At 68.9% G+C, this 56,648-nt stretch carries 52 protein-coding genes, 1 tRNA gene, 1 pseudogene and 1 riboswitch (1 of these 55 running past the window's edge); of the genes and pseudogenes, 16 read left to right on the top strand and 38 right to left on the bottom strand.

Features of this window, described 5'->3' with window-relative positions:
- The 3 genes in view from ACFXKA_RS00270 to ACFXKA_RS00260 are tightly spaced (at most 20 nt apart) and all read left to right on the top strand, a layout consistent with a single transcriptional unit that may run on beyond the window.
- Positions 1-453, top strand: partial view of an aldehyde dehydrogenase family protein gene (locus ACFXKA_RS00270; RefSeq protein WP_379425116.1) — the final stretch only. 1,203 nt of this gene lie to the left of the window's left edge; only the last 453 of its 1,656 coding nucleotides appear in the window; the start codon falls outside the window, past its left edge; its stop codon occupies positions 451-453.
- Positions 453-1,283, top strand: a complete 831-nt coding sequence (locus tag ACFXKA_RS00265) for an SDR family oxidoreductase (protein ID WP_379393528.1) — start codon at positions 453-455, stop codon at positions 1,281-1,283. The genes ACFXKA_RS00270 and ACFXKA_RS00265 overlap by 1 nt, the downstream gene beginning before the upstream one ends.
- 20 nt (positions 1,284-1,303) lie before the next feature.
- Positions 1,304-2,197, top strand: a complete 894-nt coding sequence (locus ACFXKA_RS00260) for a PfkB family carbohydrate kinase (protein ID WP_379425114.1) — start codon at positions 1,304-1,306, stop codon at positions 2,195-2,197.
- Between the two features lie 5 nt (positions 2,198-2,202).
- Here the strand turns inward: ACFXKA_RS00260 and ACFXKA_RS00255 are convergent, their stop codons facing one another.
- Genes ACFXKA_RS00255 through ACFXKA_RS00245 form a run of 3 tightly spaced genes read right to left on the bottom strand, consistent with a single transcriptional unit; the run spans position 2,203 to position 7,636 of the window.
- The gene (locus ACFXKA_RS00255; RefSeq protein WP_379425113.1) at positions 2,203-2,889 is read right to left on the bottom strand and encodes a nucleoside/nucleotide kinase family protein; all 687 of its coding nucleotides are present in this window, start codon (positions 2,887-2,889) and stop codon (positions 2,203-2,205) included.
- A 20-nt stretch (positions 2,890-2,909) separates the two neighbouring features.
- The gene (locus tag ACFXKA_RS00250; protein ID WP_379425112.1) at positions 2,910-5,111 is read right to left on the bottom strand and encodes a protein kinase; all 2,202 of its coding nucleotides are present in this window, start codon (positions 5,109-5,111) and stop codon (positions 2,910-2,912) included.
- Positions 5,108-7,636 carry a serine/threonine-protein kinase gene (locus ACFXKA_RS00245; protein WP_379425110.1) on the bottom strand — a complete coding sequence of 843 codons (2,529 nt, stop codon included), beginning with the start codon at positions 7,634-7,636 and terminating at the stop codon, positions 5,108-5,110. The genes ACFXKA_RS00250 and ACFXKA_RS00245 overlap by 4 nt, the downstream gene beginning before the upstream one ends.
- 258 nt (positions 7,637-7,894) lie before the next feature.
- On the opposite strand from ACFXKA_RS00245, the gene ACFXKA_RS00240 reads away from it, so the two are divergent.
- Positions 7,895-9,280 carry an amidase gene (locus ACFXKA_RS00240; protein ID WP_379425109.1) on the top strand — a complete coding sequence of 462 codons (1,386 nt, stop codon included), beginning with the start codon at positions 7,895-7,897 and terminating at the stop codon, positions 9,278-9,280.
- Between the two features lie 153 nt (positions 9,281-9,433).
- Here the strand turns inward: ACFXKA_RS00240 and ACFXKA_RS00235 are convergent, their stop codons facing one another.
- The 5 genes from ACFXKA_RS00235 to dacB form a co-directional block, all read right to left on the bottom strand.
- Positions 9,434-10,321 (bottom strand): LysR family transcriptional regulator, encoded by an 888-nt coding sequence (locus ACFXKA_RS00235; protein WP_354831474.1) that lies wholly within the window; start codon positions 10,319-10,321, stop codon positions 9,434-9,436.
- A 377-nt stretch (positions 10,322-10,698) separates the two neighbouring features.
- Positions 10,699-11,256, bottom strand: a complete 558-nt coding sequence (gene hpt, locus ACFXKA_RS00230) for a hypoxanthine phosphoribosyltransferase (protein WP_354831477.1) — start codon at positions 11,254-11,256, stop codon at positions 10,699-10,701.
- A 42-nt stretch (positions 11,257-11,298) separates the two neighbouring features.
- Complete coding sequence (locus ACFXKA_RS00225) at positions 11,299-12,315, bottom strand: ATP-binding protein (RefSeq protein ID WP_379425852.1); 1,017 nt, start codon at positions 12,313-12,315, stop codon at positions 11,299-11,301.
- A 94-nt stretch (positions 12,316-12,409) separates the two neighbouring features.
- Positions 12,410-13,483, bottom strand: a complete 1,074-nt coding sequence (locus ACFXKA_RS00220; RefSeq protein WP_379425108.1) for a zinc-dependent metalloprotease — start codon at positions 13,481-13,483, stop codon at positions 12,410-12,412.
- 13 nt (positions 13,484-13,496) lie between these two features.
- Positions 13,497-14,957 (bottom strand): D-alanyl-D-alanine carboxypeptidase/D-alanyl-D-alanine-endopeptidase, encoded by a 1,461-nt coding sequence (gene dacB / locus ACFXKA_RS00215; RefSeq protein WP_379425106.1) that lies wholly within the window; start codon positions 14,955-14,957, stop codon positions 13,497-13,499.
- A gap of 251 nt (positions 14,958-15,208) precedes the next feature.
- On the opposite strand from dacB, the gene ppa reads away from it, so the two are divergent.
- A complete protein-coding gene (ppa, locus tag ACFXKA_RS00210) occupies positions 15,209-15,700 on the top strand; it encodes an inorganic diphosphatase (RefSeq protein WP_354831485.1) in 492 nt (163 codons plus the stop codon).
- A gap of 63 nt (positions 15,701-15,763) precedes the next feature.
- Here ppa and ACFXKA_RS00205 read toward each other — a convergent pair whose 3' ends face one another.
- Together ACFXKA_RS00205 and ACFXKA_RS00200 are read right to left on the bottom strand one after the other, a co-directional pair.
- Positions 15,764-17,425 (bottom strand): MDR family MFS transporter, encoded by a 1,662-nt coding sequence (locus ACFXKA_RS00205; protein ID WP_379425104.1) that lies wholly within the window; start codon positions 17,423-17,425, stop codon positions 15,764-15,766.
- A gap of 72 nt (positions 17,426-17,497) precedes the next feature.
- Positions 17,498-18,319, bottom strand: coding sequence for a crotonase/enoyl-CoA hydratase family protein (locus tag ACFXKA_RS00200; RefSeq protein WP_379425102.1), 822 nt, complete (start codon positions 18,317-18,319; stop codon positions 17,498-17,500).
- 146 nt (positions 18,320-18,465) lie between these two features.
- Between ACFXKA_RS00200 and ACFXKA_RS00195 the strand changes: the two genes are divergently transcribed.
- The 3 genes from ACFXKA_RS00195 (at position 18,466) to ACFXKA_RS00185 (ending at position 19,926) form a co-directional block, all read left to right on the top strand.
- Positions 18,466-18,786 (top strand): 2-oxo-4-hydroxy-4-carboxy-5-ureidoimidazoline decarboxylase, encoded by a 321-nt coding sequence (locus ACFXKA_RS00195; protein ID WP_379425101.1) that lies wholly within the window; start codon positions 18,466-18,468, stop codon positions 18,784-18,786.
- Positions 18,787-18,826: 40 nt separating this feature from the next.
- Positions 18,827-19,300, top strand: coding sequence for a YbaK/EbsC family protein (locus ACFXKA_RS00190; protein ID WP_354831494.1), 474 nt, complete (start codon positions 18,827-18,829; stop codon positions 19,298-19,300).
- 77 nt (positions 19,301-19,377) lie between these two features.
- Positions 19,378-19,926 (top strand): flavin reductase family protein, encoded by a 549-nt coding sequence (locus tag ACFXKA_RS00185; protein ID WP_379425099.1) that lies wholly within the window; start codon positions 19,378-19,380, stop codon positions 19,924-19,926.
- A 13-nt stretch (positions 19,927-19,939) separates the two neighbouring features.
- On the opposite strand, the gene ACFXKA_RS00180 is transcribed toward ACFXKA_RS00185, so the two are convergent.
- The 3 genes from ACFXKA_RS00180 to ACFXKA_RS00170 all read right to left on the bottom strand — a co-directional run bounded on the left by ACFXKA_RS00180 (position 19,940) and on the right by ACFXKA_RS00170 (position 21,767).
- Entirely contained in the window at positions 19,940-20,578 is a 639-nt protein-coding gene (locus tag ACFXKA_RS00180; RefSeq protein WP_379425097.1) for a LysE family translocator, read from the bottom strand.
- A 153-nt stretch (positions 20,579-20,731) separates the two neighbouring features.
- Entirely contained in the window at positions 20,732-21,391 is a 660-nt protein-coding gene (locus ACFXKA_RS00175) for a heme oxygenase (biliverdin-producing) (RefSeq protein ID WP_379425096.1), read from the bottom strand.
- Positions 21,392-21,545: 154 nt separating this feature from the next.
- Complete coding sequence (locus ACFXKA_RS00170; protein WP_379425094.1) at positions 21,546-21,767, bottom strand: hypothetical protein; 222 nt, start codon at positions 21,765-21,767, stop codon at positions 21,546-21,548.
- On the opposite strand from ACFXKA_RS00170, the pseudogene ACFXKA_RS00165 reads away from it, so the two are divergent.
- The 3 genes and pseudogenes from ACFXKA_RS00165 to ACFXKA_RS00155 form a co-directional block, all read left to right on the top strand.
- Positions 21,724-21,828 (top strand): annotated as a pseudogene (locus ACFXKA_RS00165) (hypothetical protein); the annotation flags it as partial. The gene ACFXKA_RS00170 and the pseudogene ACFXKA_RS00165 sit on opposite strands and share 44 nt — an antisense overlap.
- Positions 21,829-21,861: 33 nt before the next feature.
- The gene (locus tag ACFXKA_RS00160) at positions 21,862-22,176 is read left to right on the top strand and encodes a hypothetical protein (RefSeq protein ID WP_379425092.1); all 315 of its coding nucleotides are present in this window, start codon (positions 21,862-21,864) and stop codon (positions 22,174-22,176) included.
- Positions 22,177-22,239: 63 nt separating this feature from the next.
- Positions 22,240-22,353: riboswitch (SAM riboswitch) on the top strand.
- A 56-nt stretch (positions 22,354-22,409) separates the two neighbouring features.
- A complete protein-coding gene (locus ACFXKA_RS00155) occupies positions 22,410-23,723 on the top strand; it encodes an aminotransferase class V-fold PLP-dependent enzyme (protein ID WP_379425091.1) in 1,314 nt (437 codons plus the stop codon).
- Positions 23,724-23,739: 16 nt separating this feature from the next.
- Here the strand turns inward: ACFXKA_RS00155 and ACFXKA_RS00150 are convergent, their stop codons facing one another.
- From ACFXKA_RS00150 to ACFXKA_RS00140, 3 genes are all read right to left on the bottom strand, one after another.
- The gene (locus tag ACFXKA_RS00150; protein ID WP_379425089.1) at positions 23,740-23,928 is read right to left on the bottom strand and encodes a hypothetical protein; all 189 of its coding nucleotides are present in this window, start codon (positions 23,926-23,928) and stop codon (positions 23,740-23,742) included.
- Between the two features lie 18 nt (positions 23,929-23,946).
- Positions 23,947-24,405: a DUF2752 domain-containing protein gene (locus tag ACFXKA_RS00145; protein ID WP_379425850.1), complete on the bottom strand. Its 459-nt coding sequence runs from the start codon at positions 24,403-24,405 to the stop codon at positions 23,947-23,949.
- A 223-nt stretch (positions 24,406-24,628) separates the two neighbouring features.
- Entirely contained in the window at positions 24,629-25,258 is a 630-nt protein-coding gene (locus tag ACFXKA_RS00140) for a TetR family transcriptional regulator (protein ID WP_379425088.1), read from the bottom strand.
- A 148-nt stretch (positions 25,259-25,406) separates the two neighbouring features.
- Here ACFXKA_RS00140 and ACFXKA_RS00135 point away from each other — a divergent pair, with 148 nt between their 5' ends.
- Both ACFXKA_RS00135 and ACFXKA_RS00130 read left to right on the top strand, forming a co-directional pair.
- Positions 25,407-26,195: an SDR family oxidoreductase gene (locus ACFXKA_RS00135; RefSeq protein ID WP_379425086.1), complete on the top strand. Its 789-nt coding sequence runs from the start codon at positions 25,407-25,409 to the stop codon at positions 26,193-26,195.
- Between the two features lie 25 nt (positions 26,196-26,220).
- Positions 26,221-27,285: a diacylglycerol kinase gene (locus ACFXKA_RS00130; RefSeq protein WP_354831520.1), complete on the top strand. Its 1,065-nt coding sequence runs from the start codon at positions 26,221-26,223 to the stop codon at positions 27,283-27,285.
- Positions 27,286-27,321: 36 nt separating this feature from the next.
- Here the strand turns inward: ACFXKA_RS00130 and ACFXKA_RS00125 are convergent, their stop codons facing one another.
- The 10 genes from ACFXKA_RS00125 to ACFXKA_RS00080 all read right to left on the bottom strand — a co-directional run bounded on the left by ACFXKA_RS00125 (position 27,322) and on the right by ACFXKA_RS00080 (position 39,367).
- Positions 27,322-27,804, bottom strand: a complete 483-nt coding sequence (locus ACFXKA_RS00125) for a nucleoside deaminase (protein WP_379425084.1) — start codon at positions 27,802-27,804, stop codon at positions 27,322-27,324.
- Positions 27,804-28,889, bottom strand: coding sequence for a hypothetical protein (locus ACFXKA_RS00120; protein WP_379425082.1), 1,086 nt, complete (start codon positions 28,887-28,889; stop codon positions 27,804-27,806). The genes ACFXKA_RS00125 and ACFXKA_RS00120 overlap by 1 nt, the downstream gene beginning before the upstream one ends.
- 18 nt (positions 28,890-28,907) lie before the next feature.
- Positions 28,908-29,879 carry an antibiotic biosynthesis monooxygenase gene (locus tag ACFXKA_RS00115; RefSeq protein WP_379425081.1) on the bottom strand — a complete coding sequence of 324 codons (972 nt, stop codon included), beginning with the start codon at positions 29,877-29,879 and terminating at the stop codon, positions 28,908-28,910.
- 15 nt (positions 29,880-29,894) lie between these two features.
- Entirely contained in the window at positions 29,895-32,612 is a 2,718-nt protein-coding gene (locus ACFXKA_RS00110; RefSeq protein ID WP_379425079.1) for a molybdopterin-dependent oxidoreductase, read from the bottom strand.
- 16 nt (positions 32,613-32,628) lie between these two features.
- Complete coding sequence (locus ACFXKA_RS00105; protein WP_379425077.1) at positions 32,629-33,450, bottom strand: FAD binding domain-containing protein; 822 nt, start codon at positions 33,448-33,450, stop codon at positions 32,629-32,631.
- A gap of 479 nt (positions 33,451-33,929) precedes the next feature.
- Positions 33,930-34,005 (bottom strand) — tRNA-Thr (locus ACFXKA_RS00100).
- Positions 34,006-34,086: 81 nt separating this feature from the next.
- Positions 34,087-35,322: a DNA polymerase III subunit delta' gene (locus ACFXKA_RS00095; protein WP_379425075.1), complete on the bottom strand. Its 1,236-nt coding sequence runs from the start codon at positions 35,320-35,322 to the stop codon at positions 34,087-34,089.
- Between the two features lie 21 nt (positions 35,323-35,343).
- Positions 35,344-35,850 (bottom strand): DinB family protein, encoded by a 507-nt coding sequence (locus ACFXKA_RS00090; RefSeq protein WP_379425073.1) that lies wholly within the window; start codon positions 35,848-35,850, stop codon positions 35,344-35,346.
- 113 nt (positions 35,851-35,963) lie between these two features.
- Complete coding sequence (topA, locus tag ACFXKA_RS00085; protein ID WP_379425848.1) at positions 35,964-38,846, bottom strand: type I DNA topoisomerase; 2,883 nt, start codon at positions 38,844-38,846, stop codon at positions 35,964-35,966.
- A 314-nt stretch (positions 38,847-39,160) separates the two neighbouring features.
- Positions 39,161-39,367, bottom strand: a complete 207-nt coding sequence (locus ACFXKA_RS00080; protein ID WP_011206895.1) for a cold-shock protein — start codon at positions 39,365-39,367, stop codon at positions 39,161-39,163.
- A gap of 435 nt (positions 39,368-39,802) precedes the next feature.
- Here ACFXKA_RS00080 and ACFXKA_RS00075 point away from each other — a divergent pair, with 435 nt between their 5' ends.
- Complete coding sequence (locus ACFXKA_RS00075) at positions 39,803-42,199, top strand: DEAD/DEAH box helicase (RefSeq protein WP_379425071.1); 2,397 nt, start codon at positions 39,803-39,805, stop codon at positions 42,197-42,199.
- Positions 42,200-42,552: 353 nt separating this feature from the next.
- Here ACFXKA_RS00075 and ACFXKA_RS00070 read toward each other — a convergent pair whose 3' ends face one another.
- The 7 genes from ACFXKA_RS00070 to ssd form a co-directional block, all read right to left on the bottom strand.
- Entirely contained in the window at positions 42,553-42,930 is a 378-nt protein-coding gene (locus ACFXKA_RS00070) for an Rv3654c family TadE-like protein (protein ID WP_379425069.1), read from the bottom strand.
- On the bottom strand, positions 42,927-43,241 hold the full coding sequence (locus ACFXKA_RS00065) for a TadE family type IV pilus minor pilin (protein ID WP_379425846.1): 315 nt from the start codon (positions 43,239-43,241) through the stop codon (positions 42,927-42,929). Before ACFXKA_RS00065 ends, ACFXKA_RS00070 begins: the two co-directional genes overlap by 4 nt.
- Before the next feature lie 35 nt (positions 43,242-43,276).
- Positions 43,277-43,471: a DUF4244 domain-containing protein gene (locus ACFXKA_RS00060; RefSeq protein ID WP_354831689.1), complete on the bottom strand. Its 195-nt coding sequence runs from the start codon at positions 43,469-43,471 to the stop codon at positions 43,277-43,279.
- Positions 43,472-43,564: 93 nt separating this feature from the next.
- Positions 43,565-44,164: a type II secretion system F family protein gene (locus tag ACFXKA_RS00055; protein ID WP_379425068.1), complete on the bottom strand. Its 600-nt coding sequence runs from the start codon at positions 44,162-44,164 to the stop codon at positions 43,565-43,567.
- Complete coding sequence (locus tag ACFXKA_RS00050) at positions 44,161-44,973, bottom strand: type II secretion system F family protein (protein ID WP_379425067.1); 813 nt, start codon at positions 44,971-44,973, stop codon at positions 44,161-44,163. The genes ACFXKA_RS00055 and ACFXKA_RS00050 overlap by 4 nt, the downstream gene beginning before the upstream one ends.
- Before the next feature lie 234 nt (positions 44,974-45,207).
- Positions 45,208-46,404 (bottom strand): TadA family conjugal transfer-associated ATPase, encoded by a 1,197-nt coding sequence (locus ACFXKA_RS00045; RefSeq protein WP_379425065.1) that lies wholly within the window; start codon positions 46,402-46,404, stop codon positions 45,208-45,210.
- Positions 46,401-47,849, bottom strand: a complete 1,449-nt coding sequence (gene ssd, locus ACFXKA_RS00040) for a septum site-determining protein Ssd (protein WP_379425063.1) — start codon at positions 47,847-47,849, stop codon at positions 46,401-46,403. Before ssd ends, ACFXKA_RS00045 begins: the two co-directional genes overlap by 4 nt.
- Before the next feature lie 391 nt (positions 47,850-48,240).
- Between ssd and ACFXKA_RS00035 the strand changes: the two genes are divergently transcribed.
- Complete coding sequence (locus tag ACFXKA_RS00035; RefSeq protein WP_379391106.1) at positions 48,241-49,041, top strand: HAD family hydrolase; 801 nt, start codon at positions 48,241-48,243, stop codon at positions 49,039-49,041.
- A gap of 465 nt (positions 49,042-49,506) precedes the next feature.
- Here ACFXKA_RS00035 and ACFXKA_RS00030 read toward each other — a convergent pair whose 3' ends face one another.
- The 5 genes from ACFXKA_RS00030 to ACFXKA_RS00010 are packed head-to-tail and all read right to left on the bottom strand — an operon-like array spanning position 49,507 to position 55,506.
- Complete coding sequence (locus ACFXKA_RS00030; RefSeq protein WP_354831556.1) at positions 49,507-50,253, bottom strand: oxidoreductase; 747 nt, start codon at positions 50,251-50,253, stop codon at positions 49,507-49,509.
- A 51-nt stretch (positions 50,254-50,304) separates the two neighbouring features.
- Positions 50,305-51,993, bottom strand: coding sequence for an ABC transporter ATP-binding protein (locus ACFXKA_RS00025; protein WP_354831559.1), 1,689 nt, complete (start codon positions 51,991-51,993; stop codon positions 50,305-50,307).
- Positions 51,994-51,998: 5 nt separating this feature from the next.
- Positions 51,999-52,976, bottom strand: coding sequence for an ABC transporter permease (locus ACFXKA_RS00020; protein WP_379425061.1), 978 nt, complete (start codon positions 52,974-52,976; stop codon positions 51,999-52,001).
- Entirely contained in the window at positions 52,969-53,895 is a 927-nt protein-coding gene (locus ACFXKA_RS00015; protein ID WP_379425059.1) for an ABC transporter permease, read from the bottom strand. The genes ACFXKA_RS00020 and ACFXKA_RS00015 overlap by 8 nt, the downstream gene beginning before the upstream one ends.
- 6 nt (positions 53,896-53,901) lie before the next feature.
- Positions 53,902-55,506, bottom strand: coding sequence for an ABC transporter substrate-binding protein (locus tag ACFXKA_RS00010; protein WP_379425057.1), 1,605 nt, complete (start codon positions 55,504-55,506; stop codon positions 53,902-53,904).
- A gap of 325 nt (positions 55,507-55,831) precedes the next feature.
- On the opposite strand from ACFXKA_RS00010, the gene ACFXKA_RS00005 reads away from it, so the two are divergent.
- The coding region (locus ACFXKA_RS00005; RefSeq protein ID WP_379425056.1) for an AMP-binding protein at positions 55,832-56,648 on the top strand (817 nt) is incomplete at its 3' end.

Below are 56,648 nucleotides of genomic sequence, written 5' to 3'. Positions count from 1 at the left end.
ACCGAGGAGACCTTCGGGCCTACGCTGCCGGTCATGAAGGTGGCCGACGAGGCGGAAGCCATTCGCCTGGCCAATGATTCGATCTACGGCCTGTCCGCCTCGGTCTGGTCCGGCGACAAGGATCGCGCCGAACGCGTTGCGCGCCAACTGAACGCGGGCGCGGTGAACATCAACGACGTGTTCGCCAATATGTTCAGCTTCGCGCTGCCCATGGGCGGCTGGGGCCTGTCCGGCGCCGGCGCGCGCTGGGGCGGTGCCAACGGCGTGCGTAAGTACTGCCGTCAGCAGGCCATCACCAAGCCGATCCTGCCGACGCAAACCAAAGAGCCGCTGTGGTTCCCGTATTCGCCGGCCAAGCTGACCATCGCCATGGGCGCCATGCGGGCCGCGGGCACCCGCGGACTGCGGCGGATCAACCTGCCCGCCATCATCAAGACCGTGCGGGGGATGTGATGACCGACTTCGGAACGATCGCCGGCAAGGTCGTGGTGATCACCGGCGGTGCGCGCGGCATCGGCCTGGCCACCGCGACCGCCCTGCAGGCCCTCGGCGCCAGGATCGCCATCGGCGATATCGACGAGACCACCGTCAAAGAGTCCGGCGCCGCACGGGGTTTCGACGTCTACGACCGGCTGGACGTCACCGACCACCAGTCCTTCGACGCCTTCCTCGACGAGGTGGAGCGCCGCCTCGGCCCGATCGACGTGCTCATCAACAATGCCGGGATCATGCCCACCGGCCGCGTGGTGGACGAACCGGATCAGATCACCCGCCGCATCCTCGATATCAATGTGTACGGCGTGATCCTCGGTTCCAAGCTGGCCATCGGGCGCATGCTGCCGCGCGGGCGCGGGCACGTCATCAATATCGCCTCGCTCGCCGGCGAGACCCACATTCCAGGCCTGGCCACCTACAACGCCAGCAAGCACGCGGTGCTGGGCTTCACCGACACCCTGCGCGAGGAGTACCGGGGCACCGGGCTGCGCTTCTCCTCGGTGCTGCCGACGCTCACCAGAACCGAACTGGGATCCGGGGTTACGGGGCCCAAGCTGCTGCGCCCGGCCGAGCCGGAGGAGATCGCCGACGCCATCACCAAGCTGATCGTGGAGCCGCGCTCCAAGGTTCGCGTCACGGCGGTGGCGGGCATCATCTCGCAGGTGGTGGGTCTGCTGCCGCAGTCGGTGGGCGATGCCATCGGGCGCGCGCTGGGTGCGCAGAGCGCGTTCCTGGACGATGTGGACTCCGACGCGCGCAAGGCCTATGAGAACCGGGTGCGCGAGTAGCTCACCGTAGGGTCGGCGGCATGGGTAGCAGGAGTGCGGTTTTCGCCGGATTGTCGACACTGGATCTCGCCTATGCCGTCGACCGGTATCCCGCCGAGGACTCCAAGACCCAGGCCGCCGACCTGTTCCTCGGCGCGGGCGGACCGGCCGCCAATGCGGCGGTGACCTACGCCTTCCTGTCCGGCGCGACCCCGGCCCTGGTGACCGCGCTGGGCAAACATCCACTGGCGGAACTGATTCGCGGTGATCTGCAGCGGCACGGGGTCACCGCCGTGGACCTCACGCCCGGCGGCGCTCAGCAGCCGCCGGTGTCCTCGATCATCGTCGCCACCGCGACGGCCACCCGGACCATCGTGTCGCTGGACGGATCCCGGGTCGACCCGGCCCTCGACGAGACCGCGGCCGAGGTGCTCGACAGCGCCACGGTGCTGCTGGTGGACGGCCACTATCCCGAACCCGCGCTACGGCTGGCGACGGCGGCGCGGGCGGCGGGCGTGCCCGTGGTGCTGGATGCCGGCCGCTGGCGTCCGGTGCACGGCGCACTGCTGCCGGTCGTCGATATCGCCATCTGCTCGAGTGCCTTCACTCCGCCTGGGGTACAGGGTGATTCGGCCGGTGAGGTGTTCGACCACCTGCACGCGGCAGGACCGCGGCTGGTCGCGATCACCGGTGGTGGCGGCCCGATCCGATACTCGCTGCCCGGCGAACGCGGCGAGATCCCCGTCCCCGCGGCGCCGGCGGTGGACACCCTCGGGGCGGGCGACATTCTGCACGGCGCGTTCTGCCATTTTCACGAGCGTGGCGCGGATTTCCCGGTCGCACTGCGGCGCGCGGCCGCAGTGGCGACGGCCTCCTGCGGCTTCCTTGGCACCCGAGAATGGATGCGGCACTTCGATATTCGGTCGATTGGATAACGCGTTCAGTCGATGCGGTAGCGGCGTCCGGCCTTGCGCAGCACCAGATCGGCTCGGGTGCGGGTGGATTCGACGAGGGCGGCATTGCGGAGGTCGCTGTGCGCCACCTTGGTCCGCGCGGCCTCGAGGGTGCGGCCGCCGCGAATGTGACGGCGCAACAGGCGTTGTTCGATGATCGGCCGCGGCACGTCCAGGTACCAGGTCTCGTCGAGCAGCGGGCGCACGGCGGCCCAAGCCGGGTGGGCACGATCATCGAGCAGCAGGTAGTTGCCCTCGGTCACCACGATGGATTGGCGATCGAACACGATGCCGCCGGGGACCGGTTCGTGGATCTCGCGATCGTAGGTGGGCCAGGACACCGGCGTGCCCGGCTCGGTCTCGCGAACGGTGCGCAGCCGGGCCACATAGCCGTCGATGTCGAAGGTGTCGGGTTCGCCCTTGCGATCGAGGAATCCGGCGGCGCGCAGCTGGGCGTTGGTGAGGTGGAATCCGTCCATGGGCGCGACTTCGGCGATCGAAGCGCCGGCGGCCAGATTCAGTTCGTCGCGAATGCCGCGGGCGAGAGTGGATTTGCCGGCACCGGGCGGGCCCGCGATACCGAGCAGAAACCGACCGGAATGCCCGTCGGCGCGGCGGCGAACGCGAGCCGCCAACTCCGCCAACGAGGTTTCGACACTGCCACGTATCGCCACCCCTCCGAGCCTACGGGGAATCAATGCCCGCCTTCGGGAATGGCACGCGCCAGCGCGTGCAGGTCCTCCTCCAGCAGCCGCGAGAGCCGGTAGGTGATCACGAACGCCAGCACGCCGCCGACACTGATCAGCCGCAGCGGCACGATCACCAGCGACAGATCGGCGGTCGACACGAAGGTCACGGTGGCCACCGCCAGCAGCGGCACCGACGCGGCCGCGGCGAGATAGAAATTGCTGCGCCGCGCCAGCGCCGACAGCTGCCGCCGATCGGCGGGCCCCACCGAACCGCGCGCCAGCAGCTGCGGATACAGCGACCGCACCGCGTACACCATGATCAGGAAGAACGGATAGGCCAGCGCGATGGTCGCGCACACCACCTGCGCGGTGAAGAAGTGCGCGAAGGCATTGTGCGGCAACCGCGCTCCCGTATCGGACAGGGCCAGCGGCCACGCCACCCCGGCGATCAGCCACATGGCGAACGGCACCCACACCGCCCGCTCCCCCATCAGCAGCGTGTCGGCGCGGGCGTGGGCCAGCTGGGCCGGGGTGTACCGGTGCCCGCGGGCCAAGCGGTAGGAGACGGTCAGCGGCCGCCGCGCCAGCCACAACAGCAGCAGCGCCGCCAGCGGGAAGGCGACCAGATTGTTCACCAGCGCCACCTGCTCGAAGCGCTGCTGATCCACCAGCGGCAGCTCATTCACGACGAGACTCTGGTTGATCCGGACGTTGTACCAGCTGGCCACGGCATTCGGCAGGCCCACGCACAGCATCGCGATCGGCACCGGCCAGCCGCGCAATCGGGCCCAGAGCGTGTGCGGCGGCGGATCCACCAGATCCCGGGCCCGCGGATCGAGGCACAGGTTGAGCTGCCCGGCCAGCTGGCCGCCGGTCTGCCAGCGCCGCGCGGGATCGGGTTGCAGGCATTCCAGCAGCACCCGCCGCAGCGCGGCCGGGGTGTCGGCGGGCAGCGTGTCCAGGGCCGCCGCGGGCACGCCCGCCATCCGCCGGGCCAGCATGGCCCGCACCGCCCCGGTATCGGTCCCGGCGCCCGCATCGTCGAATGGCAGTGCGCCCGTGAGCATTTCCCACAGCACGAGTCCGAGCGAGTAGATGTCGCCGCGGGTGTCCGGCAGCGGCGCGGCCGGATCCAGCTGCGCGGCCAGCGCCTCGGGCGACCGATACCGCAGCGCCCCGGCATCATTCGCGCCCGCCCCGAGGAACGCCCCACTCCAGTACACCGGCCCCAGCGCGAAATCCGCGAGCTTGGGCACCCCTTCCGCCGTGAAGAGCACATTGCCGGGCCGGATGTCGCGATGCAGCACCCCCTGCCGCAACCCGTAGTCGAGCGCCTCCGCCAGCCGCCGCCCCACCCACGCCACGGTTTCCGGCCAGCTCAGCCCGGCGATCTCGGCCCGCACCCGGGACCCGGCCGGCCGGATCTCACCCTTGGCCTCCATGGCCGCGTCGATGGCCCGCAGCAGCAGTCCGCCATCGGCGCTGTCGCGCCCGGCCGTCGTGGATTCCTGCCGCAGCCGGGCCAGCACGCCGTCGACGGTGCCGCCGGGCAGATACTGCATGTACAACAGCCGCAACGGTTTTCCGGTGCTGCCGTCGGCAATCAGGCGCTGGTCGAAGACCCGCACGATGTGCTGGTGGTCGAGCTGCGCGACGGTGTCGGTGTCGCTGTCCACGCCCGCCTCCACCCGCACCGCGACCAGCCGCTGCATGGACCGCTGCCGGGCCAGGAACATGCGGCTGTGTTCACGGCCGCCGAGATCGGTGAGCAGGTCGAAATCGTCGAGGCGGCGGCCGGTTCCGATGCCCTCGGGCAGCGCGGGCGGCGGGGGCGGCGGGGTGTCGCCGGTGAAGCGGCGGCGGATCTCGGTGGCCGCCTCCGGGTACTCGGCGGTGAAGCTGTCCACGTCCACCGGCCGGAAGCGGCTGCGGGCCACGTACTCCTCGCAGACCAGGTCGGCGAAGTCCGGGCTGGTCCCCACCTCCGGGAATTCCCGGCGGTACTCCGCGAGCCGCTTCTCCATTCCGGCGCGCCGCCGGCGCTGCCGCATGTCCACCCGCACCAGATCGGTGAGGACCGCGAGCCTCACCTCATCCCCGTCGGGCAGATAACCGGCCAGGGGCGGCGGTTCGCCGCGGTCGCCGCGCAAGGTGGATTCCCAGTCGGCAGCGAAGCGGGCGAGGGCTTGCGCTGCGAGTTCACTCACGATTCGGTACCCGCCCCGTTTCCGCGCGCCCGCGACGAGGGGGTCGACGACACCACCCGCTCCAGCGCCGCCAGGTCGGCCTCCAGCGCCCGGAACATGGCATAGATCAGGACGAAGGCCGCGATCCCGCCGACGCTGAGCACCCGCACCGCGACGATCACCTGCGGAATGTCGTCCGGCGGGAGGAACGTCACGCCCGCCACCGCCAGCAGCGGGACCGACGCCGCGACCGCCAGATAGGTGGTGCAGCGGTGGCCCAGCCGGTGCAGCCACACCGCGTCCTCGGCGCTGATGTCCCCTTGCCGCAGGAACATCGGATAGATGCACCGCACCAGATAGAAGGCCACGAGGAAGAACGGATACGCCACGGCGATGGCCCCGCACACCACCAGCGACACCAGGAAGTGCACCATGCCACGGGCCGGTAGGTCGGGAGCCGTCATGCGCAGCACCGTCGGGAAGGTGATGCCCGCGAGCACCCACAGCGAGAACACCACCAGGGAGATGCGCTCCCCGGCCAGCAGCACGTCCCCGCGGGCTCTGCGCAGCGTCTCCGGGTCGTATTCGCGGCCCAGCCGCACCCCGCGCGGCACAAAGATCAGGGACCGGCACAAATAGGCGATGACGGCCGTCCCGAGCGGGAAGAACACCAGGTTCACCGTGGTCGTGGTGACCATGAAGGTGTGCATGGCCGACTCGGACAGGTGGTTGATGATGAAGGCCCGGTTGTGCGCGATGTTGTACAGCGACGCCAGCAGGTTCGGCACCACGATGGCCAGCGTGACCAGCGGAATCATCCACGGCCGCAACCGCATCCGCCAGCTGTGCGGCGGCGGGTCGACCAGGTCGCGGGCGCGTTCGTCCAGGCACATGTCGAGCTGTTTGGCCAGGATCCCGCCGCTGCTCCAGCGCTGTTCGCGGGTGGGCTCCAGGCAGGTGAGCAGGACCCGGCGCAGCGCGGCGGGGCAGTCGGGCGGCACCCGGCCGAGGGCGGCGGTGTCGACGCCACCGCGCCGCCGCGCGAGCATGGCCTCGAGGGTGGTGCGGTCGCCGTGATCGCCGGGCCCGGCGGTGGTGTCGTCGAAGGGTTTCGCCCCCGTGAGCAGCTCCCACAACACCACGCCGAGGGAGAAGATATCGGCGCGGGTGTCCAGGTCGCCGGCGCTGGTGGCGGTGCCGGGGTGGCACGCGTCCAGCTGTTCCGGGGACATGTAGGACAGCGAACCGCCGAAGTACGCGACCGGGCCGGCGACGTCGATATTCCGGCTGAAGCTGATGTTGAAGTCGGCCAGTTTCGGTACCGCCTCGGCGGTGAGCAGCACATTCGCGGGTTTCACGTCCCGGTGCAGGACCCCGTGCCCGTCCGCGTAATCCAGTGCCTCGGCCAGCCGGCGGCCCAGCCACGCCACGGTTTCCGGCCAGGACAACCCGGCCAGCTCGGCGCGCACGCTGGAGTCGGTGGGCCGGATCTCGCCCTTCTCCTCCATGGCCGCGTCGACCGCGTCCAGCAGTAGCCGTCCGCTGCGTTGCCCGGGCGGGGTGGCCCGCACCCAGCGCAGCACGCCGAGCAGGGTGCCGCCGGGCAGGAACTGCATGTACAGCAGTCGCAGTCGCCGGCCGGAGTCGGTGCGCAGATCCGACATCAGCCGCTGGTCGAAGACCCGCACGATGTAGTCGTGGTCGAGCTGGGCCAGGGTCTGCGGCTCGGTGCCGTGGTCGGCGGAGATCTTCACCGCCACCAGCCGCTGCAGGGAGCGCTGCCGGGCCAGGAAGACCCGGGCGAACGCCCCGGAACCAAGATTTGTCAGCAGGTCGAAATCATCGATGCGCTGCCCGATTTCGATGCGATCGAGCAGTTCCCCGGTCTCGGGCGTGGTGATCCCGCCGGTGGCCGGGGTGGGCTCGGCCGGCGCGCCGACCAGCTGCGAGGGTTCCTCGTACAGCGTCACCTCACCCGGTTCGGGTACCCGGGTGGTGTCGCCGTCCACGGCCGGCCCGGGCCGGGCGGTGGGCTCGAGCTGCGTCCGCTCGAGCTGCGTCCGCTCGGAGCGTTCGAGCCCGAAGTCACCGCGCGTGGATTCGTCCAGCCCGGCCCGCCGCGTGCTCTGATCGTCGTCGTCGGCATTCAGCAGTTCCCGCAGCTCGGTCGCCTGATGCGGATATTCGCGCAGGCAGTCGCGCGGATCCACGCGCTCGCCGCTGTGCCGGCGGATGACGAACTCCTCGTACACCAGCCCGGCGGGCAGATCCCGATCCGCGAGTTCGGGGAATTCGACGCAGTAGTCGCGCAGCCGTTTGGGCGGGGAGACCTCGGTTCCGGCGGGTCGGTGCAGCCAGCGGTGGCGCATGTCCACCCGGATGAGCTCGATCAGCGCACCCCGTCGCAGCGTGGTGGCGTCGGGCAGATAGTCGGCGATCCGGGGCGGAGCCGCAGTGGAGTCCCACGCCGCCGTGAAGGCGGCGATCGCACTCGATTCCGTTTTCGCCGAGTAACCGCCGGAACGGTGGTCGGAACCAGAAGCCATGTCCGCACCCCTCTGGCTCGGCACGGATGTCGTGATCCGCACTGTCGATCCGAGGATGTCGTGGATTCTGAGATTGGGACAAAGAACCCGCCACACCCCACACCATCATCCCCGACTGCTAGCCGGAATGATAACTTGCGGCTCACGAGCGGATCACCCGATTTCGACACGAGGCGACGGGGGAACATCAGCATGCACGACGAGGGCACGGCGCTAGCGGCTGAAATCGCCACAGCCGGCACCGCCGAGGAGGTAGCGGTGGCACGCACCACGGCCGATTCCGACACCCCATCCGACCGTCCCCCCGTGGACCTGACCACGGCCACCGGCATCGCCGCGGCCGTCCAGAACGGCTCGATCTCCCCCGAGGACGCGGTCGGCGCGGCGCTGGACCGGATTCGCGCCCGCGATCGGAAATTGAACGCTTTCAGTCTCGTTCGCGAGGAAGCGGCCCGCGCCGAGGCCCGCACGGTGGCCGAACGACCGGATCTGGACATGCTGCCGCTGGCCGGCGTGCCGATCGCGGTCAAGAACAATATCGACGTCGCCGGCGAGATCACCCGGGGCGGCTCGCTGGCCGGTCCCGATACCCCAGCCACCGGCGATCACCCGGTGGTGCGGCGGCTGCGCGCCGCGGGCGCGGTCGTCGTGGGCCTGACCACGGTGCCCGAATTCGGGCTCTGGGGTGTCACCGACAGCCCGGGCAGCATCACCCGCAGCCCGTGGAACACCCGCTACTCCGCGGGCGGCTCGTCGGGTGGTTCCGGCGCGGCGGTCGGCTCCGGCATGGTCCCGATCGCGCACGGCAATGACGGGCTCGGCTCGGTCCGCATTCCGGCCGCCTGCTGCGGCGTGGTCGGCCTCAAGCCCGGCCGCGGTCTGGTGCCCGCAGAGGTGGGGCTGGACTCGTGGGGCGGGATGACCGAGAACGGGGTCCTCGCAACGACGGTCGCGGATACCGCGCTCATGCTCTCGGTGCTCGCGGACCGCCCCGACCTGGCCGATCTGGAGACGCCCTCGACGCTGCGCATCGGCCTGGCCACCGGGGCTCCGACACCACTGGGCCATATCGACCTGGCCTGGACCGCCGCCGCCGACAAGGCCGCCGCGGCCGCCTCCCGGGCGGGCCACATCATCGGCGTCGCCGAACTCCCGTATCAGGGCTCGACTTTCGCACTGCTGCTGCGCTGGCTGGGCAATGCCGCCCGCGAGGCCGCGACCGTCCAGCACCCGGATCGCCTGCAGCGCCGCACCCGGGTGCACGTCGCCCTCGGCAGGGCGGTGCTGAAGTCCGGACTGCTGCGCCCGTCGCAGGTCGATCGTGTGGAGGCCCGGCTGCTCGACTACTTCGAGCGCTACGACGTGGTCATCACGCCCACCCTGGCGACCCCTGCCCCGCGTGCCCGCCGCTGGCATTCCCGCCCCTGGCTGGCGAATGTCCTTGCGAACACCAAGTTCTCGCCGTTCACGCCGCTGTGGAACCTGGTCGGCTGGCCCGCGCTGTCACTACCCATGGGCCTGCACCCGCGCACCGGCACCCCGGTCGCGGCGCAGATCGCGGGTCCGCCCGGCAGCGAGTCGACCATCCTCCGGCTGGCCGCGCAGATCGAGGCCGCCCACCCCTGGCAGCGCGTCGCTCCCTGAGCACACCCGGCACAGCACGCCCGGATACAGCACAGCGCCGCGTCACTAGGTGACGCGGCGCTGTGCTTCTGTCCCGATCCCGTACTCCCGGACGGACCGCGGCAACCTCCGACCCTCTGCCGCCGCCCGTTTCGACCGGTCCGGGCCGGGGGCCTACTGGGCCGCGACGGGTTCCTTCTCGGCGAAGCCGCCGTCGAGGACGCGGACGGCGAACTCGAGGATGGTGGGGCGGTCGTCGTCGGCGCGCCAGGCCACCGCCAGTTCGCAGGGGGCCAGGCCGGTGACCGGGCGGGCGGTGAGGCCGGGCCAGCGGTACATGGGGACGTTGTTCTCGGCCAGCAGGCACACGCCCAGGCCGAGGCTGACCGCTTCGAGGCGCTCCTCGGCGGTGGCCGCTTCCGCGCCGATCTTGGCCTGACGGCCGCCGCGGGCGTCCGCACCGAGCCAGAAGTCCCGTGCCGCACCGGCTTCGGCGGGCATGGCGATGAAGGGCTCGTCGATCAGGTCGGCGAAGTCGATCTGCTCCTGGCCGGCCAGGGCGTGGTTCTCGGGCAGCAGCACCCAGCGCGGTTCGGTGCGCAGCACCTGCCAGCGGTAGCGGCTGGTGTCGGGCACCGGCAGCCACATGAGCGCGAGGTCGGCCTGACGACCGGCCAGCCCGCTGGACGGGTCGGTCCAGGACGCGGAGTGCAGGGCGAGCCGGTGGCCGCTGGCGCTCTCCAGGTCGGTGATCAGGCCGCGGCCGATGGAGGACTGGATGCCGACGCGCAGCACCTCACCGGCCTCCTGCAGGGCGACATTGGTGACTTCCCACAGTTCCAGAATCTTCCGCGCGCCTTCGAGGAGTTCCTTGCCGGCGACGGTCAGGGCCACGCTGCGCTGGTTGCGGTCGAACAGCACGACGTCGAGCTGGCGCTCCAGCTGACGGATCTGTCGTGACAGGGTGGGTTGTGCGATGTGCAGCCGTTGAGCGGCGTTGGTGAAATGCAGTTCCTCAGCGACGGCGACGAAATACCGCAGGTCGCGCAAATGCGGGTCCATAGCCCCTTGCTATCAGAATCGGTCTTGATTTTCCAGCCGTATCTGACCCAAAAGTTTGCAACTGGATCAGAAAACAGCCGTCAGGTTTGTTACAGACAGCATAGGACTCCCCCGAAACATTCTGTTAACCGGACCCGCGAATTCCTGGCCATTCACCGACGCCCACCCGCCGACGCCCTAGCGGACACTTGACCAGCAGTTACACATAAATCCGCCCCCACGCCCGATTCCCACCCGGCCCGAGCGCTGACATCCAGCAACGACCACTCCCCCCGGCCCACGCCCCAAACCAGCCCATCGAGTGAGTTTCGTCACATCAACGCCGAAGGCCGCCCCCGGTAACCGGCAGCGGCCTTCGTTCAGATCCTCGAGAGTTGTTACTCCCCGCCGTAGACCTTCGGGTCCAGGGTGCCGATGTACGGCAGATCACGGTAGCGCTCGGCGTAGTCGAGGCCGTAGCCCACCACGAACTCGTTCGGGATGTCGAAGCCCACGGCCATCACATCCACCTGGGTGCGCAGCGCGTCGGGCTTGCGCAGCAGCGTCACCACCTCGAGCGAGGCCGGGTTGCGGCTGGACAGGTTGCGCAGCAGCCACGACAGCGTCAGGCCGGAGTCGATGATGTCCTCGACGATCAGCACATTGCGCCCGGCGATGTCCTTGTCCAGGTCCTTCATGATGCGCACCACGCCCGAGGACGAGGTGGAGGACCCGTAGGACGAGACGGCCATGAACTCCATCTGCGTCGGCACGGTGAGCTTCTTGGCCAGGTCGGTCATGAAGAAGATGGCGCCCTTGAGCACGCCCACCAGCAGCAGATCGCCCTCGGGGGCATCGGCGGGATAGCGCTTGGCGACCAGTTCGGCCAGTTCCTCGACCTTGTCGGCGATCTGTTCCTCGCTGATCAGCACCGACGCGATGTCGTCCCCGTACACGTCCGCTGGTTTCCCTTCAGTGATGTCGACCCGAATCCGGGTTCACTCCGAACCGAGTATGAGCCTGCCATGTTCACGCGCGGCAACCAACCTCGTCCCACTGGCCGAACCGCCGACCGCGACCCCGCCCTGCCCCCGCCACCGCGTGACCAGCGCCTCGACCGCTCGTAAATTGCTGTCCGTCAAGGATTTTGCGCCACGCTCGAGCAACCATTCGCGAATGACGCGGCGGCGGACCGCGGGCGCGGCAGTGGCGAGCATCTCGATTCGCAGCCCGTCACCGTCCCGGGCAGCTGCCAGCAACTCTCCGGCGAGCGCGTCCAGCACCTCCCCGTCCTCCCGCAGGTGCGCTGCCGTGCGCGCGAGCGCGGCGGCCACGCCGCCGCCGAGCACGTCCTCGAGCAGCGGCAGCACCTCGTGCCGCAGGCGAACCCGGGTGAATTCCGGCGCGCTGTTGTGCGGGTCCTGCCAGGGCGTGATCCCCAGATCCGCGCACAGTTCGCGGGCCACGCTCCGCCGCACCCCGAGCAGCGGCCGCCCCCACGGCGCATCGAATTCCGGCATCCCCCGGATGGACCGCGCCCCCGACCCACGCCCCAGCCCGAGCAGTACCGTCTCGGCCTGATCGTCCAGCGTGTGCCCGAGCAACACCGGCAATCCCTGCCGCGCCTGGTCCAGCGCCGCGTACCGGGCGCGCCGGGCCGCCGCTTCCGGACCACCCGGGTACCGGGCCTTGCCCGCACGGTCGCCGAGGCCCGCGGGGCGGCCGATGTCCGGGTCGCGATCGGCGATGTCGGGGCCCGTCCCGGCACGCTCGACCGTCACCGTCAATACCCGCGCCGACCGGCAGCCCAGCTGCGACGCCAGCGCGGCCGCCGCCGCGGCCACCTCCGCCGACCCCGCCTGCAAACCGTGATCCACCGTCAGCGCGTCCACCACATCCGCCTCCGCACAGGCGGCGGCTGTCAGCGCGACCGAATCCGCCCCACCCGAGAGGGCCACGGCGACCACTCCGTCGGGCGCGTACCGTCCCAGCCATTCCCGCACGGCGCGCCGCATCTCCAGTGCGGCAGGCGTCTCGGGCAGCCGGGGCCGATCGTTCACGCCCTGATCGTCGCACGCGGGCCCCGGGGCACGGCGCGGCGGCAACGGCTCAGCCGAGGACGCGGGCGACCCAGCGCTGCGGTTCGCCGATTTCGTCTGTGCGGGGCAGGGTTTCGGGGTCGGTCCAGATGGTGTTGAACCGCGCCATGCCGACGGTGTCGACGACCTCGTCGACGAAGGCCTTGCCGCGCACATACTGGGCGACCTTGGCGTCCATGCCGAGCAGTGCCCGCAGCAGCCGCTGGATGGGGTTGGCGGGGCGCTTGCGGCGCTGATCGAAGGCGGCGCGGATGCGGGCGACCGAGGGCACCACGGCGGGTCCGACGGCGTCCATGACGTGGTCCGCGTGGCCCTCCAGCAGCGTGCCGAGCATGAGCAGGCGGTCGAGGGCTTCGCGCTGCGGTGCGGCCTGGGTGGCGCGCAGCAGCCCGATGACACCGCCGGCCGGGTCGTCGCCGCCGCGGCGGCGCTCCTTCACGGCGTCGACGAGCCGGGCCAGCATGTCGGCGAGGGGTTCGTCACCCGCCTCACCGAGCACCTCGACATTGCGGCGCATGTAGCCGGCGATCCAAGGGGCGGACGAGAATTGGACCCGATGGGTGACCTCGTGCAGGCACACCCAGAGCCGGAAGTCGCTGGGTGGCACGCCGAGTGCGCGTTCCACCGCCATGATGTTGGGCGCGACCAGTAGCAGCGTGCCGTCGGGCCCGGTGAACGGGTCGTACTGGCCGAGGATGGCCGTCGACAGAAACGCCAGCATGGCCCCGGCCTGCACTCCGGCCGGTTTGCCAACGAGTTTGCCCTTCTCCCCGGGTTCCAGGCCGCTGCCGGTGAGCTGGGCCATGGATTCGGCGGCGGCGTGGATCCAGCCGGGCCGGTCCACGATCAGCGCGTCCGGTACCACCGACCCGTCGTCGAGACCGCTGACCTCACGGACCGGCCCCTCGGCGCGCACCGAGGCGGCGGCGAGTTCGGCGACCGCGTGTTCGGCCGAGTACCGGGATGTCCGCGGCCCGGCGGGGACCAGCGCGGCGCCGGTGCGGGCGGCCACGTTCCAGTCCACGACACCGGTCAGGTTGGTCCGGGTGCGAGCGGGGGCCACAGGGTTTTCGGATCCGGTCATGTTCATCCACCCGTCAGGAGCAGCCACAGTTGCGCAGTGCGTTGGCGACGGCATCCAGCGCGGGTCGGCTCACCTCCGGCGGCCGATCGTTCGACATCAAGGCGAACGTCAGGACCCGTCCGTCGCGGTCCAGCACATAACCCACCAACGCACTCGAGACGGACAGAGTTCCGGTTTTGGCCCGGATCCACCCCGCCCCGTCGCGATCCCGGTCGACATAGCGGCTCGCCAGCGAGCCGGTGCCGCCCGCCACCGGCAGGAAGTCGAGCAGCGGCGCGAGCGGGGAGCCGTCGGTGCTGGTCGCGGCCGGGTCGGCGGTCGAATTGTCTTGCGGTACAGCACCATTGGGCAGCGCGGCCACGGTCAGCACCCGGTTGAGCAGGCGCGGGGGAATGTGGTCGTCGGTCGAAAGCCCGCTGTTGTCGGCCATTTTCAGGCCGGTCAGATCGAATCCGGCGGCCTGCAGCACGGTCGTCATGGCGGTCACCGCGCCGGTGAAGGAGGCTTCCTGCCCGCTCGCCACCGCGACCTCGCGGCCGATGGCCTCGGCGAGCACATTGTCGGAGTGCACCATGGCCTGCAGCATGCGTTCCCGCAACGGCGCGGACTGCACGGCGGCCAGCTGGTTCGCGCTCGCCGGGGCGGTGCCCAGCTTCACCTTGGCGGGATCGACGCCAAGTTCGGTGGCCAGCTTCCGGCCCGCGTCGAGGGCGGGAGTGGGGGTGCGGGGCGAATATTCGACCAGCGGGTCGAGGCGGCCGCCGTCGATCATGACCGGGTCCAGCGGTGCGATGGAGCCGCCCGCGATATCGGCGTTGTCCCAGCCGGGCGCGAAGTTCGGGCCCGCGTAGGCGGAGGTGTCGACCACGATGGAGTCCACCCGCTGCCCGGCGGTCTTGATCTGCGCGACCAGGTCCTGCAGCCGGGGCGCGTCCGGGTAGTAGCCCTTGCCGTCGGGCTGCGCGGTGATGGTCGGGTCACCGCCGCCGACCAGCACGATCTCGCCGGGAGCCGAGCCGGTCACCACCTTGGTGGTGATCCGGTGATCGTCGGGCAGGGCGAGCAGTCCGGCCGCGGTGGTGAGGATCTTGGCGGTGGAGGACGGAATCATGCCCTTGTCCGGGTCCATGGTCCACAGCACCTTGCCGGTGTCCCCGTCGGAGACCGAGGCGGCGAAGATCCCGAGGTCCGGATTGCCGACCACCGGTCCGAGCGCGGCGGCCAGCCCGTTCGCGGAGGCGGCGGGCGCGGTCACCGGGGCGGGCGCGACCTGCGGAATCGGCTTCACGGGCGCGGGCGGATCGGCGATCGTCAACCCCCCGTGCCGGAATTCCTCCGTCCACGGCTTCAGGATCACCGCCACCGCCCCGGCCGCCGCCACCACGACGACCAGCACCAACGACACCACGATCCAGGTTCTGCGTCGCCGCTTGGCCTCCAGACCACCGATGCTCTGCTTGTTCCGACCAAACACCTGCCGCTGTCTCCTGTATCTGATTGCGCCGCCTTCGGCGTCGCGGGTTCGCGGCCAAGGCGCAGGCCTATGGAGTCGAAAGCTCGGTTCTTCACTCCTACGCTCAGTCGCTGCGCTCCCTCGCTCCGTCGCTCCAGAACCGAGCCGGGCCGCGAACTGCCCCGCATTCACACACTATCCTCGTTGCGCAGTCGTTCCCTTGAACGAGCTGGCGAGTCGGCAGCCTTACCGCCCACCGAAAAGGAGATGACGTGGAGTTCGACGTCACGATCGAGATCCCCCGGGGTCAGCGCAACAAGTACGAGGTCGATCACGAGACCGGACGCGTTCGGCTGGACCGCTTCCTGTACACGCCGATGATGTACCCGGCCGACTACGGCTACATCGAGAACACCCTCGGCGGCGACGGCGATCCGCTGGATTGCATGGTGCTGCTGCCCGAGTCCGTGTTCCCGGGTGTGCTGGTCGAGGCCCGTCCCGTCGGCGTGCTGATCATGAGCGACGAGGCCGGCATCGACGAGAAGCTGGTGGCGGTGCCCGCCGGCGACAAGCGCTGGGCGCACATCCAGGACGTCGAGGACATCCCGGAGTTCCAGCGCAAGGAGATCGCGCACTTCTTCGAGCACTACAAGGACCTGGAGCCCGGCAAGTGGGTCAAGGTCGAGGGCTGGGAGGGCCGCGCGAAGGCCGAGAAGCTGGTCGACGAGGCCTACGCCCGCCTGAAGGAGCAGGGCGGCCACTGAGCTCCCGCTGACGAGGGGCGGCGCGGATTTCGCTCCGCCCCTTTCGTTTTCCGGATCCCCGTCCTACTCGGCAGCGGCCGCGAGCCCGGCGGTCGTGCGCAGCGGGACTTCCTTCCAGAACACCACCAGCACGAACGCCAGCAGGGTGACGGCGGATGTGGTCAGGAAGACCGTCGACAGCGATTCAGCGAATCCCACCTTGAACGGGTGTGCGAGCACGGGATCGAGCTTCTGGATCACCGAGCTGTCGTTCAGCACCCCCTGCGCCGCCGAGGTGTCGTGCTTCAGAAATCCTTGCGACAGCGCCATATCCGCGGGATTCCCGTCGTGCGCCCCGGCGGCGACGGCGTCCTGGAACTTACGGTCCTTGCCCGACTCCAGCAGCTGCGCGCGGATATCGGGTCCGAGCCGATCGAACAGGATCGACAGGAACACCGCGGCGCCGAGCGTGCCGCCGATCTGCCGGAAGAAGGTGGCGGCGGCGGTGGAGACGCCCATGTCCTTGGGCGGCAACGCATTCTGCAGCGCCACGATGAGCGGCTGCATGAGATTGCCCAGCCCGAAGCCCACGCACAGCATGAACAGCACCACGATCCAGAACGCCGAATCGGCCTTCAGGTAGTGCAGCAGGAACAGCCCGATGGTGATCATGGCCGAGCCCAGCAGCGTGTAGACGCGGTAGTGCCCGGTGCGTGAGATCAATTGCCCCGACACCACCGAGCCGATCATCATGCCCAGCACCATGGGGATCATCTGCAGCCCGCCCAGCATCGGGCCGGCACCCCGGTCGGCCTGCAAATACTGTGGCAGCAGCAGGATTCCGCCGAACATGCCCGCGCCCACCACGAACGAGATGACGACGCCGAGCGCGAAGGTGCGGTTGGCGAATATGCGCAGCGGGACGAGCGCGGCCTCGCCCAGCGCGGCTTCCACCAGGATGAAGGCGATCACCCCGAGCGCGCCGATCAGGTAGCACACGATGGATCGCGCACTGCCCCAGCCCCATTCGCGCCCCTGCTGGGCCACGATGAGCAGCGGGCTCATGGCGATGACGAGCGCCAGCGCACCCCAGTAGTCCACGCGGTCACGGGATTTCTCACGTGGCGGCAGGCGCAGCACCCGGGTCACCACGACCAGGGTGAACAGGCCGATGGGCACGTTCACCAGGAACACCCAGCGCCAGCCCGCGATCCCCAGAATGCTGTGCTGTCCCGCGAACAGCCCGCCCAGCACCGGCCCGATCACACTCGACGTACCGAACACAGCCAGGAAATACCCTTGGTACCTGGACCTTTCGCGCGGGCTCACGATGTCGCCCACGATGGTCAGCGCCAGCGACATGAGCCCGCCCGCGCCCAGCCCCTGCAGCGCCCGGAAGGCGGCCAGCTCGTACATGGACTGTGCGAAGGTGCACAGCAGCGAGCCGGTCACGAAGATGGTGATCGAGGCGAGGTAGAAGGGCTTGCGCCCGTACATGTCCGAGAGCTTGCCGTACAGCGGCGTGGCCAGGGTGGCGGTGATCAGATACGCGGTGGTCGCCCAGGCCTGCAGTGAATACCCGTTCAGATCGTCGGCGATGGTGCGGATCGCGGTGGACACGATGGTCTGATCGAGCGCCGCGAGCAGAATGCCCAGCAGCAGCCCACTGATGATCACCAGTATTTCGCGATGAGTGAAGCCGCCCGCACCGGTCGACTCGCTCACCTCGGATGTAGCCATGGCCATACCTCCGGTCCCCCGCCAAGAACGATAGGCCGGGAACCGGAGGCACGGGGTCCTTTTACGGGGCCCCCGGGGTCACTTCCCCTTGAACTCCGGGGGGCGCTTCTCGAAGACGGCCTGGATGGCCTCGGTGAGGTCCTCGGACGGCAGGAACGCCGAGTTCCAGGCCGACACATAGCGCAGCCCGTCGGCGATCCTGCCGCGCTTGGGCTGGTCGAGGACGTCCTTAATGCCCTGCACCACCAGCGGCGGGTTGGCGGCGATCTCGCGCGCCATGGCGTGGGCGGCGTCCAGCACGGCCTGCTGGTCGGCGTACACGTCGTTGATCAGGCCGATCTTCTCGGCGCGGGCCGCGTCGATGTCCTTGCCGGTGTAGGCGAGTTCACGCACGTGCCCCTCGCCGATGATGCCCGGCAGCCGGTGCAGCGAGCCGATGTCGGCGACGATGGCCACCTTGGCCTCGCGCAGGCTGAACTTGGCGTCGGCGCTGGCCAGGCGGACATCCGCGGCGGCGATGAGGTCCAGTCCGCCGCCGATGCACCAGCCGGAGATCGCCGCGATGACCGGCTTGACGCAGTCGGCGACCGAGGTGACCGAGTCCTGCATGCTGCGCACGTGCTTGAGGAAGTCGGTGCGCGGCCCGGCGAGCGCCCGGTCGGCCAGCAGCGGCCCGAAGAGCGGGCTCATGGCCGGCAGGTCCAGGCCGTAGGAGAAGTGCGTGCCGGATCCGGTGAGCACGATGGCGCGGATGTCCGGGTCGGCGTCGAGTTCGCCGAAGATCAGCGGCAGTTCGCGCCAGAAGTCGGGGCCCATGGCATTGCCCTTGCCGGGACCGGTGAGCGTCACCTGGGCGATGTGGTCCTTGCTTTCGACCTCGAAAGCCTTCCATTCGGTCATCGGTCCAGCGTATCGGGGGTGCCGGGGGCGGATCGGGCCGGTGTTAATCCTGTGCTAAATCTGCTGCGTCCCAGTGTTTTCGAACCGCATTCCGGCGCACGATTGGCGGGTCCGCACAACTCGCCCATCCCGTGTGTGAGGTCTGGATGTTGATGCATCACGGAATCGGCCTCGACCGCTTCAATACGCTCCACCGCCGCCGCGCGATCCATGCCCTGTACGAATGCTGCTGCAATGTCACCTGGGCCCAGAAGATCGCCGACGGCCGCCCGTACCCGGGCCATGCCGCACTCCAGACGGCCGCCGCGGCGGAGCTGCACGCCCTGTCCGCGATCGACCTGGAACGGGTCTTCGATTCCTGTGCGCACCAGCGGGTTTCGCAGCGCACCGTCGAGGAGCTGGCCCCGATCGTGCGCGACCGCCTGACCGAGCTGCTGGGCCCGGAGGAGGGCTATCCCGACTACTGATCCTCGGCACATCCACCGCAATCGCTCTACCCTGGTTGCCATGCGCAGGTCCCTGCCACCGGTCGCGTCGAAGGTTTCCGACACCTTGATCGCGCGCGGCCATCACGGGGTGATCATCACCCAGCCCAGTCCCACCCACACCGCGCAGGAAGCCGCCGACGCGCTCGGCGTGACCGTCGGGGCGATCACCAAATCGCTGGTCTTCCTGCTCGACGACGATCCGGTGCTGCTGCTGGTGTCCGGTGCGCACCAGGTGCATCTGAGCCGCACCGGGGAGCGCCTCGAGGGCACGCTCTCCCGGGCGCCGGCGGCCATGGTCCGCGAGGTGACCGGACAGCCCATCGGGGGTGTCGCCCCGCTCGGGCACCCCACCAATCTGCCGACCTTCGTCGACACGGCGCTGTCGCAGTATCAGGAGTTGTGGGCCGCGGGCGGGCATCCGAACACGCTGTTCCGCACCACCTTCGGGGAATTGGTCCGGATCACCGCGGGCCTGGCCATCGATGTGGACTGAGCACCACCCACCGGCGTGGACCGGGCAATTTCTTACAGGGTGGAATAACCGGGCGCTCGACCACGTAGTTTCGTGACGTGAGCGATTCCCCGACGCCCGGCACCGAGCTACACGTGCCCGACGATCTGAGCGGCATTACCGCGCAGCAGTACCGCGCCGCCATGCGGCACTATCCCGCCGGGGTCACCATCGTCACGCTCGAGTCCGACCAGGGTCCGGTGGGCTTCACCGCCACCTCGTTCGCCTCGCTCTCCGCACAGCCGCCGCTCATCTCGTTCAATATCGCCGAGACCTCCTCCAGCATCGAAGCCATGCTGCGGGCCGAATCGCTGGTGGTGCATTTCCTGGGCGAGCATCAGAAGCACCTGGCCCAGCGGTTCAGCCGGACCGCCGAGGAGCGTTTTACCGACCGGTCCCTGTGGACCACGCTCGGCAGCGGCGAACCCGTCCTGCACGGCACTCCCATCTGGGTCCGCGCCACGGTCCATCGGCTCCTCCCGATCGGCGACCACACCCTGGTCATCGGCCTGGTCACCCAGGTGCACGACAACACCGAGAGCTCCCCGGCGGTCGGCCCGCTGGTGTACTACAACGGTGCGTACCACCGTGCCGAGATCGCCGACTGACGCCGGCGCCGATTCAGGCCGCGGCCGAAGCCGCCGTGCCGATGCCCAGCGCCGCCAGGATCGCCGCGCTCGCCTGCTCCAGCCGCACCCGGACGCGCGGCCGTCGCAACAGCTCCACCGCCCGCGCGGCCGCCACCGCCAGCAGGATCATTTCGATTGCCGCGACAGTGGATTCGATGGCCCCGAGCGTGAGCGTGTTGAGGAATGTCACCCGGGTCAGGAACTGCGGCAGCACCGCGAGGTAGAACAATCCCACCTTCGGATTGAAGACGCACGACAGCAATCCAGCAGCGAATGCCGAGCGCAGCGACGCCGGCTCACCCTGCGCCACCGCGACATCCGCCCCGCCGCCCGCCGCGCCGGGCCCGCGCCGATGCGCCAGCAGCGCCCGAACACCCAGGTACACCAGGTAGATTCCGCCGATCACCTTGAGCGTGCGATACGCGGTCGCCGACTGCTCCAGCAGCGCCGCGACCCCGGCCGCGACCACGGTGGCCCACACGATCCCGCCGAACGCCGAGCCCACCGCCGCCGCGATTCCGGGTCGCGATCCGGCCATCGAGAATCGCAGTACCAGAAAGGTATCCGGCCCCGGCGTGAGCGCGAGCAGCACACACAACCCCATGAAACTCAGTAGCAGCGGAAAACTCATGCCCTCCATGGCAACCCATCACCGCGGCCCGGCGCAAGGGTGAGATCGCTGACCCTGCCCCCGACGAACAGGGTCAACGACGCCCCGCGGAAATGACGAAGGCCGCCGCCCCTGTCGATCAACGGGGGTCGGCGGCCTTCGGGGTTGCGAGTTTCAGTTCCGCGCGCTGAATTCCGCACCCAGCTCACGGAACAGATCAGTGTTCATCGTGAACGCCAGTCGCGCCTCGTCGAGTACGCGATCGACCTCGGGGCCGTCGAGGGGAAGCTGGTCGAGGGCCGCACGGTAGTCGCGCTTGAACGCGGCCGGGTTGGCGATGTCCTCGAAGACGTAGAACCGCACGCCGTCGCCCTTCTTGGGCAGGTTCCACAGTTTCTCGGCGGTACCGCGAATGACCTGGCCGCCGGAGAGATCGCCCAGGTAGCGGGTGTAGTGGTGGACGACATAGCCGGCCGGCCAGTCGCCCGCGCACTCCTCGATGCGGGCGGCGTAGGCGGCGGTGGCGGGCAGCGCGGCCAGTTCATCGCGCCAGTTCGCGCCGCCGAGGTGGGCCAGGTCGGCCTCCAGCGCGGCCAGCCGCGCCAGTTCCGGCTTGACGAACGGACCGGCGACGGGGTCGGAAGCCAGTGCGGCGGAGTGCTTTTCGAGAGCGGCGTAGACGAACCAGAGCTGGGCGGTGTACCGATAGAAGGCCTCCACCCCGAGCTGTCCGCCGAGCATGTCGCGCATGAACGTGGAGTGTTCGGCCTCGTTGTGCTGCTGCTCGGTCGCGGTGCGAATGAGCGTCGAGAACGGAGTGCTGGTCTCCAGCATGGTCGGGCTCCTCGTGGTCAGCTCGGGGGGCACCACTTTGGCTACCCTAACTTCGACTCCGACCCTACGCCCCAGCAACGTTCGCGCGATTCGAACTTTGCGGCCCACCCGATCCAACTTTCGGACGATTTTTCCGATACGGTCGTGCCGTTCGTCACACCGACCCGCGACGCTCCAGCATGTCGTGCGCAGCCTCCCGCAGCGCGACCGTGGCCCACGTGAAGTAATCGAAGAGCACCTCGAGCTCCTCGGGGCAGTACTCGGCGAGTACCGCCGCGATCCGATCCCGCGGCGGGGCCACCACCGCCTCGATCCGCCCGTCCGAATCCGGGATCGGCTCGACCACCACCTTCCGGCGATCCGCGACATCCGGCACACTCGCCACCGCGCTGGCCGAGCACGGCTACCGCGCCGACGCGAGGACCCTCTTCCTCTGGGAGGGCGTCACGCAGTACCTGACCGAACCCGCTGTGCGCGCGACGTTTTCAGCTCTCGCCGAGGCCCCGACCGGCAGCGAGCTCATCTTCAGCTACATCCGGCAGGACTTTCTGGACGGCACCAACCTTCAGGGCTGCGCCGCCACCTACCGCAGATTCGTGGCACGGCAACGACTCTGGACCTTCGGTTTGCATCCGGACCAGGTCCCGGCACTGCTGGCCGACTACGGTTGGTACGACGTCGAGCAAGCGGGCGGACCGGAGTACACCGCCAGCTATCTCGACCCGATCGGGCGCGACGTCCGGGTGCCCGACCTCGAACGCTGCGTGGCGGCCCGCAAATCGTGACGGCGGCGCCACGACCCGGCGGGGTTGACAAGCCCGCGAGCCGTCTGCCAATCTCTGCAATCAGGTCATGAGTACCAGCGCGAAGCCCCGGCTTGCTGGTCGGCAACCCTCCTCCGCGGTGGGGTGCTCCGGGTGACGACCGGGCCGACGCCCGACCGGGCGCGGCAAGCGCGGACTCTCGATCGATTTCTATTTTCCCGATCGCGTGTCCATGAACCCGACGGGATTTCGTGATGACTGCTATCGCCGACCAGACCTGTGCCGCCCTCGCCGATGTCTCCGGCTGTGACCTGCGGGTCCCACTGGTCCAGGGCGGGACGGCCGGCTACGCCAACTTCGACTACGCCGCCAGCGCACCCGCATTGCGGCAGGTCACCGACCGGGTCGCGGACCTGCTGCCCTACTACGCCAGCGTGCACCGCGGCGCGGGGTACGCCTCCCGGGTCTCCACCGACTGCTACGAGTCGGCCCGCGGTTCGGTCGCCCGCTTCCTGAACGCGGCCGAGGACCAGGTGGTGGTCTTCACCCGCAACACCACCGACTCACTGAACCTGCTCGCCGCCTGCGTGCCCGGTGACACCGTGGTGCTGGACGTCGAGCACCACGCCAACCTGCTGCCCTGGACCCGGCGCGGCCGCCGGGTGGTTCCGGTCGCGGACACCATCGAGGAGACCATCCAGCGCCTGGTCGCCGAGCTGTGCTCGAAACCCGCTGCGCTGCTGGCGGTTACGGGCGCCTCCAATGTGACCGGCGAATTGCTGCCGCTGGAGCGGCTGGCCTGGATCGCCCACCAGTGCGGCACCCGCATCCTGGTGGACGCCGCCCAGCTGGCCCCGCATCGCCGAATCGACCTGCGCACCACCGGCATCGACTACCTGGCCTTCTCCGGCCACAAGACCTACGCCCCGTTCGGCGCGGGCGTGCTGGTCGGCCGCCGGGACTGGCTGGACGCGGCCCAGCCCTACCTGGCCGGCGGCGGCGCGGTGCGCTCGGTGAGCACCGAGGGCGTCGAATGGGCTCCCGCCCCGCAGCGCCACGAGGCCGGTTCCCCGAACGTGCTGGGCGTCGCCGCCCTGGCCGCGGCCTGCGATGCCCTCGCCGAGCTGGACGAGACCACCGTGATCGAGCACGAGCAGTACCTCACCCACCGCCTGCGCTACGGCCTGAAAACCGTTCCGGGCGTGAACTTCCTGCGGATCTGGCGCGACAGCACCGACGCGGTCGGCATTGTCGCGTTCACCGTCGACGGCTTCGAGCCCGGCCAGGTGGCCGCCTACCTCTCCGCCGAGCACGGCATCGGGGTGCGCGACGGCCGCTTCTGCGCCCACCCGCTGCTGTCCCGTCTCGGTGTCGATACCGCCCTGCGCGCCAGCATCGGCCTGGGCACCACCGCCGCCGATGTCGACCGCCTCGTCGAGGCCATCGCGACCCTGGTGGCGCGCGGCCCGGCGTGGAATTACGCCCGCACCGAAGGACATTGGAACCCGGTCCCCGAGACCCGACCCTTCGGCAGTTCGGCCGAGGGCGGGGCTGCCTGCGGTTTCTGAACCGGCCGGGAACCGGTCAGGGCACCATGTAGCGGGCCGCGAGCACCTCGACGAGTGGATCGTCGTCGGCCACCGCGTCGAGCGCATCGAGGTCGACCTGGACGGCGAGCTGCCGGGTGTCCTCCTGATCGGGGTCCGGCGGCCCGTCCTCTTCGAGCTGCCGGATCAGCTTCTGCCGCACGCGCTCCTTCAGCGAATCGCTCATAAACAGAGCATGCCCCGCCTAAACCGGCGCGATCCAACTACCCCACGGTGTGTTCCGCACAACCGTGAAGACCAGGAGAAATGCCAGGGCGACCCACACCGCGTACCTGGGCAGCACCTGCGGTAGTCGCGGCGGCACCGGATTGCCCCGCCATCCGCGCACCACCCAGGCGCCCCACCAGGCGATGAAGCCCAGAGTCAGCGGGAGCAGCAGCACATTGCTGTGGATGGCGTCGAGGATCCGGCCATCGGTGAGGTTGTGCAGCCCGCGCAACCCGCCGCAGCCGGGGCACCAGTATCCGGTCAGTTCGTAGAACGGGCACACTCCGTACGCCCCCTGCACATGCGGATCCCGGAAGTGCAGCAACGCCAGCCCGCCGGCCACCGCCCCACCGGTCAGCAGCGGTAGCCCGACGCCGAGCCACCGCGGCCGGGCGGGCGTTTCCATGACTGCTGCTGCCGTGGTGTCCACGACCATCAACGGTAGCCGCACCACCACAAGTCGTCGACCGGGCTTTCGGCCTCATCGGCCTGGCGGCCGTCATCTCGTCAGCGGCGGCGTCTGGTTCGCGCTCGAGAAGAGGCGGGAGAACGAGCAGACCGCCGCACCCGTGCACACACCGGCGGGTAGTCGACCGCGCTCGGTTTCCGAACGGCCCGAACCGGATTCGATCCGGGGCGGGCCCGTTCGCGTTCCGGCGTCAGCGAATCGGCGCACGCTCCACCACCGGCGCGGTCAGCGCCCCGGCGAGCATGTCCACGATCTCCCCCCACGCCGTCACGTCCCCCGCGGCCACCCGCCCGGCCTCCACGGCCCGCTCGTGGTCGGCCAGTAAGGCGAACAGCACGGTCGGCAGGGCGCGTAACCGCCGCAGCCGCAACCGTTTCGGCAGTTCGGTGAGTTCCCGCTCCAGCTGCTGCATGATCACCCGTACCGAGGTGCGCCGCGCGGATTCCAGATTGGCCGCGTCGGTGACGGCCCGATGGGTGTGGATCTGTTCGAGGAACCGCGCGTAGTGATTGATCCCGTGCCGGTCGCTCAGCTCGAGCATGGGAATGACCAGCGCCTCCAGCAGGTCGTGCACGCCGGTCGCACCCGTTCCGGCCTGTTCGGCCAGCAGTTCCAGCCGCCGCACCTCGAGGGTGGCGAGCCGGTGTTCGACCACGGCCTCGATGAGCCCGTCGCGGGAACCGAAGTGGTACTGGATCGCCGAGTTGTTCCGCTGTCCCGCGGCTGCCGCGATATCGCGCAGCGGCACCGCCTGCCCCCGCTCGGCGATCAGCTGCTCCGCCGCGAGAATGATGCGCTCGCGCGCTTCTGTCACTGCCATTCGGACACCGTCACTGCTACCTGTCGATCCTTGCCACAGTCTGCACTGTAGCGCTCACCAGCGGATAAAGAACTTCTCCTTGACGATTAAGAATAAATGCTTAAAGCTGCTTGTGACTGTCGTCACTCCCAGAAGGACTGAATTCGCGATGATCCTGGACACCTTCCGACTGGACGGCCGCGTCGCCGTCGTGACCGGCGCGGGCCGCGGCATCGGCGCCGCCACCGCGCTCGCTCTCGCCGAAGCCGGTGCCGACGTGGCCATCTCGGCCCGCACCGCCGCTCAGCTCGACGAGGTGGCGGGCAAGATCCACGCGCTCGGCCGCCGCGCCATCACGGTCCCCGCGGACCTGTCGGATCTTTCCGCCGTCACCGCGCTGGCCGAAACCACCGCCGCCGAACTCGGCCGCATCGACATCGTGGTCAACAATGTCGGCGGCACCATGCCCAACACCTTCCTCACCACCACCCCCGAATTCCTCGAGGAGGCATTCCGTTTCAATGTCTCCACCGCGCACGCCCTCACTCAGGCCGCGGTGCCGTACATGTTGAAGAACGACGGTGGCTCGGTCGTCAATATCTCCTCGATGATGGGCCGCTCCCCCGGCCGCGGCTTCCTCGCCTACGGCACCGCCAAGGCCGCCCTCGCGCACTGGACCCGGCTGGCCGCCGCCGACCTGTCCCCCCGCATCCGGGTGAACGCCATCGCGGTCGGCTCGGTGCTCACCTCCGCGCTGGAAGTCGTTGCGCAGCAACCGGAGATCAAGCAGCAGATGGAGGACGCCACCCCGCTGCACCGGCTCGGCGAGCCCTGGGAGATCGCCGCCGCGATCGTCTACCTGAGCTCCCGCGCGGGCGGCTACATCACCGGCAAGGTGCTCGAGGTGGACGGCGGTATCGCCGCACCCAACCTGGACCTTCCCATCCCCGATCTGTAATCCGCCGCGCCGCAGGAGTTTTCCCATGAAGTACCGCGTAGTCCAGTGGAGCACCGGCAATGTCGGCCGCCGCACCCTGCGCTCCATCATCGCCCGCCCCGAGCTCGACCTGGTCGGCGTCTGGGTCTCCAGCGCCGCCAAGGCCGGCAAGGACGCGGGCGAGCTGGCCGGTCTCGACCGCGAGATCGGCGTCACCGCAACCCAGGACGCCGAGGCGCTCCTGGCCCTGAAGCCCGACTGCATCGTCCACACCGCCATGGCCGACGACCGCCTGATGGAGGCGGTGGAGGATCTGAAGACCTTCCTCCGCGCCGGCATCAATGTCGTCTCCAGCAGCCCCGTCTTCCTGCAGTTCCCCTACGGCACCCTCCCCGACGAGGCCATCGCCCCGATCGTGGAGGCGGCCAACGAGGGCGGCGCCTCCCTGTGGGTGAACGGCATCGACCCCGGCTGGGCCAATGACTGGCTGCCGCTGCTGCTGTCCAGTGGCTCCGAGCGCATCGACAAGATCATCTGCTCGGAGGTGATGGACTACTCCACCTACGACAATCCGAAGGTCCTGTTCGACATCATGGGCTTCGGCAGCGCCCTCGACGACTTGCCACTGCTGCTCCAGCCCGGCGTCCTCACCCTCGCCTGGGGCAGTGTCATCCGCCAGCTGGCCGCCGCCCTCGACATCGAACTCGACTCCGTCACACAGCATTTCGAGCGCCTGCCCGCGAGCGAAGAGCTGAAGGTGGGCAGTCGCACCATCGCCGCCGGCACCGCCGCCGCCCTCCGCTTCCAGGTGCACGGCATCAGCAAGGGCCGCGAGGTCCTCACCCTGGAACACACCACCCGCCTGCACCCCGACCTCGCCCCCGACTGGCCCCAACCGGCCGGAAAGGGTTGCTACCGAGTCGAAGTCAAGGGCGAACCCGACTACCTCCTCGACCTCCAGCTCTACAGCAACGGCGACCACGCCGAAGCCGGCGTCGTCGGCACCGCTGCCCGCCTGGTCAGCGCCATCCCCGCGGTGGTCCAAGCCCGCCCCGGCCTGCTGACCGCCATGGATCTCCCCCTGACCACCGGCCGCGGCCTGGTCTCCTGATCCCCCGACGACAAAGGTGAGGATCGACAACGGTCCTCACCTTTGTCGTTCCAGATAGAGCTTGTACACCGCGATGGCGTCATCGCGCGGCTGGTAGCGCATGGGCAGACGCCGCTGGTCCCAGGGCTTGGCGATCTCGTCATAGAAGGTGCCAGGTTCGAAGTATTTGTCGTTTCCGCCTGCCATATATGGCGCGCAATCCTCGCGGGTAGCCAGAAAAACGACCTGATCGGGCGCGCAGTGATACAGCGCCGCCAGACACATCGGGCACGGATGGGCGATGGCGTACACCGTGCATCCGGTCAGGTACTCCGTGCCCAGTCTCCGGCACGCCTCGCGGATGGCGCGAATCTCCGCGTGGTCGGTCGGGTCGTGAGTCGCCGGGACGCAATTCCGGCCCTCGGCGAGGATTTCACCGTCCTTGACGACGACGGTCCCGAACGGCAGTCCGCCCTCGGCGACGCTGGCTCGCGCGATCTCGATGGTGCGCTGCACGAAATCCCTGGTCGAATCCGTCATCAGCCGACCGATTCCGGGCGGATCACCGCGCCCGCGGCAACGTCTTCCATCCGCGCCGGGCCGGTTCCCTTGGCCGGGTCCGTCTTCCACGGCCAATCGTTGGAATGGAACGGCGCCAGAGTCGGCAGCAACGCCTTCCTGCCCCGCTTGGCCATCTCCCGCTCGATGGCCGCCCGGCCGCCACCGCCGAGCAGTTCGACGTCCATCAGGAAGTAGTCGCGGAAGAAGACCATGCCGAGTGAACGGTCGGCGACGATGCGGCCGAGCACGTCGAGCATCTTCTCGGGTGTGGTCTCGAATTCCGGTGTCTCGACGAGCAGCAACCGGTCACCCATCGTCTCGGTGCCCATGAATTGGACGAGAATGCTGTACAGGATGTTGTTCTGCCGTGCGATGTACAGCGAATTGCTGACCGCGTAGGTGCGCTCCCACTCCGTGCCGAGTTGCTCCTTCCACCCTTCGATGACGTTCATCCAATGGCCCACCTGGGCGCTCGAGCCGATGCCGATCGACTTGGCCGAATACGGTACGACGCCGCGGATGTACTTCTCGACCTCGTCGTAGCTGTAACCGCCCTGCGCGAGGCACTCGTCCATGAAGGTCAGATTGCGCTGCAGGATGGTGCGGAGGAGGGAGCGATCGTCCTCGGAGATATCCAGGGCGTCAAGGCCTTCGAGGGCCGGCCGCTGCTGCGCCCGATACATCTCGAGCGGGGCTCGCCACAGCTGATTCGCGTACGCGTCGAACAGGTACGGTGAGACGATCTCGTAGACGGCCATGGTGCTGTGGCCCACCGACTTTGCGAGCTGGTACACGATCGGCACCGGCGGTGCGTATTCAGGCTCCCGCCCGGGCCGGTAGAGGATCATCTGCCCGCCTTCGCCGGTGAACAGCGCCAGGATGATGGGCACCTGGTCGCGCATGTTCTGTTTGAATTTCACCAGGGATGTTTCGTAGAGCTGCAACATCGACTCGTTCAGCGCGAGGACCGCGTGCTCGGCGACGGTGCGCGCACTCGCGGGCGGCTCGTCGGCGACGACCGGGCGCATGAATTCCGGGACTGTGTGGCCATTGGATTCGGCCATGACGATCACTCCTCCTTCTCACGGCAATTTCCAGAACACGACGGTCACCAGCCAGAACACGACCGCCCAGAACACCATCACCGCGGCGATCAACAGGGCGCCCCGCACGTTGGTCGCCGTGGTCGGCGCTTCAGGGTCCGGGTGCAGCCACCGTTCGAGCAATGGATTCACATAGCAAGGCATCGTCACGAAGGTCATGACGAAGCTGGACAACAGGTTTCCGATCGCCATGCCCAGCCACAGCGGGAGCCGGGCCCACGCCAGCGCCAAGGTGAGCAGCACGACCGTCGGATACAGGCCGACCCACACCGCGATCGACGTCTTCGTCCGCGACGGCGTCCGCGCCCGGCCCCCGGGTTCGTCGAACGCGAACCAGCTGCCGAACGAGTTGTCGATCGTGCGTAATCGAAAGTCGCCGAACCGCTTCCCTTCGTCGAGCAGCTGCCGGCGCTCGTCCGAGGTCAGCCACCCGTCCAGGTCAGCGGCGGTGTCGTAGCGGTAGAGCATGGTCCACTCGTCCTGCACGCCCTCGATCGGCCGGAAGATCTCGGCACCGCGGAAACCCGGAAACTTGTTTTCCGCCAACCGAAGTCGCTCCTGCCAGGCCAGGAACTCGTCGATGTGCTCGGGCGGGACCCGATGGGTCACCACGGCCGTGACGAGGGTGTCCGGGGGCGCGGCCCCGCCCGTCACGATCTGCTGCGTGGGCGCGCCCTCGAGGTAGCGCCGTCCTTCGGCGAGCCGGTCCTGACGCGTGGCGCTGTTGATCCACGCGCGCAGATTCGCGATCGAATCGAAGCGGTAGATCACCGACCAGTGCGGCTGCACGGCTGTCGGCGGGTTGACCTCGGCGGCGATGAATCCCGGATAGCGCGACGCCATGGTGTTCAGCCCGTGCTGCCAGGACAGGAAAGCTTTTTCGCAGCCGGGCCGCACCGTTTCTCCGATGATGACGGTGGCGGCGTTGATGGCCGACTGCTCGCGGGTCATCGATGTCTCCGGCACTCAGCCGGTCGAGGTCAACCGGACCGGTCGCAGGGACCCGAAGATGCGGTCGGGAGTGAGCGGCAGCTCGCGATATCGGACGCCGGTCGCGTCATATACCGCGTTCGCCAGTGCCGGTGCGACCGGGTTGATGCAGCACTCGGCAATCCCTTTGGACCGCGCCGGACCCACCGAGTCGGTCGAGCCGACCAGGATCACCTCGGTGCACGGAGTGTCGGCGTAGGTCGGTATGCGGTAGTTGCGCAGCGTCGGATTGGTCATGACGCCGTTTTCGTCGACGAGATAATTCTCGGTCAGCACGAAGCCGAGGCCCTGGGCCACACCGCCTTCGATCTGACCGCGCACCTGTGCGGGATTGATGACCACCCCGGCGTCGGTGGCCTGCACGCTGTAGAGGATCCGGATCTCACCGGTCACGCGATGCACCGCGACTCGGAAGGCCTGCGTGTTGCAGGCGAGGCTGCGCGGCGACCCGTACGCCTTGCGCGATTCGGTCAACCGCGTACCCCGGCGGCGGGCGGCCGCCGCCAATTCGGTCAATCCGATGCGGGTGTCGCCACAGCGCACGGCATCGTCATCCATGGCGCACGAGGCCAAGTCGACCCCGGTATGCGTGGCGGCGAAGCGCAGAATCCGGTCGCGCAATGCGGCGGCCGTCCGCTGCACCGCATTGCCGGCCACGGACAGACCCGCGCTCGCGAATGCGCCGGTGTCGAAACCCGTTCGGTCGGTGTCGGCCTGGACGAGCCGGATCCGGGCCGGCGTGGTGCCCAGCTCGGCCGCGGCGATCTGAACGTGCGCCGTCGGTGTCCCCTCACCGAATTCCACAGTGCCCACGGCGATCTCATAGATGCCGTCGTCGCCGAGGGTGGCCAGCCCGACCGAGACATGTTCGGTCGGTGGTGCGGTTTCGTGCATCGATGTGGCTGTGCCGGTGCCGATTTGCCAGTCCTCCCCCGGCGCCTGCCCGTCGGGGTGGGCACGCAGCGCGGCGTCGACCCGGTCGATGCACGCGGCCAGTCCATCCTCCGTGAACGCTACGTCGTTGGCCTCGTCCGCGATCGACAGCAACGCGTCACCGGGCCGCACGATATTGCGGCGGCGCAGCTCCAGCGGATCCATGCCGAGGGCGACGGCCAGCTCGTGCATCGCCGACTCCACCGCGAAGACCGGCTGGGTCATGCCGTAGCCGCGCAGTGCGCCGCTGGGCACGGTGTTGGTGTAGACCGAGTAGCCGTCGAATTTCTTGTTGGGACAGCGGTACAGCGCGATCGCGCCGCCTCCGGCGAACAACGTCTCGCCGGCGTGGTTGCCGTAGGCGCCGGTATTGGAGACATTGCGGAACTCGACAGCGGTCAGTGTTCCGTCGGACCGCGCCCCCAGCTTCACCGTGATCTTCATCGGATGTCGCGGTGAGGCAGTGGTGAACTCCTCCTCGCGCGTGTATTCCAGACACGCCGGCCGGCCGGTGTCCAGCGTCGCCAGCGCCACCAGATCTTCGCTGATCACTTCCTGCTTGCCGCCGAAGGCGCCGCCGACGCGCTTGCAGAACACCCGAATCCGATCGGGTCGCAGGCCGAACAGATGGGCCAGCTTCCCCTTCGCGATCCACGGCGATTGCGAACTGGTCCGCACATGCAGCCGGCCCGCTTCCATCCAGGCGATCGAACCGTGTGTCTCCAGATGGGCATGCTGCACCCGCGGTGAGAAGTACGTGCCTTCGTGAATGACATCGGCTTCGGCGAATCCCTGTGCGACATCACCGATTTCGCCGTGTAACTCGACGAGGATGTTGTGCACGGGGTCCTGCACGAACGGATCGTGGGATCCGTGCAGCTGCGGCGCACCGGATTGCATCGCCTGCTCGGGATCGAATACCGCCGGCAGCACCTCGTACTCGACGGCGACCTTGCGACAGCCCTCCTCCGCGGCGCCGATCGATTCGGCCAGCACCGCGACCACCCGTTGGCCGACGAAGCGCACCACATTGTCCAGGATGTAGGTGTCGTCGGGGTCGACGAGATGATCGGTGTGGATCGCGGTGGAGAACAGCCTCCGGGGCACGTCTTCCCACGTGTACACGCGGTGCACTCCGGGCACGGCCAGCGCCGCGGACTTGTCGATGCAGACGATGCGCGCATGGGCATGGGGTGAGTGCAGCACCTTCAGATGGAGCATCCCGGGCAACTCGGTGTCCATCGTGTACTCGGCGCGCCCGGTCACCACGTCGGCCCCGGCCGGCGTGCCGACACTGGTGCCGATCGCCCGGCCCGGTGCGGCGACTTCGATACCGGCCACGCCGTTGATCGCGTCCTCGATTGCCCGATAGCCGGTGCAGCGGCACAGGTTTCCCTTCAACGCGTGCGGCAGGTCCTGCTTCTGCGCGTCGGTGAGGGCGGATGCCGTCATGATCATCCCGGCTGTGCAGAAACCGCACTGGAATCCCGGGGCCTCGAGGAACTGCCGCTGCATCGGGTGCATGTCCTCGGGTGAACCGAGCCCCTCGATCGTCGTGATCTCATGCCCGTCGGCACGGAACGCCGGCGTGAGACAACTGTGCACCGGACGACCGTCGAGCCAGACCGTGCATGCGCCGCAGTCACCGGCGTCGCACCCCTTCTTCACCCCGAACCAGCCCAGGTGACGCAGAAAGGTCCGCAGGCACTGACCGGGTCGCGGCTCCTGGGAGAACGTCTTCCCGTTGACGATATAGCTCATCGCAAGCCTCCGGATGTCACCGCAGGCCGCCTAGTTCGACCCGGATCTCCTCGGCGTAGTGCTTCGCCAGGTGCTTACGGTGACCCGGGGTGCCGTTGGGGTCGGCGAACCAGACATCGGCATGTATCGCGTCGATGTGGCCCTGCAGGGTGTCGGCATCGGGAACGGTGTCGAACCGCAGCACAACCGGGTGCGTGGTACCCGCCGTGATGGTGAGCAGCAGATCACGGGTGCCCGGCGTCTGGGTCGCGACCATGAATATTGTGGAACGACCGAGCTTGGTCAGTGTGAATCGCCGGTGCGTGTGGCGCTTGCGCAGAGCGTCACCGGGAATGTGCACACTACGCAGGATTTCCCCGGGCCACAGCGCATTTCGATGGTTGCCGAGGACGAAATCCTTCGCCGCGATCGTTCTCTCGGTTCCGTCCGCGGCCCACACGCGATAGGTCGCCTCGAGCGCCACGGTCAGGGTGATCATCGGTCCGGCCGGCAGGGACATGCAGATATTGCCGCCCACCGTCGCGGCATTCCAGATCTTGAACGACGCCAGGAGGGCCTCGCAGCTGGTGCGCAGCAGGCTGCCCGCCGGCCAGCCATCCGGCGGTGCGAACTCGTGCAGCTCCCTGATCGTGCACGTCGCGCCGATCTCGAGGCCCTCGCTGTCGGCCACCAGGTGAGGCCAGCCGAGTTCGGTGAGGTCGACCAGTCGGTGGACATTCGGCTGCGGCTCGGAGAACAACCACGTGCCCCCGGCCAGCCACGCGTCTCCGGTGTGCCAATCCGCACCCGGCCGGCCGGAAGGCGGGCGGAGGACGTCGACGACGGTGTTCAGATCCATACGAGCCCTCCGCCGACACGCCGTCAGGCGCTGCTGAACAGACTGACCGTAGAGTTCCGGGTCGATTCTGGGAATATTTCTCACACCGGGTTCACGGGGTGATGTGTCCGCAACGAATCATGATCACGTTTTCCCCAGACTGACATTGAGCGGGAGATACTGTCAATATCCGTGGATGTTGACCACCAGGCGACCTCCGCCGCGCAACGATACGCGCAGACGGCGGGGTTGACCTGGATCTTTCGTGGAGCTGACGCATCGGCCAGACCGGATTCGGATCGGTATTTCGCAACCGGCCGCCGGGTTCCACGGTCGGCGCGCGTCATGATCACACAGGGCAAGTCTCCGCACGCATGCAATGAGTTCGCATGCCAGGCAGACGATTTCGATCCGCGCGGTTCCCCGGTGCCACCGGCACCGGATCCGGACCCCGAAACGACAACAGGTGGAGAGCGGGATTCGCTCTCCACCTGCTTGTTTGGAGCCGCCTGGGGGAATCGAACCCCCGACCTTTTCATTACGAGTGAAGCGCTCTACCGACTGAGCTAAGGCGGCGTGCCTTCCGGCGGTGCGAGTCTATCGTCTCGCGCCCGAATCGCGAAAACGGGAGCTCGCGAGATCGGGGACACGCCCGGGTCAGGCGGAACGGGCCGCGATCAGGGCCGCGGCCATGGCGGCGAGGGCGAAGCGCGGCTTCACATTGGTTTCGAGGGCCTCGCGGCAATCGAGCACTGCCTGGATGGAGAGCAGCAGGCCCTCGGGGCGGACATCGGTCGCGAGTTCCCGGATCTGGTCGGCCATGTCCGGGTGGGTGAGGGTGACGCCGGAGGAGGAGTCCGCGGTGGCCGCGCCGAATCGGACCGCGAGCGCGTCCCGGTACAGGCCCGCGACATCGATCAGGGCCCGGTCCAGGGCATCGCGCCCGGTGCGGGTGGCCCGCGACTTCTGGCGTTTCTCCAGGTCTTTCAGCGCGCCGGCGGAACCGCGGGTGGCCGAGGCGGTGCCCTTACCGGTGCCGCCCGCGCCCAGCGCGGTGGCCAGTTCCTCGCGTTCCTTCCCGTCGCGCTCGGCACTGACCTGCTTGGCCTCGTCATCGGCCGACTTCACCAGTTCGTCGGCGGCCGCATACGCCGCTGCGGGCCGGGCGGTCGCCGTGACTAGCGCCAGGGCTCGTTTGCGCCGGGCCCGGGCCTGGTCGTCGGTGGCCAGCCGCCGGGCGCGCCCGACATGTCCACCGCTGATCGAGGCCGCCCAGCCCGCGGTCTTCTGGTCCAGCCCGTCCCGCTCGTGCAGCACCCGCGCGATCGAATCCACCGACGGGGTCGCCAAATGCACGTGCCTGCACCGGGATCGCAGCGTCACCGAAATGTCCTCGGGATCCACCGACGGCGCGCACAGCAGGAACACCGTGCGCTCCGGCGGCTCCTCCACCACCTTCAACAGCACATTGCCCGCCGCCTCGGTCAACCGGTCGGCGTCCTCGACCACGACCACCTGCCAGCGCCCGGTGCTCGGCCGCCGCGACGCCACCTGCACGATCTCGCGCATCTCCTTGGTGCCGATGCTCAAGCCCTCCGGCACCACCCGCCGCACATCGCCGTGGGTCCCGGCCATGGTGGTCGTGCACGCGTGGCACCGCCCGCATCCGGGCGTCCCCTCGTCCGTGCACTGCAGCGCCGCCGCGAAGCACAGCGCCGCGACCGACCGCCCCGATCCGGGCGGCCCGGTGAACAACCACGAATGCGTCATGGCCGACGACGATCCGGCCCTGTCCCGCGCCGCCACCGCCGCAGCCGTCAACTCGGACTCGACCGCACCCTGGCCGACCAGCCGATCGAAGACACCCGCCACGCCGACCACCTTAACCGCCATCCCCGACAGCCCGGCCGGGAGTCAGTTCGCGCGCTGATATGTCGTGTTCGCGCCGTCCAGGGCCTCGCGGATGATGTCCGCGTGCCCGGAGTGGTGCGCGATCTCCCGGAAGATGTGCAGCAGGATGTAGCGCACGGTGAGCCACTGCCGCTCCGGCGCCCAGGGCGCGGTCGGCGTCGGCACCGAATCCTCGAGGTTGGGTAGCTCGCGAATCAGCTTGCCGGTGTGCTCGGCCACCGCCTCCCATTCGGCCAGCAGGCCGGCGACCGTCTGTTCCGGGTCCAGCCGATACTCGGAATCCATTCGGGAGACATCGAATTCGGACTTCGGGTCGCGCTCGACGAGGATGGTGGTCCAGTGCCGCTCGATATTCACCGCGTGGCTGAGCAGACCGCCGAGGGTGAGTTCACTGACCGTGGTGCGCTGGCGCGCCTGCTCGTCATCGATGCCGCGGACGGTGATCCGGAAGAGCTCGCGCTGGCTGTCCAGGATCTTGATCAGTTCTTCACGCTCGTGGTCGACGGTCATCGAATGTCCTTCCGCTGGTGCGTGTTCCGGATAACACGCTACGGCAGGCCACCGACAGACACAGCGGCCGAAAAGCGAAGCGCCCCCGTCGTGACGGGGGCGCTTCGATCAGGTCAGGACTGCGAGGCCGCGGTCTTCTTCGCCGCCGCCTTCTTGGCCGGGGTCTTCTTGGCCGCCGCTGCCTTCTTGGTGGTGACGCCGTCGGCCGTCTTGGCCGCCGCCTTCTTCGCCGCCGCCTTCTTGACCACGGTCTTGGCCACCGCGGTCTTCTTCGCGGCCGCCTTCTTGGCGGTCTTCTTCGCGGCCTTCTTCACCGGCCCGCGCGCCCGCCGGTCCGCCAGCAGCTCCGAAGCCCGTGCGTCGGTGATGGATTCGACCTCGTCGCCCTTGCGCAGGCTGGCATTGGTCTCACCGTCGGTGACATACGGGCCGAACCGCCCGTCCTTGATCACCATCGGCTTCTCCGACACCGGGTCCACACCCAGCTCACGCAGCGGCGGCGCACTGGCCGACTGCCCGCCGCGCCGCTTGGGCTCGGCGTAGATCTTGAGCGCGTCCTCCAGCGTCACCGTGAAGATCTGATCCTCACCGGTGAGCGAGCGCGAATCCGTGCCCTTCTTCAGGTACGGCCCGTACCGCCCGTTCTGCGCGGTGATCTCGTCCCCGGAGTCCGGGTCCACACCCACCACACGCGGCAGCGACAGCAGCTTGAGCGCGTCGTCCAGGGTCACCGACTCCACGCTCATGGACTTGAACAGCGACCCGGTGCGCGGCTTCGGCTTGTCGGCCGCCTTCTTGGCGGTCTTCTTCGCCGTGGTGTCCAGATCCTCCGCGGACTCCGGCAGGATCTCGGTGACGTAGGGGCCGAAACGTCCTTCCTTGGCGACGATTTCGTGCCCGGTCGCCGGATCGGTACCCAGTGAGCGACCTTCCTGCGGAGTCGCGAACAGCTTCTCCGCGACCTCGGGCGACAGCTCGTCCGGCGGCAGATCGTCGGGCAGATTGGCCCGCTGCGACACCGGATTCCCGTCCGGGTCATCGGGATTGACGACCATGCGCTCCAGGTACGGCCCGAACTTGCCGACCCGGACCACCACATCGCGGCCCTCGTCATCGCTGAAGAGCTTGATGGAGTTGACTTCTCGCGCGTCGATGCCGTCGAGTCGTTCGCCCACCATCCTTTTCAGGCCGCCCGACCGCGCCACCGAACCCTCGGCACCGTGATCGCCACCGAAATAGAAGGAGGACAACCAGTTTCCGCGCTGCTCGCGGCCACCGGCGATGGCGTCGAGATCGTCCTCCATGGCCGCGGTGAAGTCGAAGTCCACCAGCCGCCCGAAGTGGTCCTCCAGCAGTCCGATCACCGCGAACGCCACCCACGACGGCACCAGCGCGCTGCCGCGCTTGTACACGTAGCCGCGGTCGAGAATCGTCTTGATGATCGAGGAGTAGGTGGAAGGACGGCCGATGCCGAGATCTTCCAGCGCCTTGATCAGCGAAGCTTCGGTGAAGCGTGCGGGCGGATTGGTGGTGTGCCCGTCCGGCTCGAGCTCGATGGCCGTCACGCGCTGGCCCTCGGTCAGCGCCGGCAGCCGCGATTCGGCGTCGTCGGACTGGCCGCCCGCCTCCTCGTCGACACTCTCCACATACGCCTTGAGGAATCCCGGGAAGGTGATCGTCCGGCCGGACGCCGAAAACACGCACTCCTCACCGCTGTTCGCGATGCCGGTAATGCGCACCGTCAGCGTGGTGCCGCGCGCGTCCTGCATCTGTGAGGCCACCGTGCGCTGCCAGATCAGCTCGTACAAACGGAATTCGTCGCCGTCGAGCTTGGCATGCAACTGTCCCGGCGTGGCGAAGGTGTCGCCCGCGGGCCGAATGGCCTCGTGCGCCTCCTGCGCATTCTTGACCTTGCGGGTGTACTGCCGCGGCGTGGGACTCACGTATTCCGCGCCGTACAACTGCGTGGCCTGCGCCCGGGCCGCCTGAATCGCCGACTCCGACAAAGTCGTCGAGTCGGTACGCATATAAGTGATGTAACCGTTCTCGTACAGCCGCTGCGCCACCCGCATGGTGCGCTCGGAGGTGAAACGCAGCTTGCGCGCGGCCTCCTGCTGCAGCGTCGAGGTCATGAACGGCGCGTACGGCTTTCGCGTGTACGGCTTGGATTCCACCGAGGAAACCGTGAAATCCACGCCGTGCAGCGATTCCGCAAGCCGCTGCGCATAGCCGGCATCGAGTACGACGACACCCTGCGATTTCAGCTGCCCGTCGGATCCGAAATCGCGACCGGTCGCCACGCGAGCGCCCTCGACACTGACCAGCCGCGCACCGAAGACCCGCGGATTCCCGCCGTCCTCCTGCCCGCGCCCGCCGGCGTCCAGCTTGGCCGCGATATCCCAGTACTCCGCGGACCGGAACGCCATGCGCTCCCGCTCGCGCTGCACGATGACGCGCGTCGCCACCGACTGCACCCGGCCCGCCGACAGCCGCGGCATGACCTTCTTCCACAGCACCGGCGAGACCTCGTAGCCGTAGAGCCGGTCCAGGATGCGCCGCGTCTCCTGCGCGTCGACCAGATCCTGGTCCAGCTCACGGGTATCGGCCGCGGCGGCTTGGATGGCGGGCTCGGTGATCTCGTGGAACACCATGCGCCGCACCGGCACCTTGGGCTTGAGCGTCTCCAGCAGGTGCCATGCGATCGCCTCGCCCTCGCGGTCGGGGTCGGTGGCGAGGTAGAGCTCGTCGGCGTCGGCCAGCAGGCTCTTCAGCTCACTGACCTTCCCCTTCTTATCGGGGCTGACCACATAAATGGGCTCGAAATCGTGATCGACATCCACGCCGAGCCGAGCCCACTGCTGTCCTTTGTATTTGGCGGGCACATCCGCCGCACCCCGCGGCAGGTCCCGAATATGACCGACCGAGGCCTCCACGACATAGCCGCGGCCCAGGTAGGGGGCGATCTTCTTGGCCTTCGTCGGCGACTCGACAATCACGAGACGACGCAGGGAACGGCCCTGGTCGGGCGCTGCCTGGGGGTTCGGCGCTGCACCGCGGTCTCGTGTTGCCACCGGCGAACACACCTTTCATCTCGATCCGCGTCGGCGCTGGTGTACGCGCTCTACGCGGCTGGGGCAAACGGCCGCGATGTCCGATATCGCTGCCAGCAACGTTTATACCGTGTTCGAAGGCCGCGGCTGGTGCGCGGCGACGATGTAGCCCCTGATCGTGATCGAGTGTAATGGGTCCAGATATGGGTCGTCCCCCACCGCCGGGGCGATGGGGGACGGAACCTGAGGGGTTGGCTCGCTCAGGAGAGCGCGCGAACACCGGTGGCCTGCGGGCCCTTGGTGCCTTGACCAACCTCGAACTCGACCTTCTGGTTCTCCTCGAGGGTGCGGAAGCCCGACCCCTGGATCTCGGAGTAGTGGACGAAGACGTCAGCTGAGCCGTCCTCGGGCGCGATGAAGCCGAACCCCTTCTCCGCGTTGAACCACTTCACAGTTCCCTGTGCCATTCTGTTCCTTCTCTTTCCATACCGGAACGGCGGACAACTGGGTTCATCCACCGGGTCCGTTGAGACCGCTGTACTCTGTTCCCCCTGCAGGAAAGCACCTAGTACACCGTTCGCAACATCGATCCTGCTGATGGTTTGGACTTTCGATCCGTTCCCTCGAACACAGAAGCTTGCGACCAGGAACCAGTGAACCATGTCTTCCCGGAATTCAACAGCGGAGTTACCCACAATTTGCAAAAAAGTTGATCTTGCGAATGCGCAGGTGAGGGGCATAATGCCCAAATCCGTACTTGAAGTTGGTTTGCTTCCGGATAACAGAGCGAGCATCTGGCAAACGGGGTGTGAGGCAGGTCGCTACTCTGCAGTGAAATGGCAGGTGAGGCGGCGGGCGCACACACGTTTCGCACCCGTTGGGCGTGTCGCGGTGACGCTTCGATGAATGGCGGGGATCCAATGCGTCGATCCGGAGACAACAGCGACCTCAGCTACGGGAGATCGTTGCTGAATCGTGTCCTTGACAGCCCGCTTTCGGGTGACCCCCGACTCACCCATGTCAGCGAGCTACCGCCGCGCGCGGCGCAGATCACGAAATGGCCCGAATGGACTTCTCCGGATGTCATCGCCGCAGTTCAGGCGGCCGGAGTCGCGGAGCCGTGGAGCCACCAGAGCCGGGCCGCGGAACTGGCCGCGGCGGGGCGGCACGTGGTGGTGTCGACCGGGACGGCGTCCGGGAAATCGCTGGCGTATCAGCTGCCTGTTTTGACCGCGCTGCAACAGGATCCGCGGGCCACGGCGCTCTATCTGTCGCCGACCAAAGCACTGGGGGCCGATCAGCTGCGCATGGTCAACGAGCTGACCAGCGAAGATCCGCTGCGGACCATTCATCCCGCGCCGTATGACGGCGATACGCCGGCGGAAATCCGGCAGTGGGTGCGGGCGCACGCGCGATGGGTGTTCACCAATCCGGACATGCTGCACGTCGGAATGCTGCGGTCTCATCAGCGGTGGGCACGATTGTTGCGTCAGCTCAAATACATCGTGGTCGACGAATGTCACATCTATCGCGGGGTTTTCGGCTCGCACGTGGCGCTGGTGCTGCGCCGGTTACGGCGGCTCGCCGAGCGCTACGGAGCGGATCCGGTTTTCGTGCTGTGCTCGGCGACCACGGCCGATCCGGCGGCCACCGCCGAAAAGCTGATCGGCGCACCGTGTGTCGCGGTCACCGACGACGGGTCGCCGCAGGGCGCGCGGACCGTGGCGCTGTGGGAACCGCCGCTGCTCGGCAGCGGCGTGACCGGGGAAAACGGTGCGGCTGTGCGACGTTCGGCCGGGGCCGAGGCCGCCACCGTGATGGCGGATCTGGTGGTCGAGGGGGCGCGCACGCTGACCTTCGTGCGGTCGCGGCGCAGCGCCGAGCTGGTCGCCATGGACACGCGACGGCTGCTGGCGGAGGTGGATGCCGAGCTCCCTGGGCGTGTCGCGGCCTATCGGGCCGGGTACCTGGCCGAGGACCGGCGGGCGCTGGAGGCGGCGCTCTCGGACGGCTCGCTGCTGGGTGCGGCCACCACGAATGCCCTGGAACTGGGCGTGGACATCGCCGGGCTGGATGCCGTCGTGGTGGCGGGATATCCGGGGACGGTCGCCTCGTTCTGGCAGCAGGCCGGGCGCGCCGGGCGGCGCACCCAGGGGTCGCTGGTGCTGCTCATCGCGCGGGACGACCCGCTGGACACCTACCTCGTGCACCACCCGCAGGCGCTGCTCGGGCGGCCCCTGGAAGCCACCATCACCGACCCGCACAACCCGTACGTGCTCGGGCCGCATCTGCTGTGCGCGGCCATGGAACAGCCGCTCAGCGACGCGGAAGTGCATGCCTTCCAGGCCTGGGAACTGCTGTCCGACCTGGCCGAACAGGGTTTGATCCGGCGGCGTGCGGGCGTGGCGCGGGACGGGTCGGCGCGCTGGTTCGTGACCGCCGACGCGCATCCGCACGACGCGGTGGACGTGCGCGGCGGCATCGGCACGGCGGTGGCCGTGGTGGACGGCGAGTCGGGCCGCATGCTGGGCACCACCGACGCCGGGCGTGCTCCGGCCACCCTGCATCCGGGCGCGGTGCACCTGCATCAGGGCGAGAGCTATGTGGTCGACGAGCTGGACCTCGAGGAGGGCGTCGCGCTGGTGCACGCCGACACGCCGGGGTGGAGCACCAGTGCGCGGGTGGTCACCTCGCTGGAGATCGAGGCGGTGACCGAGGAGCGCCGATACGGCTCGGTCACAACGGCTTTGGCGCAGGTGCTGGTGACTCGCCAGGTGGTCGCGTACCTGCGCCGGCTGCCCAGCGGCGAGGTGCTGGACCTGGTGCCGCTGGATCTGCCGGCGCAGACGCTGCCCACCCGGGCCGTGTACTACACGGTCACGCCGGATCTGCTGGCCCGGGCCGGGATCGACGCCCGGCACGCCGCGGGCGCGCTGCACGCGGCCGAACACGCCGCGATCGGCATGCTGCCGCTGGTGGCGACCTGCGATCGGTGGGATATCGGCGGCGTGTCTACCGCCGAACACGCCGGCACCGGACTGCCCACGGTCTTCGTCTACGACGGGCATCCGGGCGGGGCGGGCTTCGCCGAGCGCGGTTTCGTCCGACTGCGGCACTGGCTGACGGCCACGCTGGGCGCCATCGAGTCCTGCGCGTGCGTGCACGGGTGCCCATCCTGCGTGCAGTCACCCAAGTGCGGCAACGGCAACAACCCGCTGGACAAGGCCGGTGCGGCCCGGCTACTGCGGGCCGTGCTGGCCGAACTCGGGGAAGATGACGACCGCTCTCCCGAACCGTGACACGGCCGTCTCCGCCGCGAGACCGGAGCGCCACACGACCAACCGGTCGGCCTTGTCAGCTGGCTGATATCGGGCGAAATCCGGATGCTGAGGGGTGGCCGCGACACGCCGGAGACCCAAGTTGATTAAAAAGGGATGCTATCCTGTTAACTGAGGGATTGCCCTGTTCGATAATGCCGCTCCCGGATTTACCTGTGCATTCATTCGAATGAGTCTCCGGGAACGAATTGGAAAGCAATCGATACCCAATCTATTCACCTCTCGCATTCATCTAATTTCGACATTGATCGACCACTGATGTGGCCCGCGCCATCACATTTTTAACCAACCGCTCGGTACGAGATATTGCCTCGCTACCTCGGCTCGTCCGCCGGGCCCGCCCGCGCGACCGCGCGCACGTCCCGCTCCCCCAGTGGGCCCAGCGATACCCGCCCGGCAACCGTCACCGTCACATCCCAGCCCAGCACCACGCATCCGGCCGGTCGCACACCCATCCGGCCCGCGATGGCCGCGGCCCGGCCGCACGCGACGGAGACGCCGCCATCCAGGGCACCGGCGGCGGCCAGCGCACTCAGATCGGCTGCGGCCTGCACCCGGTGCCGGGCCGCCACCGCCACTCCGACCTGGGCAATCAGAACCGCGACCGCCAGCAGGCCGACCAGGGCCAAGCATGCGGTGACGGTCACGCCACCCGCCTCGCTCCCGGCCCGATCCATGGTCGTGCGCTTCATCGGGATGCTCCGGGTTCCCGCGCCGCCACCGCCGCCGCGTGCAGGGTGACCGGAACAAGGGTGGCGCGGGCACTCACCTCGGCCACGACCAGATCGCCCTCGGTGCGGACGACGACCCGGGCACCGGTCGGTGCGACCCGGCGGGCGGTGGCGACGCCGACGTCGGTGTCACCGCAAGCGGCGAGACGGGCCGCCTCGCGGGCGGCATCGACACAACGCACCTGCGCCGACACCGCCAGCAGGGCGCCGACGCCCAGGACCAGGACCGCGACGAGGGCGGCCAGCGCTATGGCCGCCTCCACGGTCGCCATGCCCGCCTCGGCATGGTGAGGTGGTGTGGCATACGTCACTTGACGGGAGTCTTCAGCGCCTTGTCGATGATGTTGGTCAGGGCACTCACAATGCTGTCGCCGGTCACGACGGTGTACAGCACCGCCCCGAAGGCGGCGGCCGCGATCGTCCCGATCGCGTATTCGGCGGTGCTCATCCCGTGGTCCGCGGTCACGGCGTGCAGCAGCCGGGTCCGCAGTTTCCAGAGCAGGTTTCGGACGGTCGTTCCCATGGTCGCTCCTTCCCTCGCTCCGGCACGGCCGATCCGCACCGGCACAGTCGTGAACCTCGCGGCCGCCGGCGGTCACAGCAGACCGCCTTCCAGCACCCGGCCCGCCAGGCCGATCACCACCGGGACGATTCCCAGGCACAGGAAGGCGGGCAGGAAGCAAAGACCGAGCGGGCCGCCCATCAGCACCCCGGCCCGCTCGGCCCGGGCCGCGGCCACATCCTCGAGCTCGCCCCGGCGGCGCTCCGCCAATTCGGCCACGGCCGTGGCCAATCCGGTTCCCGAGCGCGCCGAGCGGCGGGCCAGCCGCGCCAGCGCCGTCACCGTCTCCTCGGCGGAGCCGGCCGTGGCCTGCTCCCACGCGGCGGCCGGATCCGCGCCCAGCGCCAGCAGGTCGGCAACCCGGCGCAGCACCGAGGCCAGTGGATCGGGAGCCTCGGACGCGACGGCCGCGGCAGCGGCGGCGGTGGGCAGCCCGGCGCGCAGGCACGCCGCCAGCAGATCGAGGGCGGAGGCGACCCCGAGCGGATCCGGCTCGGCCCGGAACTCCGGTTGCGGCAATGGATTACCGTGCACCGGGTCCCGCAGTCGGCGCAGCCGGCGGACCGCACCGGTCCGGCCCGGCATCATGAGCACCGCGATAGCCGCCAGCACCGCGGCCACGGACGGAGTCATCGCAGCACCTTGCCGGTGATGGCATCGGCCCACAGCAGACCGGCGCAGCTCAGGGCGGACCCCAGGGGCAGCAGCAACGTGCCCGCCGAGGACAGCAACAGCACACGCAACGGGGACGCACCCATCAGCTCGCCCAGGCCGAGGCCGAGCAGGGGCAGCAGGGCCAGCACCACCGCGGTCGCCCGGGCCCCGGCCAGCGCCGCGGACGTGCGGTCGCGGAAGCGCTTGCGGCCCAGCAGATCCGAACGTGCGGCGGCCAGCAGCTCGGCCAGGGCGAGCCCGTGCCGCTCGGCCACCCGCCAGGCCCCGGCCACTCGGCACAGTTCCCGCGCCACCACCGAGCCGGGACGCCGCAGGCCCTCCGCGCCGGACCCGCCCAACCGGCTCCGCGCCGCGCTGACCGCGAAGGCCCGTGCCACGTCGCCCGCGGTCTCACGGGCCGCCACCTGGGCCGCGGCGCTCGGATGTGCGCCGATCCGCAGCTCCCCGATCACCGCCTCCAGCCCCTCGAGCAACTGCGCGATCTCGATGCCCCGCTGCCGTTCTCGCCTCGTGCGGCGGCATCGAATCAGGACGGTGGTCGCCAGCAGTGCCGCGGCCACCACCGGCCCGGGGCCGATGAGGAGCATCACGGGCACCGCCGACAACGGCGCAATGCGAATCATCCAGCCGCGCCCGGCCTTTCGCCCGCACTCGCGAAGCTTGAACAGCCGAGACATGCGCCGCCGAGCGATCGGCGGAGGCACCACGAGCAGCGCCAGCGCGAGGCAGACCGATGCGAGCGCGTGCGGGCCGAAGCCGGATCCCATCAGTCGCTCCCGGACTGCTTCGAGCCCGGATCATCCTCGGCGCCAATCGAATCGGCGATACTCGGCCGGCAACCGCCATCGCGCCACGCCAACCGCAATCCCGCGAACCGCGAGCCACGTATCCCGAACGTAGTGCAGCACGACCTATCCGAGTCGGCGTTGGAGGGCGGAGTCGAACCGCGGAACGGCGAATTCGACCGGGGCCGAGGACAACCGCACGAGCCCGGGCAGTCTTCACTCGCGGGGAACATCTGGAGTCCTTTCGTCGAGGAGTTTCCTGAGGAGCACAGCGCCCGGGGTCGGACGGGTGTCCGCGGTCCATGCGGGTGCGATCCGCACCCGGCCGTCGACCGGGGTGACCACGCCGATTTCGCGGAGCGCGCGACGGCCGTCGGGCCGGCGGTGGACGTGCAGGATCACCTGGATCGCGGCGGCCAGCTGGCTGTGCAGGGCGGGCGCGGGCATACCGCCCAGGGCCGCGAGCGCCTCCAGCCGGGCCGGGACCTCGCCGGGCGAGTTGGCGTGCACGGTCCCCGCCCCACCGTCGTGGCCGGTATTGAGCGCGGTCAGCAGATCGACGACCTCGGCGCCCCGAACCTCACCCACCACAATGCGATCCGGGCGCATACGGAGCGCCTGGCGCACCAGATCGCGCACGGTGATCTGGCCCGCGCCCTCGACGTTGGCGGGGCGGGCGACCAGGCGGACCACATGCGGATGCGGTGGCGCGAGCTCGGCCGCGTCCTCGACGCAGACGATCCGCTCGGCGGGGGCCACCTTGGCCAGCAGGCCCGACAGCAGTGTGGTCTTCCCCGCGCCGGTGCCACCGACCACCAGGAAGGCGAGCCGGGCACGAATGATGTGCTCCAGCAGGAGCTTCGCGTCCGGTGGCACCGCACCGGCCGCGGCCAGCGCGTCCAGACCCTGGGTCGCGGGGCGCAGCACGCGCAGTGACAGGCAGGTGCCGCCATGCGCGATCGGCGACAGCACCGCGTGCAACCGCACCCCGAAGGAATCCCCCGATGCCGCTTCGGTTCCCGCCAGCCGGCCGTCCACCCACGGCTGCGCATCATCCAGCCGCCGCCCGGCCGCCAGGGCCAATCGCTGCGCCAGCCGCCGCACCGCCGCCTCGTCCGGAAACCGCACCGCGGTACGCCGCAGGCCCCGACCCCGATCGACCCACACCGAATCCGGGCCGGTGACCAGCACATCGGCCACCTCGGGGTCGTGCAGCAGCGGCTCCAGCACGCCCGCGCCGGTCATCTCGGTCTGCAGCAATCGCAAGGCCCGCAACAGATCCGTGTCCGCGAGCACCCCGCCCGCCTCGGCCCGAATGGCCGCCGCCACCCGCGCCGGATCCGGATCCGCCGCCCCTTCCGCCAGCCGCTCCCGCACCCGCTCCAGCAGTTCGGTCGTCACCAGCTCACTCATTTCCGGGCTCCCGCAGGTGCCGGCAGCGGAGAACCGCAGGTCGAACCGTGCGCGCGGGCGATGCGCCACCACGAGGGACCCGGGCCGCTGGGAGGCCGGCCGTAGCGGGGACTCTCGGAAAACAGTGCGGTCAAAGCGGTTTCGGCGGCGGTACGAAGCGGACCGCGCCGCCGGACGGTCAGGCCCCCGCGTTCCAGGCGCTCGGTCAGGCCCGGCTGCGACGGGACCGCGGTGAGCAGCGGCAGAGCGAGCGCCTCGGCAATTTCGGACGGGGCGAGGCCACCGGGCGCGGGGCCCCGGACGATCAAGCGCACATTCGGATTTCGCGCGGTCAGGTAGGCCGCGGCGGATTCGGCCGCGGCGATCGAGCGCAGGCGTGCCTGGGTCACCAGCACCACCAGATCGGCCACATCGAGAACCTGATCGGTGTGCGGTCCGTGGTCGCTGGACAGGTCCGCGACCACGAGATCACCGGCCGCCCGGCCGCCCTCGAGGACGGCTCGCACCGCGGCAGGCGCGAGTGCCGCCGCCACCGATCCGTCGGCACGGCTCAACTCGGCCGCATGGTCACCGGTCACACCGGAGAGCGCATGCGGACCGAAGACAGCGACGCCGCGGTCGATCACGCAAGACGAAGACCTGTCGAGGTCCGTTGCGAGCGAGGACCTTCCGTCCGAACCAGGCGGGCCGGGATGAAGCATCGGTACGGGCTGCGCGTGGGAGGCGGCACCGCCGACGGAGCTGCGCCCAGAGACAATCGGGTCCGCGCTCGGCGAGAGCGCGCCGAGTTCGGTTGCGGGAGCACCTCTTCCGCAAGAGAGCACGGCCAACCCCGCGGATGCGGGCAGCGCCTCGTGCAGAGCGGGGGCGGAAACGCGGCCGTGTTCGATGGTGAGGTCGGGCCAGCGCAGCCCAGGCGCCCGCTCCAGGCCGAGGAGGAGGTCGAGGCCGCCACCGTAGGGAGCGCAGTCGACCAGCAGGGTGCGGTCGCGGAAACGGCCTGCGGCCGTGAGGGCTACGGCGGCGGCCAGCACGGAGGCGCCGGATCCCGCGCCCGCGCCGGCCACCGCGAGGACCGCGCCGTCCCCGGGGCGCCGGCGGTCATGGGCGGCGAAGGCGGCGATCAGGGCGTCGGCGGCGGCGGGCAGGGGCAGCACCTGTTCGGCACCGGCCGCGGTGGCGGCCTGCCAATCGAGCAAACCCGGCTCGCCGTCGGTCACCAGGAGAATCCCCGGGCGGCGGGGGTGGGCGGCGGACGCACAGCTATGTGCGGCAGCGGTATCGACGATGATCACGGACGCATTGGTCCAGGCGTGGCGGCCCGGCGGCGGCACGCGCTCGTCGAGCGGGCGGTCGGCCGCGGCGGCGATGCGGCGAATCTCGTCACGCAGGCGGGGATCGGCGACCAGCGACAAGGCCGGTGGGGTGGCGGCATCGGAGTTCATGCAGGTCAGCGTCGCCCGATCGGAGCAGCGGCGAAAGCGCCTCCACGGCGAGTGTGGATAACACGCGGCCTGTGCAGAACTCTGGGAGCGGGAGCGGATCCGGAACTGTCCGTAAATAGAGGACGGCCCCAGCCGGGGGGGGAGGAGGCTGGGGCCGTCGGGTTCAGCCCCGGGGGGTCGGGCTGAACGCGCCTGGACCATGTCCAGGTATCTGCGATACTACACCCAAGCCCCGACCGGATTGCAAGTCCGCCCGGCGAGTCTTTTTCCCGCCCCGACGGCTCGGCTTCCCCCTGGCTAACCCGGATGAACCGGGTCTCGCGGTGACCCTCGCCACGCTTGTGGCGGAGGCGAATGAAATGGCGCGGCGCAGAACCATATCCTGGACGACGTGACAGCCGAACGCGGACGAGTCGCCGCCTTCTTCGATCTCGACAAGACGGTGATCGCCAGGTCGAGCGCCTTCGTGTTCAGCAAGCCGTTCCTGGACCAGGGACTGCTCAGCCGGCGGGCCGTGCTGGAGAGCAGCTACGCCCACTTCCTGTTCCTGCTGTCCGGCGCCGATCACGATCAGATGGAGCGCATGCGCGAGCATCTGACCAAGATGTGCGCGGGCTGGGACGTGGACCAGGTGCGCTCGATCGTCGCCGAGACCCTGCACGACATCGTGGACCCGCTGATCTACGCCGAAGCCGCGGATCTCATTGCGGACCACCGGATTCGAGGCCACGACGTGGTGATCGTCTCGGCCTCCGGCGAGGAGATGGTGGCCCCGATCGCCGCGGCGCTCGGGGCGGACCACTTCGCCGCCACCCGCATGGTCATCGAAAACGGCAGGTACGCGGGCGAAGTCGAGTTCTACTGCTACGGCCCGGGCAAGGTCGAGGCCATCGAAAAGCTTGCGGCACAATACGATTACGACCTGTCGCGCTGTTACGCCTACTCCGACTCGGTCACCGATCTGCCCATGCTCGAGGTGGTGGGCCACCCCACGGCGGTGAATCCGGATCGGGGCCTGCGGCGCGAGGCCACCACCCGTGGCTGGCCGATTCTCGCCTTCTCCAATCCGGTGTCGCTGTGGGCGCGGATCCCGGCTCCGACCACCACCACGGTGGCCGCGACCGCCGCGGTCGGGCTCAGCGCGCTGGCGGCCGGAGCGCTCACCTACCGGCTGCTGCGGCGCCGCCGCTGACGCCGACCGCCAGAATCGCCCGGATGAAAAATGGCGGGACACGCCGAGTTTTTGAAAGTTTCCGCAGGTCTTGATGTGATGGCGGTCACGGGGTAACAATGGAGGCACGGAAGGACGGAAGGCCAAGATCGGATCGGAAGAGAAGATTCGACCTCCCATCCCACCCTTCCCAGCACGGACACCAGGCACCCACGCGGAGCACGCCGCGACAAGGGCAACAGTAGTTGTGGGCCTGCGTTATCCAGGATATTGACGGCAAGGGCCCCGCAATCAATGCGGGGATGAACCGCTGGATCCTGGAGAGCTCGCCGAGGCCGAAGAAAACACAACCAGAAAAGCACGCTTGGTAACCGGGTAGTCCGTGCTAGCGGGCGGTGAGGTCGCAATTCGCGACAACGCCGCCCGCTTTGACGTGTATGGACCCCGGAAACCCTTGGCGTACAGGCAGTTTCGCGATCAGGGGGCTTACCCCGAGGCGGCGTCCGCAATCGAGCGGGCCTCGCGGGCGCCGTCTTCCAGGGCGCCACAGGTGAAGATCACCCAGCCGCCGACGCCTTCCGCGGTTCCCATGCCGAAGGCGGCCGCGGCGTCGAGGTAGGCCTGGCGGCGGCGGAGCCAGAACACTTCGGGGACGCCGAGGCTGTGCGGGTCCAGGCCACTGGACACGGCGACCAAGCGGGAGGCGGCCCGGGCGACGATGCCGTCGGCGGTGCCGAAGGGCCGCAGGGAGAGCAGTTCGCCGTGAACGACGGCCGCGATCACCGGGGCGGGGGCCTTCGTACCGGTAATGGTCTGGACCAGTAGGTCCAGGCGTTCGGCGACGCCGGGAACATTGCGGGGGCGGCCCAGCTGCTCTTCGTCGTCGACCATGTCGGCGGCGGCGAGCAGGTGCAGGCGGGCGAGAGCCTGGAGCGGGGCGCGCTGCCAGACGCCGACCAGGTTGGTGAGGGCCTCGGCGTCGAGGGCCTGGCCGACGCGCAGCGAGCCGGCCAGGATCGGGTCGTCGACGCGGCCGTCGGCGGGGAGGTCGATGGTGCCGCCGTCGATGGCGGCGGAGGAGCGGGCCGCGCGGACGGCGGCCTCGGCGGCGGTGGTGGGCCAGCCGCGGCGGTTCGCCCGGTGGCGATGCACCTCGGCGAGGGCGTCACGGGCCTTGTCGGCGGCATCGCGCACGCCGGGCAGGTCGACGAGGGGCTGCAGCGGGTCGGTCACGAGGTACGAGGCTACTGCCGGGTACCGGATCGCCCGCCGACACCCGGTCGGTCATCCCGCGAGCAGGTCGCGCCCGGGGATGGCGTCGAGGAGGCGGCGGGTGTATTCGGACTGCGGATTCTCGAACACCTCGGTGGTGGATGCGGCCTCGACCACCCTGCCCTGCTGCATGACCAGCACGTCGTCCGCGATCTGGCGGACCACGGCCAGGTCGTGGGTGATGAACAGGTAGGTGAGGCCGAGATCGGCCTGTAGCTCGTTGAGCAGCTGCAGGATCTGGGCCTGCACCAGCACGTCGAGGGCCGAGACGGCCTCGTCGCAGACCACCAGCTCCGGGGAGAGCGCCAGGGCCCGGGCGATGGCCACGCGCTGGCGCTGGCCGCCGGAGAGCTCGTTGGGGTAGCGGCGCATGACCGAGGCCGGGAGCGAAACCTTGTCGAGCAGATCGCGCACGGTGGCCTCGCGCTCGGCCGGCGTGCCGAGGCGATGGGTGCGCAGCGGCTCCTCGATGGTCCGGTAGATGGAGTACATCGGGTCGAGGGACCCGTACGGGTCCTGGAACACGGGTTGCACGCGGCGGCGGAAAGCGAAGGCCGCCTTGGCATCCAGGGTCGCCACCTCGCGACCGTCGAAGGTGACGCGACCGGCGGTGGGCGGCAACAGGCCCAGCACCATCTGTGCCACCGTGGATTTGCCCGAACCGGATTCGCCGACGATCGCGGTGGTGGTGCCGCGCCGCAGGGTGAACGAGACATCGTCCACCGCAACGAGTTCGGAGGATCGCCACGGCGCGTTGCCGCGAATGCGGAACACCCGCGTGAGGTGGTCCGCGACGAGCAGATCGTCGGGGGCACTGGCGAATTCGGCGTCGGTTTCGGCCAGCTGCCCGGCGACCTGCACGGCTTGCTCCCGCACCTCGGCCCGCTTGCGCACCGAAGACAGCCGCTGCGAGGCCAGCGAGGGCGCGGAGTTCACCAGCTTCTTGGTGTACAGGTGCTGGGGTTCGCGCAGGATCTGCAGGGCCGGACCGGATTCCACCACGCGGCCGCGGTACATGACGACCAGGTGTTCGGCCCGTTCGGCGGCCAGGCCCAGGTCGTGGGTGATGAGCAGGACCGCGGTGCCGAGTTCGGTGGTCAGGCCGTCGAGGTGGTCGAGGATCTGGCGCTGCACGGTGACGTCGAGCGCCGAGGTGGGTTCGTCGGCGATGAGCAGTTTCGGCCGGCAGGACAGGCCGATGGCGATGAGTGCGCGCTGGCGCATGCCGCCGGAGAATTCGTGGGGGTACTGGTTGACGCGGCGTTCGGCATCGGGCATACCGGCCTCGGCGAGCAGCTCGACGGCCCGCTGCCGGGCGGCCCGGCCCTTGGCAACGCCGTTGGCCTCCAGGGTTTCCCGGATCTGGAATCCGACCTTCCACACCGGGTTCAGGTTGGACATGGGGTCCTGCGGCACGAACCCGATACCGCGCCCGCGCACTCCGACGATCTCGCGGCCGGTGGCCTTCGACAGGTCCTTGCCGTCGAAGAGCACCGAGCCGGAGGTGATCCGGCCGGTGCCGGGCAGCAGGTCGATGATGGCGTGCGCGGTGGTCGATTTGCCGGATCCGGATTCGCCGACGATGGCGACCGTCTGCCCCGGATACACGGTCAGGCTCACCCCGCGCACCGCCGGGATCTCGCGCCGGTCGGCGGTGAAGGCCACGTTCAGATCGCGGACCTCGAGCAGTGGTTCGGTCATGGCGCTCACCTCTTGCGGGCCTTGGGGTCGAAGGCGTCGCGCACGGCGTCGCCGAGCATGATGAAGCTGAGCACGGTCAGCGCGAGCGCGGTGGCCGGGTAGAACAGGATGGCCGAGGTGCGAATCTCCTTCTGGTCCACGGCGATATCCGATCCCCACGACACGGTCTGCCGGGTGAGCCCGACGCCCAGATACGACAGCGTCGCCTCGGTGACGATGAAGACGCCCAGCGCGATGGTGCTCACCACGATGAGCGGCCCGGCCGAGTTGGGCAGCACGTGCCGCACCAGCGTCCGGAATCGCGAGACGCCCAGGGCCTTTGCCGCCGTGACGTACTCGCTGTTCTTCGACTCGATCACCGCGCCGCGCACGATGCGCGCGGCCTGCGGCCAGCTGAACGAGGCCAGCGTGAGCATGACCGTCCACACCGTGCGCGAGGCGAGCAGCTGCATGAGCACGATGGAGGCCAGCATCAGCGGCAGCGCGTAGAACACCTCCGAGATGCGCGATACCACCGAATCCAGCAGCCCGCCGTAGTATCCAGCGATCGCACCCAGGGTGCCGCCGATGAGCACGTACATCAGCGTCGCGCCGACACCGGTCACCACCGAGGCGCGGGCGCCGTAGATGGTGCGGGTGTAGATGTCGCAGCCCTGCTTGTCGAAACCGAACCAGTGTGCCCCGGACGGCTTCTGCATGCTGAAATCGCCGTTGCAGTAACGCGGATCCTGGCCGGTGAACAGCTGCGGCCACACGGCGACCAGCACCACCAGCACGATCAGCACCGCCGCAGCGAGGAATATGGGATTGCGCCGCAGCTGCCGCCAGGCGTCCCGCCACACGCTGGTGGGGGCGGTGGTCTCGTCCAGGGTGTCGGTGGCCAGGACCTGGACCTCGTCCGGCGGCGCCACGAAATGCTCCTGGCCACGGCGCATTTCGCGGACCGCGGGTTGCCGGCTGTCGCGGGCCTCGGGTTCAGGCATAGCGGATCCTCGGGTCGAGGACGGCGTAGAGCAGGTCGACGATCAGGTTGGACAGCAACAGGATCACGATCAGCACCGTCACGAAGGCCACCACCGTGGGCGGTTCCCCGCGCGTAATGGCCTGGTAGAGCGTGCCGCCGACGCCCGGGATATTGAAGATGCCCTCGGTGACCACCGCGCCGCCGAGCAGGAAGCCCAGATCGGTGCCGAGGAAGGTGACCACCGGGATCATCGAGTTGCGCAGGATGTGCACCACGATCACCCGCCTGCGGCTCAGACCCTTGGCGGTGGCGGTGCGCACGAAGTCTGCGGTCATGTTCTCCGCCACCGCGTTCCGAGTCAGCCGCAACACGTAGGCGAACGACAGCGACGCGAGCACGAACGCCGGTACCAGCAGATCCGTGAAGCTCGCCTTCGCCCCGACGGTCACCGGCGCGATGCCCCACTTCACGCCGAGCAGGAACTGCGCGAGGAAGCCCACCACGAAGATCGGCACCGCGATGATCACCAGGCTGAGCACCAGCATGGTGGAGTCGAAGAGCTTGCCCTTGCGCAGACCCGCGATCAGCCCGAACGTCACGCCGAAGACCGCCTCGATGCAGACCGCCATGACGGAGAGCCGGAAGGTGATCGGGAACGCGCGGGCGAGCTCCTCGCGCACCGGCCGCCCCGAGAAGGACGTCCCGAAGTCCAGCGTGACAATGCCTTTCAGGTACTCCAGGTATTGGATGAAGAACGGCTGATCCAGGTGGTAGCGGGCGCGCAGGGACGCCTCCACCGCCGGGGTCATCTGCCGGTCCCCGGCGAGCGCCTGGATGGGGTCGCCGGGGATCAGGAAGACCATCGCGTAGATGAGCAGCGTCGCCCCGAAGAAGACCGGGATCATCTGGAGCAGCCGCCGCACGACGTACCACACCATGCCGGGCTACTTCTCGATGTTCTCGAAGTCGAACAGCCCCGACCAGGAGACGGGCGCCTGCTTCACCTTGTCCGAGCGCCCGGCCGCGACGTTGTAGTCGAAGATCGGGATATCGGCCATGTCCCGGAACAGCACGGTCTGCGCCTGCGCGATGCCGTCATACGCCTGTTCGGGTGTGGCGGCGGCGAGGGCGCTGTTGAGCAACCGGTCGAATTCCGGGCTCTTGTAGTGCACGTCATTGGTTTCCGAGGTGCTCAGGAACAGCGCGGTCAGGTATTCGAACATGGACGGGTAGTCGCCCTGCCAGCCGTAGCGGAACGCCTTGCCCACGTTCTCGTGCACGATCTCGTCGCGAATGTTCTTGAACGTCGGGTAGGGCGCGCCGACCGCGTCGATGCCGAGGGTGTTCTTGATGCTGTTCGCGGTGGCCTCGATCCAGGCCTGATGACCGCCGTCGGAGTTGTAGGCGATCTGGAAGGTGCCCGACCACGGCGAGATGGCGTCGGCCTGCGCCCACAGCTTCTTGGCCTCGTCCGGATTGAACTTCAGCACTTCGGAACCCGGCAGGCCTGCGCGGAAACCGGGCAGGGTGAAGGCGGTGAAGTCCTGGCAGGGGACGCGGGTGTTGTGGAAGATGTTGGCGGCGATCTGTTCCCGGTTGATGGCCATCGAAATCGCCTTGCGCCGCAACACTCCCTCGGGTCCGGCGAAGTGGGCGACATTGGGCTGGATGCCGATGTGCTGGCTGTAGGCGATGGGCTTGTGGATGGCCCGGTCGCCCAGGTCCTTCTCGTAGGTGGCCAGCGCGGTATCCGGGATCACGTCCAGGCCGTCCAGATTGCCCTGGAGCAGGTCTGCGTACGCGGTGTCCATGTTCGCGTACATCTTGAAGCGCAGGCCCTTGTTCCTGGCGGGCCGCCCGCCCTTGTAGTCCGGATTGGGCACCACGTCGATCTGCACATTGTGCTGCCAGGCACCGGCACCGGCGAACTTGTAGGGGCCGTTGCCGATCGGGTTCTCGCCGAAGGCCTTCATGTCCTTGTAGGCCACGGCGGGCAGCGGGTAGAACGGCGCGAAGCCGAGTTCCAGCTCGAAGTCGATGGACGGCTGTTCGAGGTCGACGGTGAAGGTGTGGTCGTCGACCACCTTCAGACCCGACATGGTCTGCGCCTTGGGCGGATTCGCCGCGACGTCGCCGTAGCCGACGATGGGGGTGAAGACCCAGTTCTGCAGCTGCGCGTTGGTGCCCAGGGCGCCGTAATTCCACGCGTCCACAAAGGATTTCGAGGTCACCGCGGTGCCGTCGGTGAACGTCCAGTCCGGCTTGATGGTGATGGTGTAGTGCTGGCGGTCCGGCGTGACGATGGACTGCGCCATCTCGTCGTGCGGAGTGCCGTTGGCGTCGTAGTACTTCAGCCCCGCCCACAGCCGGTCGACCACGCGGCCGCCCATGTTCTCGTTGGTATTGGTGGGCACCAACGGATTCTGTGGTTCGGCGCCGTTCACGGTGATGTAGTCGGAATTGTTGTCCTCACCGGAGGAGCATGCGGTCAGGCTGAGGCTTGTGGCCAGTGCCGCCACGGCGAGCGCGGTGATCGTCTTGATTCGCAACGCGTTTCTCCCATCCCAGGAAACGGTCGGCCTCGGGTGAATCGGACATTAACGATCGCGGTCGATGTTGTCAGCGGATCGAAGCGGGAATGTCCGGCTTGTTAGCAATCCGGCAACATGGGGCATCCGAATGCGAGACCTACGTGACACAGTGCACAGCAGCGGGGACCTCGCGTTCACGGTTCGGTCATGCCGCCGATGGGAGCCTCGTCACGACCGCCCACCGATCGAGACGGCGAAACACGACGCAGGTCACAGTCGGTTAGGGTCGAACGTGGCCGCCGTCACCCCCACGCGGCCTGCATGCGAGAGAAGAAGAGACGAGATGACCGAAACCACCGCCGACCACCTGGATGCCTATCCGCCCAGCGCTGAGTTCGCGGCCGCCGCCAACGGCGACGCCTCTCTTTATGCTCGAGCCCAAGCCGACCGGGACGGGTTCTGGGCCGAGCAGGCACGGCGCCTGCACTGGCATCAGCCCTTCACCCAGGTGCTGGACTGGGACGACGCGCCCTTCGCGAAGTGGTTCGCCGACGGCAAGCTCAATGTCGCCTACAACTGCGTGGACCGGCACGTGCTCGACGGGCACGGCGACCGGGTCGCCATCCACTGGGAGGGCGAGCCCGGCGACTCCCGCGACATCACCTATGCCGAGCTGCTGGCCGAGGTGTCGCGTGCCGCCAACTACTTCACCGGCCTGGGGCTGGCCGCGGGTGACCGGGTCGCCATCTACATGCCGATGGTCCCCGAGGCCATCGTGGCCATGCTGGCCTGCGCCCGTCTGGGCCTGACCCATTCGGTGGTCTTCGCCGGCTTCTCCCCCAGCGCCCTGCGCCAGCGCGTCGACGATGCCGCGGCCAAGCTGGTCGTCACCACCGACGGCCAGTGGCGGCGCGGCAAGCCGGCCCCGCTCAAGGCGGCCGTGGACGAGGCTCTCGCCGAGGGTGATTCGACCGTCGAGCACGTACTCGTGGTGCGCCGCACCGGCATCGAGACCGCGATGACCTCCGGCCGCGACCTGTGGTGGGACGAGACCGTCGCGCTCGGCTCCCCCGAGCACGAGGCGCAGGCCTTCGACGCCGAGCACCCGCTGTTCATCCTCTACACCTCCGGCACCACCGGAAAGCCCAAGGGCATCCTGC

It is taken from the genome of Nocardia sp. NPDC059228, from assembly GCF_042754245.1.
Classification (GTDB): domain Bacteria; phylum Actinomycetota; class Actinomycetes; order Mycobacteriales; family Mycobacteriaceae; genus Nocardia.
Note: the sequence above shows the minus strand (reverse complement) of the source record. Positions and strands in the feature narration are given on the sequence as shown.

What these genes read in the sequence shown, in the direction of transcription:
- ACFXKA_RS00105 (WP_379425077.1), bottom strand. Translation starts at nt 33,450, where the DNA reads ATGGATCTGAACACCGTCGTCGACGTCCTCCGCCCGCCTTCCGGCCGG.
- ACFXKA_RS00115 (WP_379425081.1), bottom strand. Translation starts at nt 29,879, where the DNA reads ATGACCCGCGAGCAGTCGGCCATCAACGCCGCCACCGTCATCATCGGA.
- ACFXKA_RS00235 (WP_354831474.1), bottom strand. Translation starts at nt 10,321, where the DNA reads ATGGACCCGCATTTGCGCGACCTGCGGTATTTCGTCGCCGTCGCTGAG.
- ACFXKA_RS00180 (WP_379425097.1), bottom strand. Translation starts at nt 20,578, where the DNA reads ATGAGTTTTCCGCTGCTACTGAGTTTCATGGGGTTGTGTGTGCTGCTC.
- ACFXKA_RS00150 (WP_379425089.1), bottom strand. Translation starts at nt 23,928, where the DNA reads ATGAGCGATTCGCTGAAGGAGCGCGTGCGGCAGAAGCTGATCCGGCAG.
- ssd (WP_379425063.1), bottom strand. Translation starts at nt 47,849, where the DNA reads ATGAACTCCGATGCCGCCACCCCACCGGCCTTGTCGCTGGTCGCCGAT.
- ACFXKA_RS00055 (WP_379425068.1), bottom strand. Translation starts at nt 44,164, where the DNA reads ATGACTCCGTCCGTGGCCGCGGTGCTGGCGGCTATCGCGGTGCTCATG.
- ACFXKA_RS00145 (WP_379425850.1), bottom strand. Translation starts at nt 24,405, where the DNA reads ATGGTCGTGGACACCACGGCAGCAGCAGTCATGGAAACGCCCGCCCGG.
- ACFXKA_RS00140 (WP_379425088.1), bottom strand. Translation starts at nt 25,258, where the DNA reads ATGGCAGTGACAGAAGCGCGCGAGCGCATCATTCTCGCGGCGGAGCAG.
- ACFXKA_RS00155 (WP_379425091.1), top strand. Translation starts at nt 22,410, where the DNA reads ATGACTGCTATCGCCGACCAGACCTGTGCCGCCCTCGCCGATGTCTCC.
- ACFXKA_RS00245 (WP_379425110.1), bottom strand. Translation starts at nt 7,636, where the DNA reads ATGGCTTCTGGTTCCGACCACCGTTCCGGCGGTTACTCGGCGAAAACG.
- ACFXKA_RS00080 (WP_011206895.1), bottom strand. Translation starts at nt 39,367, where the DNA reads ATGGCACAGGGAACTGTGAAGTGGTTCAACGCGGAGAAGGGGTTCGGC.
- ACFXKA_RS00260 (WP_379425114.1), top strand. Translation starts at nt 1,304, where the DNA reads ATGGGTAGCAGGAGTGCGGTTTTCGCCGGATTGTCGACACTGGATCTC.
- ACFXKA_RS00125 (WP_379425084.1), bottom strand. Translation starts at nt 27,804, where the DNA reads ATGACGGATTCGACCAGGGATTTCGTGCAGCGCACCATCGAGATCGCG.
- ACFXKA_RS00025 (WP_354831559.1), bottom strand. Translation starts at nt 51,993, where the DNA reads ATGACCGAACCACTGCTCGAGGTCCGCGATCTGAACGTGGCCTTCACC.
- ACFXKA_RS00020 (WP_379425061.1), bottom strand. Translation starts at nt 52,976, where the DNA reads ATGCCTGAACCCGAGGCCCGCGACAGCCGGCAACCCGCGGTCCGCGAA.
- ACFXKA_RS00225 (WP_379425852.1), bottom strand. Translation starts at nt 12,315, where the DNA reads ATGCGGCGCGCCGTGCGGGAATGGCTGGGACGGTACGCGCCCGACGGA.
- ACFXKA_RS00200 (WP_379425102.1), bottom strand. Translation starts at nt 18,319, where the DNA reads ATGACCGAATGGAAGGCTTTCGAGGTCGAAAGCAAGGACCACATCGCC.
- ACFXKA_RS00220 (WP_379425108.1), bottom strand. Translation starts at nt 13,483, where the DNA reads ATGACCGGATCCGAAAACCCTGTGGCCCCCGCTCGCACCCGGACCAAC.
- ACFXKA_RS00015 (WP_379425059.1), bottom strand. Translation starts at nt 53,895, where the DNA reads ATGGTGTGGTACGTCGTGCGGCGGCTGCTCCAGATGATCCCGGTCTTC.
- ACFXKA_RS00075 (WP_379425071.1), top strand. Translation starts at nt 39,803, where the DNA reads ATGAATGGCGGGGATCCAATGCGTCGATCCGGAGACAACAGCGACCTC.
- ACFXKA_RS00050 (WP_379425067.1), bottom strand. Translation starts at nt 44,973, where the DNA reads ATGGGATCCGGCTTCGGCCCGCACGCGCTCGCATCGGTCTGCCTCGCG.
- ACFXKA_RS00175 (WP_379425096.1), bottom strand. Translation starts at nt 21,391, where the DNA reads ATGCTGGAGACCAGCACTCCGTTCTCGACGCTCATTCGCACCGCGACC.
- ACFXKA_RS00110 (WP_379425079.1), bottom strand. Translation starts at nt 32,612, where the DNA reads ATGAGCTATATCGTCAACGGGAAGACGTTCTCCCAGGAGCCGCGACCC.
- ACFXKA_RS00045 (WP_379425065.1), bottom strand. Translation starts at nt 46,404, where the DNA reads ATGAGTGAGCTGGTGACGACCGAACTGCTGGAGCGGGTGCGGGAGCGG.
- ACFXKA_RS00135 (WP_379425086.1), top strand. Translation starts at nt 25,407, where the DNA reads ATGATCCTGGACACCTTCCGACTGGACGGCCGCGTCGCCGTCGTGACC.
- ACFXKA_RS00190 (WP_354831494.1), top strand. Translation starts at nt 18,827, where the DNA reads ATGCGCAGGTCCCTGCCACCGGTCGCGTCGAAGGTTTCCGACACCTTG.
- ACFXKA_RS00065 (WP_379425846.1), bottom strand. Translation starts at nt 43,241, where the DNA reads ATGGCGACCGTGGAGGCGGCCATAGCGCTGGCCGCCCTCGTCGCGGTC.
- ACFXKA_RS00265 (WP_379393528.1), top strand. Translation starts at nt 453, where the DNA reads ATGACCGACTTCGGAACGATCGCCGGCAAGGTCGTGGTGATCACCGGC.
- ACFXKA_RS00195 (WP_379425101.1), top strand. Translation starts at nt 18,466, where the DNA reads ATGTTGATGCATCACGGAATCGGCCTCGACCGCTTCAATACGCTCCAC.
- ACFXKA_RS00070 (WP_379425069.1), bottom strand. Translation starts at nt 42,930, where the DNA reads ATGAAGCGCACGACCATGGATCGGGCCGGGAGCGAGGCGGGTGGCGTG.
- ACFXKA_RS00205 (WP_379425104.1), bottom strand. Translation starts at nt 17,425, where the DNA reads ATGGCCATGGCTACATCCGAGGTGAGCGAGTCGACCGGTGCGGGCGGC.
- ACFXKA_RS00090 (WP_379425073.1), bottom strand. Translation starts at nt 35,850, where the DNA reads ATGACCGTCGACCACGAGCGTGAAGAACTGATCAAGATCCTGGACAGC.
- ACFXKA_RS00120 (WP_379425082.1), bottom strand. Translation starts at nt 28,889, where the DNA reads ATGGCCGAATCCAATGGCCACACAGTCCCGGAATTCATGCGCCCGGTC.
- ACFXKA_RS00130 (WP_354831520.1), top strand. Translation starts at nt 26,221, where the DNA reads ATGAAGTACCGCGTAGTCCAGTGGAGCACCGGCAATGTCGGCCGCCGC.
- ACFXKA_RS00095 (WP_379425075.1), bottom strand. Translation starts at nt 35,322, where the DNA reads ATGGCGGTTAAGGTGGTCGGCGTGGCGGGTGTCTTCGATCGGCTGGTC.